This window comes from Actinotalea ferrariae (assembly GCF_019733465.1).
Classification (GTDB): domain Bacteria; phylum Actinomycetota; class Actinomycetes; order Actinomycetales; family Cellulomonadaceae; genus Actinotalea; species Actinotalea ferrariae_A.
This window is the reverse complement of record NZ_JACVQL010000113.1, coordinates 1-55954: the sequence shown is the minus strand read 5'-3', so window position 1 is coordinate 55954 and position 55954 is coordinate 1. Positions and strand designations below refer to the sequence as shown.

The following is a 55954-nucleotide window of genomic DNA, read 5'->3' as shown; positions in this document are numbered from 1 at the left end:
CTCGTCCAGGGCTGGGCGGCCGCCCCCGACGGCAGCATCGACGTCAACGGCCCGCTGGTCGACATCCGCCTGCCCATCGCGACGCTCATGGGCGCGGCGGCGACCGAGGGCGCGACGTTCGAGGGCAACCTGCCGTCCGACGCGGCCGTCGGGACCGTGCTCAACCGCCAGATCGAGGTCCACGCGGAGGACGGCACGTCGGCGTCGCTCAACCTGGCCTTCACGCGCACGGCCACGGGCTGGGGCGTCGCCGCGACCCGCGACGGCGTCGCGGTCGGCACCCCCGCCGAGGTCACGTTCAGCGCGGCCGGCGTGCTCACGGCCGGCGGCACGTTCGACGCCGGTGACGTCGAGGTCGACCTCAGCACCCTCACCGGCTACGCGGGCCTGACGACCGTCGAGGCCGCGAGCCAGGACGGCCGCTCCGCCGGCACGCTCCAGTCGTTCATGATCAACGCCGACGGCACGCTGCTCGGCTCATTCAGCAACGGCCTCAAGCAGCCGCTCGGCCGCGTGTCGCTCGCGACGTTCACCAACCCCGCGGGTCTCGAGAAGGCCGGCGGCTCGCTCTACCGGACCACGGTCAACTCGGGCGACCCGCAGGTCGGCGCCGCGGGCACCGGCGGTCGTGGCGAGCTCTCGGGCGGCACGCTCGAGATGTCGAACGTCGACCTCTCGGCCGAGTTCACGAGCCTGATCATCGCCCAGCGCGGCTTCCAGGCGAACAGCCGCGTCATCACGACGTCGGACGAGCTGCTCCAGGAGCTCGTGAACCTCAAGCGCTGACGCGCGCGGCAGGCCCGAGCACCGGGCCGTGCGGCGCATGTGACTGATGGTCCCGATGGGGCCGGTGGGAATCCCACCGGCCCCATCGGCGACTCCAGCACCGTGCGCCGCGCATCTCGGTGGAGAGGGGCGTCGGCCGGGAGGGGAGGGTACGCGGCACGTCGACCTCGCGCGCCGAGCGCGCACGCTCAGCGGGTGGCGCAGGTCTCACGACGGCGGCGCGGGAGGTGTCGGTCCCGCCTCAGACGCGGACCCGGCCGGCCGATGGGTACGGCGACCTGCTCGACGACTGGAGAACCGTGATCAGCAACCGGACCAAGGCGCGCCTCGGCGTCGCCATCCCCGTGGTGGCGCTCGTCGTCGTCTGCGTGCTCGCGCACTCGACCACCTCGCGCGCCGCGGGCCAGATCGCCGCGGGCGACCCGGCCGCGGCAGCCGCGACGCTCGACTCGCTCGGGTGGCTCGTGTGGATCGGGCCGCTCGTCGCGATCCCGTCCGTGGTGTTCGCCGTGTGGGCCCAGATCAGCATCACGCGCCCGCTCAAGCGCACGGGCGCCTTCCTCGGCCAGGTGCACTCGGGCGACCTCAGCGGCCGGCTCGAGAACCTCGGCGACGACGAGCTCGGCCTCATGGGCAACGCGCTCAACGGCACCGTCGACTGGATGGCGTCGACGGTCCACGGGCTGCGCACCAACGCCACCGTGCTCCAGGAGGCCGCCGACGAGCTGGCCCGCGTGAGCGGGTCCATGCACGGGGCGGCCGACGCCACGGCCGGCGAGCTCGACGCCGTCGACGCGACCGCGCGCGGCGTCACCGCCGACGCGCAGACGGTCGCCGCGGGCGCGGGCGAGATGCGCCAGGCGATCGACGAGATCTCCCGGAACGCCGCGCAGGCGGCAACGATCGCCGCCGACGCCGTGACCGCCGCCTCGGCCGCGCACGGCACCGTCGGCCGCCTCGGGGAGGCCAGCGCCGAGATCGGCCAGGTCATCAAGCTCATCACCTCGATCGCCGAGCAGACCAACCTCCTCGCGCTCAACGCGACGATCGAGGCGGCCCGCGCGGGCGAGGCCGGCAAGGGCTTCGCCGTCGTCGCCGGCGAGGTCAAGGAGCTCGCGCAGGAGACCGCGCGCGCCACCGAGCAGATCACCGTCCAGATCGGCGCGATCCAGGACCGCACCCACCAGGCCGTCGGCGAGCTCGCGACGGTCACGGAGGTCATCCGGACCATCGCCGAGTACCAGACCAGCATCTCCGCCGCCGTCGAGCAGCAGTCCGCGACGACGGCGCAGATGTCGCACGCCGTCGCGGGCGCCGCGGGCGGGTCCGCCGACATCGCGGGCTCCATCGGCTCGGTGCGCACGGCCGCACGCGAGGCGCAGGAGGGCGCGCGTCACACGGACCTCGCCGCGCAGCAGATGCGCGAGCTGTCCGCCGAGCTGTTCTCGCTGGTCTCGACGATCAAGGTCTGACCGCAGCTCGACCGCACCGCACGCGCACCGCGTCGCGCGCACAGCACGTACCCCGACCGCACCACCGTCACCCGCACAACGCCTCACATCGGGCCAGACCGGCCGATGGGACAGGTGCAGGGCTCATGGACGGGCCCCGAGGCAGCACCAGGGATGGATAGCCATGATCGTCGTCACGCGTCTCAACGGACCGCGCTTCGCGGTGAACCCCGACCTGCTCCAGCGCGTCGAGAGCACGCCGGACACGATCCTCACGCTCATCGACGGCACCAAGTACATCGTCACGGAGTCGCTCGAGGAGATCACCGAGCTCGTCGTCCGGTACCGCGCCCGCGTGGCCGCCGCGACGCTCGACTACTCGCGTGAGAGCGACGAGCTGGCTCCCGTCACCGAGCTGCGGCAGCAGCCGCGGTCGCTGACCGCCGTCCCGGAGGCCGACTGATGGATCCGGCAACCCTGGCAGGGATCGCCTTCGCGTTCGCGATGGTGATCCTCTCCATCTTCCTCGAGGGCTCGAGCCCCATGTCGGTGGTCCTGCCGGCCCCGATGATCCTGGTCATCGGCGGCACGATCGGTGCGGGCCTCGCCTCGACGACGATGCAGGACTTCCTGCACGCGTTCAAGACGCTCAAGGGCTGGCTGACCTTCAAGCGCCCGGACCTCGACGCGACCGTCGAGGTCGTCGTCGGCCTCGCCGACCGCGCGCGGCGCGAGGGCCTCCTCTCGCTCGAGGACGCCGCCCGCACGGTCGAGAACCCCTTCCTGCGCTCGGGCCTCCAGTCGGCGATCGACGGCACGGACCCGGACGACCTCCGCGAGATGCTCGAGGACCGGATCGCGAGCAAGCGCGCCCAGGACAAGAGCACCGCCAAGGTCTTCAACAACATGGGCGGCTACGCGCCGACCATCGGCATCATCGGCACCGTCGTCTCGCTCGTGCACGTGCTCGAGAACCTCTCGAACCCCGACGAGCTCGGCGACATGATCGCGGCGGCGTTCGTCGCGACCCTGTGGGGCCTGCTCTCGGCCAACCTCATGTGGCTGCCGCTCGGCGCCCGCGTGGGACGGGCCTCGGAGCTCGAGATCGCCCACATGGAGCTCGCCGTCGAAGGCCTGCTGGCGATCCAGTCCGGCGCCAACCCGCGCCTCGTCGGCCAGCGCCTGCGCAGCCTCATGCCGCCCGGCTCCGAGCCGGCCGCGGACCCGAAGGCCGCGGGCAAGAAGGCCGCGGCGTGAGCGCCGGGCACGGCTCGGGCGGGCACTCGGGCGGCCGACGTCGCTCGAAGGCCGCGCACGAGGAGGAGCACGAGAACCACGAGCGGTGGGCCGTGAGCTACGCCGACATGATGACCGTCCTCGTGGGCCTGTTCATCGTGCTCTACGCCATGAGCCAGGTGGACCAGGTCAAGTTCGAGCAGCTGCGCCAGTCCCTCGCCGCCGGGTTCGGTGCACCCGCACCCGTCATGCTCGAGGGCAGCAGCGGCACGCTCACCGGCGTCGAGACCTTCCAGATCACGCCGGACCTGCTCGCGGAGGCGGCCATCGAGGTCGAGCCGATCGAGGGCCCGTCGCGCGAGGTCACCGAGGCCGAGCAGCGCGCCGAGGCGGCGAGCACCGAGTACCAGCGGCTCGACGCGATCGCGCAGCAGATCTCCGCCGCCCTCACGCCCGTCGGCCTCGCGGACCGCGTGCGGTTCCGCGTCACCGAGCGCGGCCTCGTGATCGGCATGGTGGCCGACGACGTCTTCTTCAGCGCCGCGAGCGCCGAGCTGACGGACACCGCCAAGCGGATCGTCGACACGACCGCACCCGTCCTCGCGGGCCTGCCCGACGAGATCTCGGTCGAGGGCCACACGAACTCCATCCCGGTCTCCGGTCGCTACGCGACCAACTGGGAGCTCTCCTCGGACCGCGCGACCCAGGTGCTCCGCCGCCTGGTCGAGGTCGGTGGCGTGGCGCCCCAGCGGATCGCCGCCGTCGGCTTCGGCGAGGCCCGCCCGATCACCGATCCCGGCGTCGACCCGCTCGAGGCCAACCGCCGCGTGGACCTCGTCGTCCTCAGCTCCGTCCCGGAGGACGTCCGCGCCCTCCTCCCGTCCCTCGCCGAAGCACACCAGGGGTGAGCATGCCCACCGAACAGCGCATCATCGCGTCCAAGCCGACCATCGGCGCCTCGGGGAAGTCCCCGGCCGCCGCACCGGCGGCGGAGGAGCCCGAGGGCGAGGCCAAGGGCGGGAAGAAGAAGAAGCTCGTCGTCGTCCTCCTCGCGCTCCTGCTCGTCGGGGGCGGCGCCGGCTGGTGGTTCCTCATGGGACCCGGGGCCGCGTCGGGCGAGGAGGTCGTCGCCGAGGAGCCCGCACCCGAGCCGGGCGAGGTCGTCACGGTCGAGGCCGTGAGCATCAACCTCGCGGGTGGCCACTACCTGCGCCTGGGCATCGCCCTGCAGCTCACCGCCGAGGTGCACGGCGAGGTCTCGTCCGCGCACGCGCTCGACCTCGCGATCGCCCTGTTCTCGGGCCGCACGGTCGAGGAGGTCTCCTCCGCGGAGGGCCGCGCGGCCCTCAAGGAGGAGCTGCGCCACCAGCTCGCCGAGGCGTACCACGGGGAGGTGATGGACGTGTACCTGACGGACTACGTCACGCAGTGAGCCGCGAGGCCCACGCCGCGACGACGTAGGACGAGCAGCACCCGCACGACCAGCAGCACCCAGCACCACCTGCACGACCAGCACCACCTGCACGACCAGCACGACCCGTACGACGAGCACGACCAGCACGGAGCCGGCACGGAAGCCGGTGCACTCGCGGCGCCATGGAGGGCGCCACCTCACCCCGGTGACCGCGGAGCGGTGACCGGGGGCACGACCCGCCGACGGGCGACACGCCGAGAGCTCACGCGTCCCTGCGCGGATCCCTCATCACCCCAGTACCACGGCCGATGGGGCACGCGTGACGGTCCAGGAAGCAGCAACCAGCCCCGCGCGCCGCGCGTCGGGAGCGCCGACCCGCGCCCCCGAGCTCTACGACTTCCGTCGCCCGATGACGCTCGCCCGCGAGCACGGCCGTGTGCTCGAGATGGGCTTCGAGACGTACGGGCGCCAGTGGAGCACCCTGCTCACGTCGCGCCTGCGCGCCGTCGCCCAGGCCACGCTCGTCTCGGTGCAGCTCATGTCGTACGACGACTACGTGCGGCCGCTGCCGGCGCCCACGGCGATGATCCTGTGCACGGTCGAGCAGGGCCGGTCCACCGCGCTCGTGCAGCTCCCGATGGACACCGCGATGCTCTGGGTCGACTACCTGCTCGGCGGCCCGGGCATCGTGCTCGACGACCTCGAGCGCGAGCTCACCGACATCGAGTGGCGCCTCGTGCGCGACCTCGTGCAGCTCTCGCTGGGCGACCTCACCTACGCCTTCACGTCCGTGGCGCCGATCGACGCCGCCGTGAAGTCGGTGCAGTACAGCCCGCAGTTCGTGCAGGCCGCCGCCGCGTCCGCACCCGTGCTGGTCGCGACCTTCGAGATGGTCGCCGGCGAGCACACGAGCACCGCGTCGATCATGCTCCCCGCCGACCTCCTCCTCGGGCCCCTGCGCGACGGCGACGGCACGGTCCGTCGCTCGTCGGACGAGGTCCGCGAGCACGAGGCCGCCGTCGGGCGCCTCGCGGCCCAGGTGCAGGAGGTGCCGGTCGGCGTCTCGGTGCGCCTCGCGCCCGTCACCGTGACCCCCGCCCGCCTGGAGAACCTCCAGGTCGGCGACCTGATCCCGCTGACGCACCGCGTCGGCACCCCGATGGACGTCGTCGTCGACGACGTCGTCATGGCCCGCGCCGCCCTCGGGAGCAACGGCTCCCGCCTCGCCTGCCTGGTCGTCACCTCCGAGGAGAGCACCCGATGACGTCTCTGCCCGCCAGCCTGCCCGTGAGCGTCGCGACGCTCGACCGGCACGACGCCGACGTCCTCGCGACCGCGCACACGGTCGCGACCGAGCTCGCGCGCCTCCTGCCCTCGACCGCGACGCTCGAGGTCGCCGTCCACGAGCCCGCGAACGGTCCCGCGCCGTCGGCGCCCGCCGTGCGCGCGTCGTTCGTCGGCGGCACGAGCGCCGAGCTCGTCGTCGTCGCCGACGCGGCCGTCGCGGACGCGCTCGCCGGTGCCGGTGCCGGCGTGTCCCTCGCGGACGCGCTCCGCCCGGCGCTCGAGGGCGCCGTCGCGGTGCTCGGCCCGGGCGTGCTCGAGCAGGCCACGACCGGTCCGCTCGGCTCCGACCTGGACGACGACGGCCTCGTCGTCTTCGCCCTCTCCGGCCCCACCGGCCCCCAGGCGTGGTGCGGCATCCGCCTCCGCCCGACCGGCGCCGGCGCGAGCGCGTCCTCGGTGCACGCCCCGCAGGTCCCGCAGCAGCGGGGCTCGACCCCGGCGCCGCGTGACCGCGAGGCGACGATGCGCCTGCTCCAGCACGTCGAGATGACGCTCACGGCCGAGATCGGCCGCACGCGGCTGCCCGTCCGCCAGGTGCTCGAGCTCGTGCCCGGCACGGTGCTCGAGCTCGACCGCGAGGCCGGCGCCCCCGCCGACGTGATGGTCAACGGCCGGCTCGTCGCGCGCGGCGAGGTCGTCGTCGTCGACGAGCACTACGGCATCCGCGTCACCGAGATCGTCTCGACGGAGCAGGGCGCCTGACATGGACTCCTCGACCCTCGTGCTCGGCCTGCGCGTGCTCCTCGCGCTCGCCTGCGTGCTGGGCGTGCTCTGGTTCCTCGGCCGCAGGGCCGCGGGCACCGGCACGGTCAAGCGCTCGCGGCAGGCCGCGCTGAGCGTGGTCGCCAAGCAGTCGCTCGGCGGCCGCACGGGCGTGGCCCTCGTCGAGATCGGCGGGCGGCGCCTGCTCCTCGGCGTCAGCGAGCACGGCGTGAACCTCCTCACCGAGGTCGAGCCGGCGCCGGCCGAGGAGGAGGGCGTGCGCGAGCGCATCGCGCTCGACCCGGCCGAGCTCGAGGCCGTCGTCGCCGACACCGTCGTGCCCGACGACCTGCGGGACGTGACGCCCGACGTCGCCCAGCCCGTCACCCAGTCCTCATCCACCCCCGCGGCACGGATGCCCGCGGTCCCCACGCCCCGCAACCCCCTCGAGGGATCGATCCTGGACGCCGCGACGTGGCGCCAGGCGGTGGTTGCGGTGCAGGAACGGACCATCCGTCGTTGAGCCACACCCTCGCCACGCGGGCTGAGCCCGCCGTGACGGGTCCGACCGGGCGCGCGCGCCTCGTCGCCGTCGCCCTCGCGCTGCTCGTGATGGCGGTCCTCGCGATCGCCCTCGCCGACGGTGCGCACGCCGCCCCGGCACCGCCCCTCGACCCGGCCGCACCGGTCGCACCGACCGACCCCGCCGACGGCCCCACCATCTCGCTCGACATCAACGGCATCGACGGCACGCCGGACAGCTCGATCGTCGTCCTGCTGACGATCACGCTGCTCTCGGTCGCCCCGTCGCTGCTGCTCATGATGACGAGCTTCACGAAGATCTTCGTGGTCCTCGCCCTCACCCGGAACGCGCTCGGCCTCACCGGCGTCCCGCCGAACCAGGTCCTCGCCGGCCTCGCGCTCTTCCTCAGCCTGTTCATCATGGCCCCGGTGCTCGGCGACGTGAACGACGTCGGCGTCCAGCCCTACCTCGACGGCACGCTGACCTTCTCGCAGGCGCTCGACGCCGCGACCGCCCCGCTGCGCGAGTTCATGCTCGGGCAGACGCGTCAGGAGGACCTCGCGCTCGTGACCCGGGCGGCCGACCAGGTCAACCCCGAGTCGCCCGAGACGGTGCCGATGAGCACCCTCGTGCCCGCGTTCATGCTCTCGGAGCTGCGCTCCGCGTTCATCATCGGCTTCGTCGTGTTCGTGCCCTTCCTGGTCATCGACCTCGTGGTCTCGGCGTCGCTCATGTCGATGGGCATGATGATGCTGCCGCCCGTCATGGTGTCGCTCCCCTTCAAGCTCCTCCTCTTCGTCCTCGTCGACGGCTGGGGCCTCATCATCACGGCGCTCGTCGGGAGCTACTCATGAACCCGAACGAGGTCCTCGACATCGGCATGCAGGCGCTCATCCTGGCCGGGAAGCTCTGCGCACCCGTGCTGGTCACCGCGCTCGTCGTCGGCTTCGCGGTGTCGCTCCTGCAGTCGATCACGCAGATCCAGGAGGTCACGCTCAGCTTCGTGCCGAAGGCGCTCGCCGTCGCCGTCGCGCTGCTGGTCGCCGGCCACTGGATGATCTCCGAGACGGTCGCGTTCACCCACCAGATCTTCGAGCGCATCCCGTCGCTCCTCGGGGGCTGACCCGTGGGCCTGACCCTGCCCCTCGCGTCGCTCGAGGTCGTCATGCTCGCGGGCGTGCGCATCGCGGCGTTCCTGCTGATCGCGCCGCCCTTCTCGCACCGCGCGATCCCGGGTCAGGTCAAGGCCATGCTCGCCGTCGGGCTCGGCATGCTCGCAGCCCCGCGCGCGACCGAGGCGGCCGGGCCCGGGCTCGGCACGTCGATCGCGTCCGGCACCGCGCAGTTCATCGGTGACGTGCTGCTCCAGGTCCTCATCGGCTCGGCGCTCGGCTTCCTCGTGATGCTCGTGTTCTCAGCGGTCCAGGCGGCGGGCAACATGCTCGACCTCTTCGGCGGCTTCCAGCTCGCGGCCGCGTTCGACCCGATGAGCATGAGCAACGGCGCGCAGTTCGCGCGGCTCTACCAGCTCACGGCGATCGTGCTGCTGTTCGCGTCCGACGCCTACCAGGTCGTCATCGGCGGCCTCGTGCGCAGCTTCGACGCCCTGCCGCTCGGCACGCCGCTCGACCTCGCCGTGATGGCGGAGACGGTGACCACCGGCGTCACGGGCATGTTCCTCGCCGCCCTCCAGGTCGCCGGGCCGCTCATCGCGGTGCTGTTCCTGGCCGACGTCGGGCTCGGCCTGCTCACGCGTGTGGCGCCCGCGCTCAACGCCTTCGCCCTCGGCTTCCCGCTCAAGATCCTGCTGACGGTGCTCCTGGGCGTGACCGCGTACCTCGCCCTCCCGCAGGTGGTCGCGGCCCTCACGGACACCGCGCTGACCGACGTCGGGAGGGTCGCGCGATGAGCGGCGGCGAGGACAAGACCGAGAAGGCCACACCGAAGCGGATGAAGGAGCTGCGCCGCGACGGCGCGCTCCAGCGCTCGCAGGACGTCTCGGCGTGGCTCGGCATCGGCGTCGGCGCGCTCATGCTGCCCGTCGTGCTGCAGTCCGGGTCGGGCGCCGCCGTGGACCAGCTCTCGCTGGTCCGCGAGGTCGTCGCGAACCCGACGCCCGAGCTCGCGGTGAACGCGCTCTGGGACGGCATGGGGTCGGTGCTGCGCACGCTCGCGCCGATGCTGGGCGTCGTCGTGCTCGCCGCGGTCGTGGCCTCGGCCATGCAGGGCGGCATCCACATCTCGGCCAAGAAGCTCAAGCCGTCGTTCAAGCAGTTCAACCTCGCGAAGGGCCTGAAGAACACCTTCGGCCCGCAGGCCGGGTGGAACGGTGCGAAGGCCGCGCTCAAGACGGCGGCGATCGGCATCGTGCTGTGGACCGTGGTGCAGGGCTTCGTCCCCCTCATGCTGGGCTCGGGCACGCACTCGCTCTCGCAGATCCTCGGCGCGGCGGGCGGCGGCGTCGCCGACGTCATCCGCACGGCGGTCATCGCCGGCCTCGTCCTGGCCGCCCTCGACGTCATCGTGGTCATGCGGCGCAACCGCAAGCAGACCCGGATGAGCAAGAAGGAGATCAAGGACGAGAACAAGCAGGCCGAGGGCGACCCGCAGCTCAAGGGCGCGATCCGCTCCAAGCAGATCGCGATGAGCCGCAACCGCATGATCGCGGAGGTCGCCACGGCCGACGTCGTCCTCGTGAACCCGACGCACGTCGCCGTCGCGCTGCGCTACGAACCGGGTAAGGGCGCGCCGCGCGTCGTCGCCAAGGGCGCGGGCCACGTCGCGGCGCGCATCCGCGCGGTCGCGGGCGACAAGCGCGTCCCCATGGTCGAGGACATCCCGCTCGCCCGTGCGCTGCACGGCGCGTGCGAGCTCAACCAGGAGGTGCCCGCGCACCTCTTCGTCGCCGTCGCGAAGGTCCTCGCCTTCGTCATGGCGCTGCGGCGCCGCGGCGCGGCCGCCGGCACCCACCGGGCCCCTGGCGGGCCGTCGCGCCTGGAGGCGGCATGAACGTCACGACCCACCTGACCACCATCACCACCACCGAGGGAGACCACCGATGAAGGGCAAGCAGCTCATGACGCTGGGCGTGCCGGTCGGCGTCGTCGGCATCGTCCTGCTCCTCGTGGTGCCGCTGCCGGCAGCGCTGCTCGACGTGCTCATCGTCCTGAACATCACGATCTCGCTCGTCGTGCTGCTGACCAGCATGTACGTCAAGCGGCCGCTCGACTTCTCGGTGTTCCCGTCGATGCTGCTCGTGCTGACGCTGTTCCGGCTGGGCCTCAACGTGGCCTCGACGCGCCTCGTGCTGCGCGACGGCTACGCGGGTCAGGTCATCGACGCGTTCGGGCACTTCGTCGTCGGCGGCTCGCTCGTCATCGGCCTCGTGATCTTCCTCATCCTCGTCGTCATCCAGTTCGCGGTGATCACCAACGGTGCGGGCCGCGTCGCCGAGGTCGGCGCGCGGTTCACGCTCGACGCGATGCCCGGCAAGCAGATGGCGATCGACGCCGACCTCAACGCGGGCCTCATCGACGAGGACACGGCACGCCAGCGCCGCGCCGACATCGCCGCCGAGGCCGACTTCTACGGCGCGATGGACGGTGGCTCGAAGTTCGTCAAGGGCGACGCCATCGCGGGCATCATCATCACCGTCATCAACCTGCTCGGCGGGTTCGCGATCGGCATGATGCAGATGGGCATGTCCGCGGGCGAGTCGCTCGAGCGGTTCAGCCTCCTGACCATCGGTGACGGCCTCGTCACGCAGATCCCCGCGCTGCTCATGTCGGTCTCGACGGGTCTCATCGTGACCCGCGCGACGGCGTCGGAGGACATGGGCACGGCCGCCGCCGGCCAGCTCATGCAGTCGCGCTCGGCGCTGCAGATCTCGGGTGCCGCGGCGATCGCGCTCGCGCTCATCCCGGGGCTCCCCAAGCTGCCGTTCGTGCTCGTCGGCTCGCTGCTCCTGGTCGCGGCGTGGCGGATCAAGACGTCCGACGCCGCCGAGGCCCAGGCAGCGCTCGCCGAGAGTGCCACCGACCCGGCGCGTCCCGCGCAGGCGGACACGCCCGAGGCGCTCATCGAGCAGATGCGCGTGCACGCCATCGAGATCCTGCTCGCGCCCGACCTGGTCGACATGGTCGGCTCGGGCACGGACCAGGACCTGCTCGCCCGCGTGCGGGGCCTGCGCCGCAAGGTCGCGATGGAGCTCGGCTTCGTCGTGCCGCCCGTGCGCACGCGGGACTCGGTCGACCTCCCGCGCTCGACCTACGTCGTCCGCATCGCGGGTGTCGAGGTCGGCCGGGGCGAGGCGCCCGGCGGGCGGCTGCTCGCGCTCGGCGACAACCTCGAGGGCGTGGGCGGCACGGCCGTCGTCGAGCCCGTGTTCGGCCTGCCCGGCAAGTGGATCCCGACCGAGCTGCGGCACGCGGCCGAGATGGTCGGCGCGACCGTCGTCGACCGGGTGTCCGTGCTCATCACGCACCTCGGCGCCATCATCGACGCCAACGCGGCCCGGCTGCTCTCGCGTGAGGACGTCCGCGTGCTCACCGAGGGCGTCAAGCAGGTCAACCCCTCCGTCGTCGACGAGCTGGTCCCCGGGCTGCTCACGCTCGGCGAGGTGCAGCGCGTGCTCCAGGGCCTGCTCTCCGAGCAGGTCGCGATCCGCGACCTGTCCCGCATCTACGAGGGCCTGACGCTGCGCGCGAAGGTCAGCACCGAGCCGGAGACGCTCGTCGAGGCGGCGCGCGGTGCGCTCGGCCCGGCGCTCGCCGCGCCGTACGCGCACGACGGGGTCCTGCGCGTCGTGACGCTCGACCCGACGCTCGAGCAGGCGCTCGTCGAGTCGATCCGTCCCGGCGAGGGCGGGTCCCACCTGCTCATCGACCCGAACCGCCTCGAGCGCCTGCTGGCCGACCTGCGCGGCGTCGTCGCGCAGGGCGAGGCGAGCGGTCGCGAGTCCGTCGTCGTGTGCGCCCCCACCCTCCGACCTGCCCTGCGCCGTACGGTGGCGCTGGCGCTCCCCCGCCTCGCGGTGCTCTCCTACAGCGAGGTGACCGGGGCGGGCCTGCAGATCGAGACCGTGGGGGTGGTCAGGGATGCCCACGCGATTGCTGCTTGACGGTGAGGACCTGCGCTCGCTGATGCTGCGCGTCAAGGCCGAGATGGGGCCGGGCGCGCGCATCGTCAAGGCCGAGCGCATCCGCACGGGCGGCATCGGCGGGTTCTTCGCCAAGGAGCACTACGAGCTCACGGTCGAGGTGCCCGACCCGGTGCACCCCGGGCGCCGCATCCAGGAGCGCAACGCGTCCGCAGGCACGACGTCGGCCCCGGTCGGCATCGAGGCGCTGCTCGCGGCCGCCGACGCCGCCGAGGACGCGGACGCGACGTCGGCCGTGACCGCGCCGGGGGCCAGCGGTGGTGCTCCGGCCGTGCCCGGGACCTCGGGCTCGGCCGTCGCCGGCGCCGACGCCGTCGCTGCGGCCGCCGCCGCGGCGCGCGCGCAGCAGGTCCCGGCGGCGCCCGAGACGCCGGAGATCTCGACGACCGGCCCGACGTTCGCCGAGGTGCTCGAGTCGCTCGGCCAGCTCGTGGGTGACGACGTGCAGCTCACCTCCGCGGGCACCGCGCACGGCGGGACGGACGTCGAGGTCACCGAGGTCGAGGTCACGGACGTCGAGGTCACGGACGTCGAGGTCACGGATGTCGGGTTCACCGACGTCGAGCCGGCCGGCACCGAGGTGGCGCGGCTCGAGCCGGGCGCCGCGGGCTCGGCCGCCCCGACCGACGCCGACCCGCACGGCGCGACCGTCGGCGCCCTGCTCGAGCTCGGGCTGCCCACGTCGCTGCTCGCGGGTCTGGGGGACCTGCGGGCGGCCGTCCCGCTGTCGACGCTGGTCCGCCGCTTCCCGCCCGCCCCCGTGCTGCGACTCGACACGGGCGTCATCGCCGTCGTCGGCGAGCCTGCCGCGGCGCTGCGCACCGCGATGCAGATGGCCTACCGCGCGGGCATCGACCCGCACGACGTCGTCCTCGCCGGGGACATGGACGCGGTGCCCGGCCACGGCCGGCGCATCCAGACGACCGTCGCGGCCGCCCGGCTGCGCGGCCGGGCCGGCGACGGCGCGACGCTCGTCGCGGTCGGCGTCGACGCGTCCGGCCGTCCGGCCGCGGCCGAGCTCCTCGAGGCGCTGGCACCGGACCAGTGCTGGGCCGTCGTCGACGCGTCGCGGCGGGTCGCGGAGACCCGGCGGTGGCTGCGCGAGGTCGGTGTGCGCCGCGGGTTCGACGCGGTAGCGGCCATGGGCAGCTTCGAGGCGCAGTCGCCCGGCTCCGTGCTCAACGTGGGCGTCCCGGTCGGCTGGGTGGACGGCCTGCCGGCCTCGCCCGTGGTCTGGGCGGCCGTCCTGAGCGAGCGGCTCGCGGAGGACGCGCGCTGGGACTGAGGCCGCTCGGCCGGTTCCGACGCCGGAGAGCGACTACTCTCGCTGCATGCTCGTCCTGAGTCGCCGCGTCGGCGAACGCCTGGTGATCGGCGACGACATCGTCATCACCATCATCGATGTGCGCAGCGACGGCGTACGGATCGGCATCGACGCCCCCCGCCACGTCCGTGTGAACCGCGCCGAGGTGCTCGAGGCGGTCACCAACGCGAACCTCGAGGCCGCACGCTCGGCCGACGACGCCGCCGAGGAGGCCCTCAAGGCCCTCCGGCCGCCCAAGCCCCCGGCCGAGTAGCCCCCGAGCGCACCGCCGCGCGCGTTCGGTCGCCGCGCGGTCAGCCCCGGCCCACCCGCCTCACGGCGCTCGGGTCCCCACCCGTCTCACGGCGCTCCCCCCCGAGCCGCGTCTCCTGTGTAGGAGTCCGTACCGCGGAGCCGATTCTCCACGCCGACGTCCATTCCGACGTGGGATCCGCGGTGCCGACCTCCGCACGGTGCCGACCTCCGCACGGTGCCGGCGTGAGCGCGACGGCGCCGCTCAGCGCAGCACGACCTCGCCGTCGGCCAGGCCGACGATCGCCCGGACCCGCTCGCCCTCCTCCGCGACCTGGTCGCGCTCGCGCGGCGTCAGGGGACGCTGCGGGTGCACGACGACGTCGCCGTCCGCGAGCTCCCAGGTGGCGGCCACGAAGCCGTCGACCAGCACGGTCGCGTGCACCATCGAGTAGCCGGGCATCACGGTGCGCCGCACCTCCTCGGGCAGGATCCGCGTCCGGTCCCGGTGCCCGAGCACCGCGTTGTCGAACGCCGCCACGAACCGGACCGGCGCGGGCGCGTCCTCGTCGGCGAGGACCGCGTCGGGCAGGTCGAACAGCTCGGCGCCGTCCGGGCCCCGCAGCACGCGGAGCTCGCCGCGCATCTCGGCGAGCAGCGGCGCGAGCCGGGTCAGACCGGACCACGCCTGGACGTCCATGACCCCCGCGGGCCCGTAGGCGGCGAGGTAGCGCCGCACGAGGCGACGCACGTCGGGCTGCGCCATGGGCCGGCCGAGCCACGCCTCGGCGCGCGCGACCTCGATGCCGCGCCGGCTCCACCACGAGCCCCACGCCGACGTGCGCGGGCCGTGCACCACGGGCACGGCCGACTCGACGGCCGCGGCGAGGACCGCGGCCTTGCGGCCCGGGAAGCGCGCGACGAGCGCGGCGCCCACGTCGCGCCGTGGCACGAGCCCGTCGCCCAGGGCGTCGAGCGCCGCGTCGACGAGCTCCTCGGGCGCGATGCCGGCCGTCTGCTCGGCGTAGTAGGGGCTGCGGGTCAGGCGTTCGAGGACGGGGTGGATCGTCGGGCGGACCCACACGTAGTCGTCCCCGCGCAGCAGGTGCTGCGTGCCGCGCAGCAGCGGTGAGCGCACGAGCACGCGGTCCTCGACCGCCCGCTCGAGGTCCGCGGCGCTGAGGCCCTCGACCCTCGACGCGAGCCCGACGATCGCCCAGTTCGGCTCCTGCGCCTGCACCGCCAGGAGCTGCCCGACGACGTCCTCCACGGCCGCCGAGACCCGCGCGTCCAGGTGCTGCCGGGCGAGGAAGGTCCGGTTCAGCACCCGCAGCGAGACGACGTCGACCATGGTCCCCACGCTAGGCCGCGCCCCCGACAGCCCCACCAGACGCCCGCGCCCCGTGCCGCCGCCGACGACGCCCCGCGCGGAGCCGGGACACCTTGCCGCTGCCGACGACGCCCCGCGCGGAGCCGGGACACCTTGCCGCTGCCGACGACGCCCCGCGCGGAGCCGGGACACCCCCGCCGCTGCCGCCGACGCCCCGCGCGGAGCCGGGGCACCCCGGTCGGAGACTTCGTCACACATGGCGATACCAGGTCTCCGACGACCGTGCCGGCCGACTGCCCGCACCTCGCAGGTGCCGCCGCCGATCCGAGGGGGCCGGCTCGGGGAAGGGTTACGGCCGCTATCCGTGCGCAACCCTTCCCCCTTCCCGCTTCCCGCTTCCCGCTTCCCGCTGCGCGCTGGGCGACCGCGCGGGGCGACGTCGGCCGCGACGTCGCGCCGGCGACCTCACCCGGTCACCTCGGGCCGGATCCTCACATCCGCGAGGGGTGCGCCGATCAGGCAACCGTGAGGCGGACGGATCCGTCTCCCGCAGAGCCACGGAGGGCGTAGTGGAGGACCTGGACGAGATCGTCCACGAGTTCCTGGTCGAGTCGCACGAGAACCTCGACCAGCTGGACTCCGACCTGGTCGCGCTCGAGGCGGCGCCCGGGTCCCGGGAGCTGCTGAGCAGCATCTTCCGGACGATCCACACGATCAAAGGGACGAGCGGGTTCCTGGCCTTCAGTGCGCTCGAGAGCGTGACGCACGCGGGCGAGAACCTGCTCGTCGAGCTGCGTGACGGTCTGCGCTCCACGGACCAGGCCACCACCGACGTGCTGCTCGAGATGGTCGACGTCGTCCGCGACATCCTCCGCCGCATCGAGGCCGAGAAGAGCGAGGGTGACGTCGACGTCGCGCCCGTCGTCGCGCGCATCCAGGCCGTCCTGGACGGCACGGCGACCGCCGCCGCACAGCCCACCAGGGAGATCACCGAGATCGCCGACGCCGCCGACGTCGCCGGGACCGCAGACATCGCGGCCGCCACCGACACGGCCGACACCGCCGACACGGCCGACGCCACGCAGGCGCCCGGAGGGGCCGTCGTGCCCGCGCAGCGCACCGCACCCCCGGCGACCGCCGAGAAGGGCGCCGTCCGCCCGGCGTCGGCCGACCCGCACGACGAGGCCGCAGCGGCCGACCCGGTCGAGGAGGCCGCCATCGTGACCCCCGAAGCACCCGCGCCGGCCGCCGAGACGGCCCGCCCGCGCTCGCGCACCATCCGCGCCAAGAAGCCCGCCGCGGCGAAGGCACCCGTGGCCTCGGCCGAGACGCCGTCGGCCACCGCGCCGAGCACCGCGCCGTCGAGCACTACCCCGTCGAGCACAGCGCCGTCGGCCGACACGACCGCGACGCCGGCGCCCGCAGCGACCGTGCAGCCCACGACGCAGCCCGACTCCCAGACCGCGACCTCGCCTGCACCCGAGCCCGCCCGCCCGGCCGCGCCCGCCGCAGGCGCGAAGGCCGGCCGCCGCAACGGCGAGGACAGCGACACGACGGCCACGCGCTCGGCGACGGACGGCTCGATCCGGGTCGACGTCGAGCTCCTCGACGCGCTCATGCGTCAGGTCGGCGAGCTCGTCCTCGCCCGCAACGCCATCTCGCGCCTCGCGGGCGCCACGGACGACGTCGAGCTCGTGCGCGCCTCCCAGCGCCTGAGCCTCATCGCGTCGGAGCTGCAGGAGGGCGTGATGAAGACGCGCATGCAGCCCATCGAGCACGTGTGGTCCAAGGTGCCCCGGATGGTCCGCGACCTCGCGGCCGCGTGCGACAAGCAGGTGCGCCTCGAGATGATCGGTGGCGACACCGAGCTCGACCGCAGCCTCCTCGAGGCGATCAAGGACCCGCTGACCCACCTCATCCGCAACGCCGTCGACCACGGCATCGAGCCCGCGGACCGACGCCTCGCGGCCGGCAAGCCCGCGCAGGGCGTGCTGTCGCTGCGCGCCTCGCACTCGGGCGGCCAGGTCGTCGTGGACATCGTCGACGACGGTCACGGGATCGACGTCGACAAGGTGGCCGCCAAGGCCGTCGAGCGCGGCCTGCGCACGGCCGAGCAGGTCGCCCTCATGGCGCCCGCCGACCTCCTCCAGCTGCTCTTCCTGCCCGGCTTCTCGACCGCCGACGCCGTCACGAACGTGTCGGGCCGCGGTGTGGGCATGGACGTCGTCCGCACGCGGATCGAGGCGATCGGCGGCACCGTCGACGTCGAGTCCGAGCTGGGTCGCGGCACCACCTGGCGCCTGCGGATCCCGCTGACGCTCGCGATCATGCCCGCGCTCACCGTCGCGTGCGACGGCGAGCTGTACGCGATCCCGCAGGTCAGCCTCCTCGAGCTGGTCGCGCTCGACGCGCAGACCTCGGGCGCCGTCGAGTACGTGCGCTCGGCGCCCGTCTACCGCCTGCGCGGCGAGCTGCTCCCGCTCGTCGAGCTCCGCGAGGTCTTCGGCGCCGACGTGCCCGCCGACCGCGCCGGGGCCGTCATCGCCGTCCTCGAGGCGGACAGCCGCCGGTTCGGCCTGCTCGTCGACCGCGTGCTCAACACCGAGGAGATCGTCGTCAAGCCGCTCTCCGGCCGGCTCAAGGCGATCGGCCTCTACGCCGGCGCGACGCTGCTGGGCGACGGCCGCGTCTCGCTCATCCTCGACATCCAGGCGATCGGGCGTCGCGCCATGGCCGGCGACCGCGGCGAGATCGAGCGCTCGCGCTCGGCCGAGGACCGTGCCGCGCTGCGCGAGACCGTCCAGGTGCTCGTCGCCGGCATCGGCGACGGCCGGCGGGTCGCGATCCCGCTCGCCTCCGTCACGCGGCTCGAGAAGCTGCCGGCCTCGCTGCTCGAGCACGTCGGTGGCCGCGAGGTGCTCCAGTACCGCGGCTCCATCACGCCCGTCGTCCGGCTCGACCGGATGCTCGGCAGCCTCACGCAGGACAAGGACGAGCTCACGGTCGTCGTGTCCTCGCGACGCGGCCGGAGCGTGGCGATCGTCGTCGACCAGATCGTCGACATCGTCGACGACGACGTCACGGTGCACAGCGACCTGGGCGACCTGGGCCTCGTCGGCTCGACGGTCCTCAAGGACCGCGTCACCGAGCTGCTCGACGTGCGGTCGGCCGTCGCCGCCGCCGACCCCCTGTTCTACGCCGACGGGCCGGACGCCCCCGACGACGACTTCGCCGACGAGCTCGAGCAGCTCGTCCTCGCAGGAGGCACCCGATGAGCCGCCAGCTCGCCACCTTCGTCCTCGCCGGCGCGCACTACGCCGTCGACGTGGTCCACGTGCAGGAGGCGCTGCGGTCCCAGCCGCGGACCGCCGTCCCGCTCGCGCCCTCCGGCGTCGCCGGGCTCGTCAACCTCCGCGGCCAGGTGGTCCTCACGGTCGACCTCCGCGTCGCGCTGGGCCTGCCGCCGCTGGCGCGCGACGCCGAGCCGATGATGGTCGTGGTCACGGTCGACGGTGAGCCGATCAGCCTGCTCGTCGACGAGATCGGTGACGTCCTGGACGTCGACGACGACCGCTTCGAGGCGCCGCCCGACACGCTCGGCCCCGAGCTCCGCGACCTCATCCTCGGCGCCTACAAGCTCGACGACCGCCTCCTGCTGGCGCTCGACGTCGACCGCGCCGTCGCCGCCTGACACACACCCCCCGAGCAACCGCTCATGAAGGAGCACGAGATGTCCACCACGACCCAGCGACCCGCCGCGCCGAAGGCGCAGGCCGGGAGCGTCGCTGCCGTGCCGACCCAGCGGACCGCCTCCGCACGCCCCGCGGGGTCGAAGCCGACCGCGGCGCCCGGCGCGTCCGGCACCTCCGCCGCGACGCCGTCGCGCCGTCGTCGGCTGCTCGCCGACCGCGGCGTCATGGCGAAGATCCTCGGCACGCTCGGCGTCATGGCGACGACCGCGGTCGCGGGCGCCGTGGTGAGCAGCGTCAACCTCCAGGGCGTGGCGGCCGACACCGAGATGCTCGCCGAGATCCAGGCGACCACGGTCATGGACCTCGCGATCGTGCACCAGGAGGAGATCAAGGCGCGCATGCTCATCGCGCAGGTCGCCGGGGCGGCCACGGACGAGCAGCGCGAGCAGTGGGCCGCGAAGATCGTGGAGACCGACGCGGACATCCAGGCGCCCATCGACCGCCTCACGGCCGCCATCGGCGACCTCGAGCCCCGGTGGGGCTCGTTCGTCGAGAACTGGGAGGCGTGGAAGGACGTCCGCGACACCCAGCTCCTGCCGGCCGCCATGGCCGAGGACCGCGAGCGCGTCGAGGAGCGTCGGCTGGCGTCGGGCCAGCCCCTGATCGACGCCTTCGTCGAGGACCTCGAGGCCGTCGAGGCGGGCGCGACCGCGTACGTCGGAGAGATCGCCGACGCCGCCGCGGCCGAGGCGGCCCAGGCCAAGATCGTGACGTTCCTCGTGGTCGGCGTGGGCCTGCTCCTGTCGACGGCGCTCGGCGTCGTCACGGCGCGCAGCATCCGCCGCTCGCTCGGCGAGGTCGAGGGCGCGCTCGACGCGATGGCTTCGGGCGACCTCACGGTCGAGGCGAGCGTCGACAGCGCGGACGAGATCGGCCGGATGGCCGCCGCCCTGCGCACCGCACAGGCCAGCCTGCGCGGCACGCTCTCCCAGGTCGCCGAGGCGTCCGGCACGATGGCCGCCGCGAGCGAGGAGATGTCCGCCGCCGGTGCGCAGGTCGCCGCCGGCTCGGAGGAGACGAGCGTCCAGGCCGGCGTCGTCGCCGCCGCGGCCGAGCAGGTCTCGCGCAACGTCCAGGCCGTCGCCGCCGGCGCCGAGCAGATGGGCGCCTCGATCCGCGAGATCGCCCAGAACGCGACGGAGGCCGCCAAGGTCGCCGCGCGTGCCACCGACGTCGCGCAGACGACGACGACCTCGGTCGCCAAGCTGGGCACGTCGTCGCAGGAGATCGGCAACGTCGTCAAGGTCATCACGTCGATCGCCGAGCAGACGAACCTGCTCGCGCTCAACGCCACGATCGAGGCGGCGCGCGCCGGCGAGGCGGGCAAGGGGTTCGCGGTCGTCGCCGGCGAGGTCAAGGACCTCGCGCAGGAGACGGCGCGGGCGACCGAGGACATCGCACGGCGTGTCGACGCGATCCAGACCGACACGACCACGGCCGTCGCGGCGATCAGCGAGATCTCGCAGATCATCGCCTCGATCAACGACTACCAGCTGACGATCGCGAGCGCGGTCGAGGAGCAGACGGCGACCACGAACGAGATGAGCCGCGGCGTCGCCGAGGCCGCGACCGGCTCGAGCGAGATCGCCGTCAACATCACGGGTGTGGCGTCGGCCGCGCAGTCCTCGACGGAGGTGCTCGGCCAGGTCCAGACCTCGATCGCCGAGCTCGCCGAGATGGCCGCCGACCTGCGCACCCGCGTGGGGGCGTTCACCTACTGACGGTCACCCCGGTGCGGCGGCGCAGGTCGCCGCACCGGGGCGTCGTCGTCCCGCCAGTCGCCGTCGGGCACCGCCGCCCGACCGTCCGAGGAGCCCGCACCGATGCGCGTACCGCCCCTGTCAGCCCTCGTCCGTCGCGGTCCCCGCACGCCCGCGGGCGCGCGCACCGGCGAGCGCAGCGAGGAGCATCGCCGCGGGCTCGCGTGGTACGCGGACCGCTCCCTGCGGACCCGGATCCTCGTGCTCGTGGGCATCGCCCTCGCCTCGTCGGTCGCGGTCGGTGCGAGCGCGGTCGCAGGCATGCAGCAGGTGGCCGACGGCACCGCCGACCTCGCGACGCTGCAGGAGGAGGTCGCCGCACCGCTGAGCCGGCTGCGCGAGAACCAGGCCGAGGCCGTGACGATCCTCGCCCAGATCGCGGCGCACGAGCTGCCGGGCACCAAGCAGCCCTTCCTCAACCGGCTGACGACCAACGACGAGCAGATCGCGGCCGACGTCGCGGCGATCGACGCGAGCGGCGTCGAGCTCGCCGACTGGGACGCGTTCGTCGACGCGCAGCGTCGGTGGACCCAGGTGCGCGACGAGGAGGTCCTCCAGGCCGCCCTCGACGACGACCGCGGCGAGTACACGCGTCTGCTCGGCGGCCGCCTCGAGCCCATCACCATCGAGTACGCGCGCTACCTCGACGCCGCCACGGGCGACGTCACGGCCATGATGGACGAGGCGGCCGACGGCGCGTCCGCGCAGGCAGCGGACGCACGCACCACGACCTTCCTGCGGATCGGCGTCGCCCTCGTCGTCCTCGTCGTGCTGGGCCTGCTCACGGCCGAGCAGGTCCGGCGCTCCGTCGGCCGCGTGCGCCGCTCGCTCGAGGCCATGGCCGACGGCGACCTCACGGTCACGGCCGACGTCGCGAGCCACGACGAGATCGGCGAGATGGCGCGCGCGCTCGCGACGGCCCAGGAGGCGATGCGCGCGACGCTCGCGCAGGTGGCCGAGGCCTCGCTGACGCTCGCCGAGGCGAGCGAGGAGATGTCGGCGGCGGGCGCGCAGGTGACGTCGTCGTCCGAGGAGACGGCCGCCCAGGCCGGCGTCGTCGCCGCCGCGGCCGAGCAGGTGAGCCGGAACGTCCAGGCCGTCGCGGGCGGCACGCAGGAGATGGGCGCCTCGATCCGGGAGATCGCGCAGAACGCGGCGGAGGCCGCGCAGGTCGCCGAGCGCGCCGCCGAGCGCACGCGCACCACGGCCGCGGCCGTGAGCGCGCTGGGCACGAGCGCCGAGGAGATCGGCTCGGTGATCCGGGTCATCACCGGCATCGCGGAGCAGACGAACCTGCTCGCGCTCAACGCGACCATCGAGGCCGCGCGCGCGGGCGACGCGGGCCGCGGGTTCGCCGTCGTCGCGGGCGAGGTCAAGGAGCTCGCGCGCGAGTCGGCGCGTGCGGCCGAGGACATCGCGGCGCGGATCAGCGCCAACCAGGCCATGACGGCGTCGGCGGTCGAGGCGATCGGTGAGATCACCGGCGTCATCGGCAGGATCAGCGACTACCAGACGACGATCGCGTCGGCGGTCGAGGAGCAGCACGCGACGGCGAGCGAGATGAGCCGCGGGGTCGCGGAGGCCGCGACCGGCTCGGGTGAGATCGCCGTCAACATCACGGGCGTCGCGACGGCGTCCGCGGGCTCGAGCCACGTCCTGACCCAGCTCCAGGTCTCCGTCGCCGAGCTGGCCCGCATGGCCGCCGAGCTCCGCACCCGCGTCGCCGCCTTCACCTACTGAGGCCTTCACCTGCTGACGCCCACGCCTGTGAGGCGTCCGGCGTGGTGCGCCGGACGTGAGGCGTCCGGCGTGATGCGGAGCACACAGTCCCGCGCTCCACAGGCCGCCGCCGGTGCCGATGGGAGGGCGGGCCCAGGAGGGGCCGGCGCCGGCCCTGGGGCCGCGCGCACGCAGGACGCGACGCAGGAGGCAGCAGCATGGGACGCCGGACCGGACCGATCCTCGGGGCGGGGGTGCTCGGGCTGACGCTCGCGCTCACCGCCTGCGCACCCGACGCCGCGGACGACGCCATCCAGCTTGTGGGTGTCGCCATGCCGACGACGACGTCGCCCCGCTGGATCGCGGACGGCGAGAACGTCACCGCGCAGCTCGAGGCGCTCGGGCACGACGTCGACCTGCAGTTCGCCGAGGACGACGTGCCGACGCAGGTCGCGCAGATCGAGGCGATGCTCGACGCGGGCGCCGAGGCGCTCGTCGTCGGGTCGATCGACGGCACCGCGCTCAAGGACGTGCTCGCGCGCGCCGCCGCGCAGGACGTGCCCGTGATCGCGTACGACCGCCTCATCCGCGACTCGCCCGACGTCGCCTACTACGCGACGTTCGACAACGCGCGCGTCGGCGTCCAGCAGGGCACCTCGCTCCTGCAGGGCCTCGGCGTGCTGGACGAGGCCGGTGAGCCGACGGGCGTCACCGGGCCCTTCGCGGTCGAGCTCTTCGCCGGCTCGCCCGACGACAACAACGCGACGGTCTTCTACGAGGGCGCGATGAGCGTCCTGCAGCCGTACCTCGACGCGGGCGTCCTCGAGGTCGCCTCGGGCGAGACGGACTTCGCGACCATCGCGACCCCGGCCTGGAACGGCGAGACCGCCGCGACCCGCATGGGCGCGCTGCTCGACACCCACCACGCCGGCACGCGGCTCGACGGCGTGCTCGCACCCGCCGACATCCTCGCGGTGCCGATCCTCGAGGTGCTCCGCACCCACGGCTACGGCGGCGCCGACCAGCCGTGGCCCGTCGTCACCGGCCAGGACGCCGACGTCGCCGCGGTCAAGGCGCTCATCGCGGGCGAGCAGCACTCGACGATCTACAAGGACACCCGCCAGCTCGCCGAGGTGGCGGTCCAGATGGTCGACGCGCTCCTGGCGGGCCGCGAGCCCGAGACGAACGACGTGACGTCCTACGACAACGGCGTGCGCGTCGTGCCGTCGTACCTCCTCACGTCGCAGGTCGTGACGCGGGACAACTACACGCAGGTGCTCGTCGAGAGCGGCTACTACACGCAGGAGGAGCTCGGATGAGCGCCGTCACGACCACCCCGCGCCGCGGCACGGCCTGGTTCTGGGACCGCCCCGTCGCCGTCAAGGTCGGCGCGTCCCTCCTCGTCCTCGGCAGCGTGTTCGCCGTCGTCGGCGGCATCGGCGCGCTCGCGCTCGTGCGGGCGGGGGACAACCTCGCCACCGTGCGCGAGCTGACCGACGACCTGCAGGGCTCGATGTCCGAGCTGCGCACCGTGCAGCAGACCAGCCACCTGCTGGTGCGCCGGGCCGCGGGCGCCGCGGACGACGCCCAGCGCACGCAGCTGCTCACCTCGGCCGCCTGGAACGACCGCCGCGCCGCGGAGCTCATCACGGAGGTCGACGCCTACCCGCAGTCGCAGACCCAGCAGTGGGCGGACTTCCGCACCCGCTGGGACGCGTGGCTGGAGTACCGCGACGCGACCCTGCTGCCGCTGGTCGAGGCGGGCGACACCGCAGGCCTCGAGGCCGCGCTCGCCGCGTCGGTCGCGGGCGACCCGGACAACGCGGGCCGCGCGCTGCAGCTGGCCGACGGCCAGCTCACGCACGAGGTCGAGCTCATCCAGCTGCGCGCCTCGGCCGAGATCCGCACGGTCCTCGTGGGCCTCGTCATCGGCTTCCTGGTCGGTGGCGGCGTCGCGACCGCGCTCGCGGTGCTCGTGACGCGCCGGATCACGCGCGGCCTCCGCAGCGTCAGCGCGAGCCTCGACGCGATGGCGGCGGGCGACCTCACGGTCACGGCCGAGGTCACGGAGCGCGACGAGCTGGGCCGCATGGCGCGCTCGGCCGGCGTCGCGCAGCAGTCGCTGCGGCAGATCCTCTCCGGCGTCGTCGGCACGACGGCGACCATCGCCGCGGCCAGCGAGGACATGGCCGCCGCGGGCGACCAGGTGGCCGCCGGCTCGGAGGAGACCAGCGTCCAGGCGGGCGTCGTGGCGGCCGCGGCCGAGCAGGTGTCGCGCAACGTGCAGACGGTCGCCGCGGGTGCGGAGCAGATGGGCGCCTCGATCCGCGAGATCGCGCAGAACGCGACCGAGGCGGCGAAGGTCGGCACGGCCGCGATGTCCGTCGTGGCCGCGACGACGACGTCGGTCGCCCGCCTCGGCACGTCCTCGCAGGAGATCGGGGACGTGGTCAAGGTCATCACGACGATCGCCGAGCAGACCAACCTGCTCGCGCTCAACGCGACGATCGAGGCGGCCCGCGCCGGTGAGGCCGGCCGCGGCTTCGCCGTCGTCGCCGGCGAGGTCAAGGAGCTCGCGCAGGAGACCGCGCGCGCCACGGGCGACATCGCGCGCCGCGTCGAGGCGATCCAGGGCGACACGACGTCGGCCGTCGCCGCGATCGAGCAGATCTCGGGCGTCATCGCGCAGATGAACGACTACCAGCTGACGATCGCTAGCGCGGTCGAGGAGCAGACGGCGACGACCAACGAGATGAGCCGCGGCGTCGCCGAGGCCGCGCTCGGCTCGTCCGAGATCGCCGCGAACATCACGGGCGTCGCCACGGCGGCGCAGTCCTCGACGGTCGTGCTCACCCAGCTGCGCGAGCAGGTGGGCGCCCTCGCGTCGACGTCGGCGGACCTGCGCGAGCAGGTCGGCGCCTTCACCTACTGACCCACCCGGCAGGCGCGGGCCCGAGGGCGGAACTTCGCCCTCGGGTCGGCGCGTCGAGCACTCACACACCGGCCGTCCCGGCCGATCACACGACTGTCGCGGGGGGCCCCGCACGGAGCGGAGGAACCTCGTGGCACGGATCAGGGTGCTGGTCGTCGACGACTCGGTCGTCGTGCGACGCCTCGTGACCGACGTGCTGTCGGCGGACCCCGCGATCGAGGTCGTGGGCATCGCGGCCAACGGCCAGATCGCGCTGACCAAGGTCGAGCAGCTCCAGCCGGACCTCGTCACGATGGACATCGAGATGCCGGTCATGGACGGCATCGAGGCGGTGCGCGCGCTGCGGCGCAGCGGTCGCCGCATGCCGATCATCATGTTCTCGACGCTCACGGAGCGCGGCGCGGTCGCGACGCTCGACGCGCTCGCGGCCGGTGCGAGCGACTACGTCGCCAAGCCCGCGAACGTCGGCAGCGTGCAGGAGTCGCTCGCGCGCGTCGGCTCGGAGCTCGTGCCGCGGATCAAGGCGCTCGTCCCCCGGCCGGGCCTCGGCGGACCCGCCACGGCCGGTGCGGCCGGTGCCGCCGGCACCCCCGCATCCCGCGCGACGACGTCGGCCGGTGCAGCTCCCGCACGGCCGGCCGTGACGCTGCGCCCCCGCCCCGAGTCGCGCCGCGTGCGCGCCGTCGTCCTCGGCTCCTCGACCGGCGGTCCGGAGGCGCTCTCGCGCCTGCTCGGCGCGCTGCCCGCGGCGCTGCCCGTGCCGGTCGTCGTCGTGCAGCACATGCCGCCCGTCTTCACGCGTCAGCTGGCCGCCCGCCTGGACCGCCTCGGCCGCAGCACGGTCGTCGAGGCCGCCGACGGCGAGACGCTGCTGCCCGGGACCGTGTACATCGCCCCGGGTGACCAGCACCTCGAGCTCGTCCCGGCGCCGTCGGGTGCGCGCACGCGGCTGCACCAGGGACCGCCCGTCAACTTCTGCCGCCCGGCGGTCGACGTCATGATGCGCTCCGCCGTGGGCGTCTACGGCGGCGACCTGCTCGCGGTCGTGCTCACCGGGATGGGCCAGGACGGCCGCACCGGCTGCGAGGCCGTGGTCGCCGCGGGCGGCACGGTCGTCGTCCAGGACGAGGCGTCGAGCGTCGTGTGGGGCATGCCCGGCGCGGTCGCCACGGCCGGCCTCGCCCACGCGGTGCAGCCCGTCGAGGAGATCGCCGCGATGCTCGTCCGCGCGACCGCGGGCGAGACGCACGCCGTCGGGGGTGCGCGATGAGCCTCACCCCGGACACCTTCGCGTGGGTCGCCGACGTCGTGCGCCGGCGCAGCGCCATCCAGCTCGAGCTCGGCAAGGAGTACCTGGTCGAGAGCCGCCTGCTGCCGCTCGCTCGCGCCGCGGGCCTCGCCGACGTCGACACGTTCGTCCGCTCGGTGCGTTCCGCGCCGCACCCGACGGCGGTCGAGGCGGTCGTCGAGGCGCTCACGACGAACGAGACGTCCTGGTTCCGCGACGCCCAGCCGTTCACCGCGCTCGCGGACCACGTGGTGCCCGACCTGCTCGCGGCCCGCGGACCGTTCGGCGTCGGACCCCTGCGGATCTGGTCGGCCGCCTGCTCGAGCGGGCAGGAGCCGTACTCGATCGCGATGGTGCTCGCCGACCTCGTGCCCCCGACGGGGATGCGCATCGTCGCCACGGACCTCTCGCAGCAGATGGTCGACCGCGCGCGCACCGGGCGCTACAGCCAGCTCGAGGTCAACCGCGGCCTGCCCGCGCCGATGCTCGTCAAGCACTTCACGCGCGCCGGTGCCGAGTGGCAGGTGGCCGAGCCGCTGCGCCAGGCGATCACCTTCCAGAAGCACAACCTCCTCGAGGCGCCGCCGCTGGGCGGGCCGTTCGACGTCGTGTTCCTGCGCAACGTCCTCATCTACTTCGACCTGGCCACCAAGCGCGACGTCCTGCGCCGGGTGCAGCAGGTCGTCCGGCCGGGCGGCTACCTGCTGCTCGGCGCCGCCGAGACGACCATCGGCATCGACGACGGGTGGGAGCGGGTGCCGGTCGGGCGCAGCTCCGTCTACCGGCTGACCGCACGGAGGGCAGCATGAGAGCACTGGTGATCGACGACTCGCGCGTGATGCGCAGGATCGTGGCGGGCACGTTGACGCCGCTCGGCTTCGAGACGGTCGAGGCCGGTGACGGGCGCGCCGCGCTCGACCTGCTCGAGTCCGGCGTCGAGGTCGACCTGTGCTGCGTCGACTGGAACATGCCCGTCATGGACGGTCTGCAGTTCGTGACCGCCGTCCGGGCCAACCGCGCCTGGCGCGACGTGACGCTCATGATGGTCACGACCGAGAGCGAGCACGGGCAGATCGTGCGTGCGCTCGCGGCCGGTGCCCACGAGTACGTCATCAAGCCCTTCACGGCGGACGCCATCAGGGACAAGCTCCAGCTCCTCGGGCTGGTGCGGCAGGAGGAGCCGGCATGAGCAGCGCGATCGACATCTCGGCGTTCCACGGCACGGACCCCGTGCTCGCCATCGCCGAGGAGGTCTTCACGGCGATGATCGACGGCGAGCCGGGCCTCGTCCGGCCGTGGACGGGCGACGTCCCGCCGCTGGCCGACGAGATGCACGCCTGGGTCGACGTCCACGGACCCTTCCCCGGCCGCGTGCTCGTGAGCACCGAGGCCGGCACGGCGCAGGACCTCGCCCGCGCGCTGCTCGGCATGGGCGCGGACGAGGCCGTCTCCGACGAGGACCTGGTCGACGCGCTCGGCGAGGTCGCGAACGTCGTCGGCGGCAACGTCAAGGCGCTCGTGGCGGACCCGCACGCGCTGGGCCTGCCCGTGGTCGACCGCGCCCGGCCGGCCACGCGCCCCGAGGACCTGCTGCACTCGCTCCCCCTCGACTGGCGCGGGCGCCTCGTCGAGGTCGGCCTGTGGACGCTGCCGTGACGAGCGGCCCGCGCGCGACGGCCCCCGGCTCGCCGGCAGGCTCGCGAGACCTGACCCTGAACACACCGAACGACGCTCGACCGAGGTGGTACCGATGAGAGTCCTCGTGACCGACGACAGCCGCGTGATGCGGCAGATCGTCATCCGCACCCTGCGCCAGGCCGGCTACGACTGGGACGTCACCGAGGCGCCCGACGGTGCCGCCGGCCTCGAGGTCGTCCGCCAGGAGGACCCCGACCTCGTGCTGTCCGACTGGAACATGCCCGAGATGACCGGCATCGAGTTCCTGCGCGCCATGCGCGCCGAGGGCATCGAGACGCCGTTCGGCTTCGTGACGTCGGAGGGCTCGGCGGAGATGCGCGAGCAGGCCGAGGCCGAGGGCGCTCTCTTCCTCATCGCCAAGCCGTTCACCGCGGACACGTTCCGCGACACGATCGACCCGTTCCTCGCATGAGCGCCAAGAGCCCCCTGCCCGCCGCGCTCGAGGTCCGCGAGCTCCTCGAGGGCCTGCTCGGCCGGGACGTCGCGGCCGACGTCGGTACCGCGCCCGCGGACACGCGCGCCCCGGGCGGTGCGACCGTCGCCGCGTACGTCGACGACCAGCTCGGCCTGCGCGCAATCGTCCTCATGGACCTCGCGCTCACCGCGCACAGCGGCGCCGCGATCGCGCTGATGCCGCGCACGGCCGCCGACGACGTCGTCGCGAACGGGCTGCTCACGCCCGTGCTCTACGACAACGCGTCGGAGATCCTCAACATCATGGCCTCGCTCTTCAACAAGGAGGACGCGCCCCACGTGCGCCTCTACGAGGCCTACCCGCCGCGCGAGACCCTTCCCAACGACATCCAGACGTGGCTCCTGGCCTACGTCCCCCGCCTCGACATGCAGCTCGAGATCACGGGCTACGGCCGGGGCACGCTCTCGGTCCTGGTGGTCTGAGAACGGGCTCTCCCGACAGCGCCCACGAGGCCGCTGGTCCTTCTCGACGTCGCCGGTGGTCACCGGCGGCCCGGGGCGGACCGGCGGCCTCGACGGCGTCGTGGGCAGCCTCGCTGGTCGGCGCCGGAGCGCTACGAGAAGGACATGCGCAGCGGCGTCAGTGCGTCGGGTGGTAGCCCCAGTGCCACGGCTCGCGCGGCGTGTCCTCGACGAAGCCGTACGCGCCCGCGTTCGTGCGCATCCATGCCTGGGCCTTGGAGTCGAGCGACAGGTCCACGGCCATGCCCCAGCCGTGCATGCTCGTGCCGGGCTTGGCCGCGAGGCCGCCCTGCGAGTAGAGGCCCTTGCGCTCGGCGAGGTCGACCTGGCTCGCGAGGGTCCGGTAGGAGTCGGTGATGCCGATCGTGACGCCGTCGGCGGCCGCCGCGGAGCGCAGCGCCTCGAGAGAGCGGGCCGCGGGCGTCCAGAGCGTGTGCTTGGTGCCCTCGACGTTGCTCAGCGCCGAGGCGGGCACCGTGCCGTTGCCGTACTGCCGCAGCTCGACCGGGACGCCCTTGGCGTCGACGAGCGCCTTGCCGGAGCCGACGCCGGCCGGGGCGGGCGTCGTGGAGGCCTCGGCGAGCGCCGCCTCGAACGAGCGGCCCGACGTCGACGCGGCGGCCGTCGCGGGCGCCGTCGTCGGGAGCGGGCCGCCGAGCACGCCGCCGGGCGCGCGCGAGAGCCCGAGCAGCGCGAGCCTGCCCTCGATCTCGCCGATGCGCTGGCTCACCGCCGCGACGCCGTCCATCCGCCCCTCCACCTGTCGTCCGTGTCGTCCGCCCTGTGCGCGCCCTGCGCGCCGCGCGTGCTGTGCGCGCCGCCCGCGGTCGCGGGCCTGTGCTGCGGCTGACCTCGTCCGATCGGCCGGCACGGGGCCGGTGTGAGCGATAGCGCCCGCGGGGCGCACGCCGCGCCGCATCGAGCGCTCCCGCGCACGCCGACGTGCCGGGGGGAGCGGGTGAAAGGTGTCCGCCGAACGGGTGGTGGTCGGGTGGATCAGGTCACAGCGGGCGGACGGCCACCTACAGTCGTGATGTCAGCGAAAAGGCAAACCCGTCGCAAGGCGGGGACGCAAAGCCACGGGACCCTCAGGGTCAGCCGGGCCACCGAACGAGAGCAGGCCTGTCATGAGCGACCTCGGCAACTCCGCGTCCGTCTCGACGTCCCTCGAGGACTCGACGTCCGCCCCCGCGATCCCCGCGCAGGTCCTGGCCCGCTGGGCCGCGATGGCCGGCGAGCGCGCCTGCTTCAACGCCGTCCCCACGCAGCTGCTCCGCGCCGTCTGAGGCGTTCACGCGCGTCGTCGTCGTGAAGGGTCGGTCGTGCCGAGCGCGACCGGCCCTTCACGCATCCCCGCGCGTCACTGGTAGGTGACGAGCTCCGGCACCGGCTGGACGGCGTAGGTCTCGGGCGGCGTGAGCATCGGCACGTCCTCGTCGACGAAGTTCTTCCAGCCCCACGTCAGTCCCGCGGGAGCGCCCTGCTGGAGGGACGCCCACGTGCCGGCCTTGGCGCCCTGGCTGCCCTGCCCGTCGACGTGGATCATCGTCGCCAGCTCGGGCCGGCTCGTGTCCACGAGCGCCCGGTCGGCGATCATGCGGTGGCTGAACTGGTGCAGCACGAAGAGCTTCTGCGGCAGCGCGTGGGCGCGCGTGAGGTCCGCGAGGTAGGTGCTCACGGCGTTGACCTCGCTCGCGTGGACGGAGCCGATCTGCCGCAGGTGGACCTGGTCGGGCGCGAGCCGCCACTCCGGGTCGAGGGCGAGGCCCACGTTCGGGTAGAGCAGCAGCGGCTCGTAGAGGCGCGCCTGCGTGAGGAAGTCGGTACGACCCGGCTGCAGGTCGAGGACGACGTAGACACCCGCGTCCCGCGCCGCCTCGACCCACGGGACGAACGTCTCGACGGGCAGCTCGTTCGAGTAGTTCCCGTCCGGCCCGGCGCCCGCCGACGCGATCGTCACGATGATCTCGAAGGCCGGCACGACGACGTCGGCCGTGAGTGCCTGGTACTCGGCCGCAAGACCCTGCGCGCGCGCGATGCTCGAGGGCAGGTCCTGCTCGCCGAGCAGCCCGAGCGCCGGGAACGTCGGCGTGCCGTAGAGCGCGACGAGGCGCCGGCCGGGGAAGAGCGTCTGCCCGCCGCCCGGCAGCTCGACCCCGGTCGCCGCGGTCGCGACCTTCCACGTGAGCGTCTCGGGCGGGCCGAACGCCGCGCCGAGCCCGACGACGGCCGTGGGGGCGGCCGCGGCCACCGCCTGGACGGTCGCGCTGCCGACCCTCGGGTCGCCGCCCGGGACCACGAGCACGGGCACGCCCGCGGCCCGCGCGGTCGCCACGGCGGCCACGTCGACCGGGTCGCCCGTGGTCAGGACCAGCCCGCCCGACGGCGTCTCCGCGCGCTCGGTCAACGGGAGCCGGTCCTCGCCGTCCTCGCTCGACGCGCTGGGCGAGGAGCCCGCCGACGTGCCGGTCGATCGGCTCGACGAAGGGCTCGGGGAGCTCCCGGACGGCTCGTCCGACGCCTCCTCGGACGGCTCACCCGAAGGCTCGTCCGAGGGCGCCTCGGACGGCTCACCCCCGGACCCGCCTGACGGCTCGGCGCCCGGGTCGTGGGCCCCGGCGGCGAGCGCTGCCACCGTGGCGACCTCCGCACCGGGCGCGGTCGACGGTGTGGGGAGCGGGTCGACGCGCAGCACCGCCGCACGGTCCTGGGCGTCGTCGGGCGCGGCCGTGACGGGCACGTCGAGGTCGACGTCGTCCTCCGCCTCGCCCACGGCCAGCACGGCGACGACGTTGAGGCGCTCGAGCTCGGCGGCGGTCACGTCGGTCGCCGCGTCGGGGCTCGTCCCGCCCGCCGTCCCCGTGAGGAGGAGCGGCGCCCCGAGCGAGACCGCCATCGCGGCGGCGTCGACCTGCGCCGCGACGTCGTCGGCGGGCGCGATCACGGCGACCGGCGCGCTCGCGAAGAGCGCCTCGCTGAGCGACGCGGCGCGTGCGGCGGCGTCGGCCGCGTCGAGGACGGTGGTCGGCTCCTCGGGCAGGCGCAGCTCGGGTACCTGTGCGACCTCGGGCGTCGGGGTCGGCGTCGGCGTGGTGCTCTCGCCGTCCGGCGGCGACGCCGTGCACGCCCCGAGCGCGAGGCTGACCAGCGCGACGCCCCAGAGGGCACGGGTCGTCCTCATGGCTCACCTCCGCGGGGCGTCGGACCGGCGCCGACGGACGGGCGCCGACGGGCTGACGACGGGCTGACGGACGGCGGCGGACCGCAGCCTGTCGTCGGCACCGACCCTAGCGGCGGGCCGCACGCCCGCACGGCGAGCCGTCCGGGCACCCGGGCCCTCAGCCGGTGCGGACCGCCTCGCGACCCGGGACGGTGCCCGGCAGCAACCCGACGCGCGGCCCGTCGGGAGCGCCGAGCGTGGGCGGCAGGGCCGCGAGGTCGCCGGCCGGCATGGGGCGTGCGATGTGGAAGCCCTGGATCCGGTCGCAGCCCGCACGGCGCAGCGCGTCCAGCTGGACCTCGGTCTCGACGCCCTCGGCCACGACGGACAGGTCGAGCGCCCGCGCCATGGCGAGCACCGCGGCGATGATCGGGCCGCACTCGCCGTCGGGCCCGATGCCGTTGACGAACGAGCGGTCGACCTTGAGCTCCGAGACCGGCAGCAGCCGGAGCCTCGCGAGCGACGAGTGCCCGGTGCCGAAGTCGTCCACGGACAGCTCGACGCCGAGGGCGTGCAGCTCGTCGAGGACGGCGCCCGAGCGCGGGTCGTCGGACATGAACAGGCTCTCGGTCACCTCGAGCGTGAGCAGCGCGGGCTCGAGGCCGGCGTCGCGCAGCGCGTCCTCGACGACGTCGCGGAAGCCGTCGCTCTGGAGCTGCCGCACGGAGACGTTGACCGAGATCCCGACCGCGCGTCCGTGCGTGGCGGCGAAGGCTGCCGCCTCGCGGCACGCGGTGCGCAGCACCCACTCGCCGATCGGCACGATCGTGCCGCTCGCCTCGGCCACGGGGATGAAGGCCGCCGGCGAGATCTGGCCCCACCGGGGGTGCCGCCACCGCGCGAGCGCCTCGAGCCCGACGACGTCGCCCGTGCCGGCCGCGACGATGGGCTGGTACTCGAGCGTGAGCTCGCCGCGCGCGACGGCGTGGCGCAGGTGGTTCTCGAGCTGGAGCCGCTCGTGCGCCTGCTGGAGGAGGTCCTCCTGGTAGACGCGCAGGGTCCCCTTGCCTGCGGCCTTGGCCGCGTACATGGCGAGGTCCGCGCTGCGCAGGAGCGAGCCGACGTCGGACCCGGACGCGCCCGTGGTGACGCCGACGCTCGTCGCGGTGCGCAGCGCGAGCCCGAGCACGTGGAAGTCGTGCGAGAACGCCTCGAGGATCGTCTCGGCGAGCGCGACGCCCGCCGCCTCGCCGCCCGTGGGGAGGATGACGGTGAACTCGTCGCCGCCGAGGCGCGTGACCGTCCCGGACTCGCCGACGATGTCGCCGAGGCGCGTCGCGGCCGCGGCCAGCAGGGCGTCGCCCGCCTCGTGGCCGAGCGAGTCGTTGACGACCTTGAAGTCGTCGAGATCGAGCATGAGGACAGCGATGTCGGACCGGTCGCGCGCCTCGGCGGGGTCGGTCAGCTCGGCGAGCCGCTGCGTGAAGAGCGCGCGGTTGCCCAGCCCGGTGAGCGGGTCCTGGAACGCCTGCCGCCGCATCTCGCGGGCGTGGTCGCGGAGCCGGGCCTCGACGGCCTTGCGCTCGGTGACGTCCCGCGCGATGCCGACGACGCCCGTGGTGGTCCCGTCGTCGTCGCGGATCGCCGAGAGGGTCGCGAAGATCTCGACCGTCGAGCCGTCCTTGCGCAGCGCGACGGTCTCGATCTCTGCGTGCCCGTGCTCCATGACGGTGTGGAACGCGTTCGCGAACGCGTCGCGGTCGTCGTCGTGCAGGAGCTGCGCGGAGTCGCGGCCCACCATCTCCTCGGCGGTGTAGCCGTAGAGCCGGGTGGCGCCCGGGTTCCAGTCACGGACCTGGCCGTCGAGCGTGACGGTGATGACCGAGTCGTCGGTCGAGTCGACGATGACCGCGTAGCGCAGGAGCTCGACGTTCTGGGCGTTGACCCGGTCGAGCAGCAGCTGCTGCTCGACGGCGAGCCGACGCTGCGCACCGAGGTCCCCGGTGAGGAGCAGGACCCGGATCATGACGAGCGCGAACGTGATCGCCGCGACGACCAGGAGCTGCGTCTCCTCCTCGGGACGCAGCGCGATGAGGCCGAGCGGCACGAGCGTCGCGCCCAGCAGCAGCGCGTGGCGCGCGTAGCGGGCCGCGGCGGCGGTGCGTGCTCCCACCGCCACGGGCGGGCGGCCGCGGGCGCCGCGCAGGAGCGCCGCGAGCCCCGGGTGCGCAGCGAGTGCGGCGAGGGCGGTGTACGACGCCATCCACGTCGTCGTCAGGGGCCCGCCGTGCAGGAACGTGCCACCGGCGACCTGCGTGCCGTAGAAGACGTTGCCCGCGAACTCGCCGGCGACCCAGACGAGCAGGAGGACCCCGGGGACGGTCGTGACGAGCCGGCTCGACACCGCGAGACGCGCGGCGAGCGCGAACAGCACCACGTTCGACGCCGGGTACATCAGCGCGACCGCACGGGTGAAGGCGGGCTCGTCGGAGCGCAGCCCGGGCTCGATCACGAGCGACCAGACCGCGGCGGACGCCGCCGAGGTGAGGATCAGGGAGTCGGTGAACGCGATCCGGCTCTCGACCCGCTGGTCGGGCGCGCTGCGGCGCAGGACGATCACGAGGAAGGCGGCGTACGTCCCGAACGCCACGAAGAACACGGCGTCGAGCGGCGAGGGGAAGGGCAGGCCGGTCTCGAAGACCATGGGCGCGAGGTACCACGGCAGCATCGCGGCCGTGTACGCGACGGCACCCCACCACAGCAGGGTCAGCGGCCGTCGCAGCGTGCCGCGGGCCGTGAGGGCACGACGGCCGAGGAGTGCGACGGCCAGCGTGAAGGGCACGAGGAACGACCCGACCTGGAGCGCGGAGCCCACCGGCGCGGTGAGGAACACGACGACGGCGGCCGCCCCGAGCGTCGTGACAGCAGCAGGCAGGGTCCACCCGCGCATGCCGCCCCCCTCGTCCAGGTTCCGGCGTCGTCAACCGGTCCTCGGTATATCGGCACCTGCCCTGGTGTGTTGAGTCTCGCGCTCGCGCCACCGTGGTGCCAGGTGGCGGTGCCGATGTCGGTGACGCGCGGGCCCTGATGCCCATCCGCGATCGCTCTGCGAATAACTCTTGGCAGTCCCGCGGAGGCCGACGTACGGTCGAGGCACACGGGAAAGGAGGTGGTCCAGAAGATGATTTCTCTTCGGACGCGTGAGGTGACTGCCCGCTAGTCGCCCGAGTCGATCGGACGGATTGCCTCCGGTCCCGAGCCGCCGAGCGGCAGCGAGACCACGGCAGTCACCGCAGCCCGTGGGGGCCGTGCATCGTCCAGCACGGCGCGCCGGTCATCCCGACCGGTAACCCACGGGCTGTTCCATGCCCGGCCGCGGTCAGACCCCCGCCGTGCCTCAGACCCCGCCGCGTTCAGACGCGGGCGAAGGGCGCGAGCGCCGCGCGGCCCGCCGCGACGGAGACGCCGACCATCGCCCCCAGCACGTTGGCGAACTGCGGCCCGCCGATCACGAACCCGCCCGCCGCGCCGACGACGGCGCCCAGGGCGGCGAAGGCGAGCACGTGCAGCGACTGGTTGCGCACCCGGCGCAGCAGCCAGCCGACGGCGAACGCGAGCGTCGGCCCCACCACGAGGAAGCCGATCGCCGCGAAGCCGCCCATGAGGAAGGCGAGGCGGCCCGGGGTCGCGTCGATGCCCGCTGCCGCGAGCTCGGCGTCGGGCGCTGCGGACAGCACCGTCCACACGAGCGCCATGAAGACGAGTGCGGCGACGAGGCAGCCGGCGACGACGGCGAGGAGCCCGAAGCTCACGGCCCAGGGCTCGCGCGGGCGCGTGATCCGGGGGTCGTCCATCATGGGCAGCACTCTAGGTGTGCGCCGCGGCCGCCCGGCCCGCGCGTCCGCGTCCCCGTCGGCCGTACCCGCCGGTCCGCATCCTGCTCGACGGTGACCCGTCCGCGTTCCCGTCGGTCGTATGCGCCGGTCCGCATCCCGGTCGACGGTGACCCGTCCGCGCTACGGTCGGCCGCACGCGCTCGTCCGCGCCCTCGTCGGCTGCACGCGCCCGTCCGTCCGTCGACCGCCCCTCTCGCCGACTCCGCTGGAGAATGGCCCCGTGACGCCACCCGAGACGCCCCGCCGCACCCCGTACCGCGTGATGACCGTGTGCACCGGCAACATCTGCCGGTCGCCGATGGCCGAGGTGGTGCTCCGTGCCCGTCTCGAGGAGGCCGGGCTGGGCGACGTCGTCGAGGTCGACTCCACGGGGACGAGCGACGAGGAGCACGGACGCCCGATCGACCCGCGCGCCCGCCGCGTCCTCGCTGCGCACGGCTACGACGTCCCGCAGCACCGCGCGCGCCAGGTGGACCCCGTCGACCTCGCGGCGCGCGACCTCGTGCTGCCGATGACCGCCACCCACGCCGCGACGTTGCGCCGGCTGGCCCGTGGCGACGCGGCGCTCGAGCGCCGCATCCGCATGTTCCGCAGCTTCGACCCTCAGGCGCCGACGGGCGGCCCCGAGCACCTGCTCGACGTCGACGACCCCTGGTACGGCGAGGAGTCCGGCTTCGAGGTCACGCTCGCCGAGGTGGAGGCGGCCGCCGACGGCATCCTCGCGCACGTGCGCGCGGCCCTCGACGAGCGCGCCGTCCCGGACGCGCCCGCGCCCCGCAGCGGCCGAGCATGACGCGCCCCGCGCCCCGCGGCGCACGGCCACCAACCTCGCCGTGGACCTGACGCCACCACGCGGAGCCGCCACCACGCGGAGCCGCCACGACGGGGAGCCGCCACGACGGGGAGCCGCCACGACGGGGAGCCGCCACGACGGGGAGCCGCCACGACGGGGAGCCGCCACCACGCGGAGCCGCCACCACGCGGAGCCGCCACCACGCGGAGCCGCCACGACGGGGAGCCGCCACGACCCGGACCCTTCCCGCCCGCCGCAGGGCACCATCCGGCTCCCGCGGTCGTTGTGCCGTGCGGACGTGTCCGCTGACCGAGGAGCTGCCATGAAGTGCCCCATCGACGGTGTCGACCTGGTGATGTCCGAGCGCCAGGGCGTCGAGATCGACTACTGCCCCACGTGCCGCGGCATCTGGCTCGACCGCGGCGAGCTCGACAAGATCCTCGACCGTGCCGCGGCCGAGGTCGTGCCGCCCTCGGCGGCGACGCTCGCCTCGCCGGCGGCCCCAGCCGCATACGGCCAGCCCGCCTACCCCGCGACGCCGCAGGACCACCCGGCCCAGCCGTACCCGACCGAGCCGTACCGCGGCTCGCACGACGGCTATCGGGACCGCGACCGGGACGACTACAGGGACCGCGACCGGGACGGCTACCGCGACGGGCGCGGCGGCTACGACCCGCGCCGTGACCCGCGCAACCAGCCGTACCGCAAGAAGAAGGAGTCCTGGCTCAGCGACATCCTCGACTTCGGCTGAGTCGTCGGCTCGGCGCCTGCGCCCCGCGTCGCTCCGGCGCCGGGACGCCGGATCCGCACGGGCCGGGGCCGCGGGGCAGGATGGCCCGATGAAGGTCTCGCGCCGTTCGCTCGTCCCGCCGTTCGCCGTGATGGAGGTCCTCGCCGCGGCCAACGCGCGCCGCGACGCCGGCGCGTCGATCGTCAACCTGTGCGCGGGGCAGCCGCTCCACGGCGCGTCGAGCGTGGTCCGCGAGCGGGCCGCGTCGCTCCTCGCGGCCGGCGACGTCGGGTACACCGAGGCGGTCGGCGTGCCGGCGCTGCGCCGGGCGATCGCGCAGCACTACGGCCGCTGGTACGACGTCGACGTCGACCCCGCGCGCGTCGCGGTCGCGACCGGGTCGTCGGGCGCGTTCATGCTCGCCTTCCTCGCGGCGTTCGACCCGGGTGACCGCGTGGCCGTCGCCCGCCCGGGGTACCCGGCGTACAAGAACATCCTGCGGTCGCTGGGCCTCGAGGTGGTCGAGCTCGCGTGCGGGCCGGAGACCCGGTACCAGCCGACCGTCGAGCAGCTCACGGCCGCCTACTACGACGGCGGGCTCGACGGCGTCGTCGTCGCGAGCCCCGCGAACCCGACGGGGACGATGCTCGGCGCCGCCGACCTCGCCGCGCTCGCGGACTGGTGCGCGGAGTACGACGTGCGCCTGATCAGCGACGAGATCTACCACGGCATCACCTACGACGGTGCGCAGGCCGCGACCGCCGCCGCGGCGACCGACGCGGGTGCCGTGGTCGTCTCGTCGTTCTCCAAGTACTGGGCGATGACCGGCTGGAGGCTCGGGTGGCTCGTGCTGCCGCCGGACCTCGTCGCGCCCGTCGACGCGCTCGCCGGGAACGTCGCGCTGTGCCCGCCGGGTCTCGCGCAGCACGCTGCGATCGCCGCGCTCACGCCCGAGGGCTACGCCGCCGCCGAGCTCGAGGTCGGCGTCTACGCGGCCTCGCGCGCACGCCTCCTCGCGCGCCTGCCGGAGCTCGGGTGGAGCAGGGTCGCCCCGCCCGACGGCGCCTTCTACCTCTACGGCGACGTGTCGGGCTCGGGCCTCGACTCGGTCACCTGGTGCGCACGCCTCCTCGACGAGGCGGGTGTCGCCCTCACCCCCGGGACCGACTTCGACGCGGTCGACGGCGACGGCTGGGTCCGCCTCGCCTTCGCCTCGCCGCCCGACGTCGTCGACGAGGCGATCGACCGCATCGTCGCCTGGCAGCGCGAGCACGGCCTCGTGCCCGTGGGCTGAGCCGCACCCTCGGCCAGCACGTGAACCCCGCCCGTGGGAGGACGGGAGGCCCGCCCGTGGCGGTGAATCGAGCGCCGGCGGGCCGTCGGGCCGGCGGGCCGAGGCACGGCGAGGTCAGGCGACGAGGTCAGGCGACGAGGTCAGGGGTCGTCGACCGCGCGCGGGGTCGCCACGGGACGACCGCGCGGGTCGCGGAAGGTGTATCTCGGCCGGCCGTCCGGCCCGGGTGGTCCCTGCTCCCGGGTGATGTCGAGGTCGCGTCGATGGACCTCGTGGTGGTGGAACGTGCACAGCAGCGCGCCGTTCTCGATCGACGTCGGCCCGTCGTCCCGGTCCCACCATCGGATGTGGTGGACCTCCGCCCACCGCGCCTCGGCGGCGCAGTCCGTCCAGACGCACCCACGGTCCCGCGCGATGACGGCCCTGCGTTGGGCTCCGGTGTAGGTCCGCCGCCCGCGGCCGATGTCGAGCGGCACCCCGTCGGCATCCATGACGATGCGCGTCAGCTCGCAGTCGCACAGCGCGCGCGCCACCTCGCTCAGCGGGACGGGCGTCCCGTCCTCGAGCGTCACCGGCGCCACGAGCGACGCTGCTGCGTCCTCGGACACGGCGCCCGTCGTCTCGATCTCGCGCAGGGCGCGGAGGCCCGCCCACGTCTCGGCGTCCATGAGGAAGGAGATGTGCGGGCGCACCGAGGCGCCGCTCCCCGTCTGCGGCATGGCGAGCACCTTCTCGGCCAGCACGTCGAGCGCGTCGGCGCGGCGCTGCTCCGACGTCCGCTCGTCGTCCTGCCCGGGCCGCGGCGACACGGCCTCGAGCGCGAGCCGGAGGCGGTGCCCGGCCATGCGGTCGACCAGGCCGCTGATCCGCGTCCCGTCGGACGCGTCGGCGAGGTGGAGGTACCGCGCTGCCCGCTGCGCCTGGTGCCCTCGCTCGTGCGCTCGGGGGTCGAGGCGCGAGACGAGCCGTGCGGCGGCCCGGCCGAACGCGCCGGCATCGACCCGACGCGCGACCGTGAGCAGCTCCGCCTGGTGGTCCTCCTGAGCGAGCGCCGCCCGCACCGGTGCCGGCGCGGCCGCGACCACGCGGCTCAACGTCTCCATGTGCTCGACCGGCAGGACGCCGTCCCGGACCGCCGCCCCCAGGCGCGGGAGCTGGGTCGCGGTCTCCGCCTGGCGGACCTGGGTCAGCACCGCTCGGGTCCCGGCCCGGGACGTGCGACCGCGCCACGCCTCGAACGTCGGGTCACCCGAGCCGCGCCAGGTCCCCGCCTCGCGCTCGGCCACCAGGACGTCGCCGCGGACCGCGGTGAGCGCCCCCATCGCGGCGTCGAGCGCGGCAAGGACTGAACGACGCTGCATCGGCGACCAGTCGGCCGCGTCACGGCCCGCCGCCCTGACGCGCGAGACGAGCGTCGCCACATCGGCGACGAGGTCCTCGGCGGCCACGCCGTCGGCCGCGATCGCGCCGACCGGCGCCTCGACCGCCGCCAGCACCGCCACCCGTGCACCCCCATCGTCAGACCCCATGACCCTTCGAACACCAGTTCGAATTCTACCCGGAACCGGGCAGACCGGACAAGGGCTCAGCAGGACGTGAACTGACGGATTCAGCGAGCACACGCGCGACGCGGGCCACGCCATCTCGAACGACGTTGGCAGCCCGCGTCATCGCCGAGGCCATCGACACCCGACCATCGCCCCGTTGCGCCCCCGCGCGGTCTACGCTGGCCCCACAACCGAACACGCTGCTCGAGCTGCGGTGGGAGAGCTCGCGGACCGCCTGTCCGCGACGCCGAAGGAGCAAGGCCCTCCCCGGGAATCTCTCAGGCCCACGTACCGCCGCAGCGAGGCAACTCTGGAAAGCGACCGCCGCACCATCGGGCGGTCCACCGACGGTGCACGCCGGCGGGCCGCACGGCTCGCAGGCCAAACTCTCAGGTCGGGGCGCGCGCCCTCGATGACAGAGCGGGGAGGCCCAGCCACCGCCCGGCTCGCCGGGCTCGTCCTCGGAGCCGCCAGCGTGACCCAGCCCACGCCTCAGCCGTCCACCCCCGCCGCCCGCGACTTCGCGGACCGCCACATCGGCCCCCGCGACGCCCACCTCGAGACGATGCTGGCCGCCGTCGGCGCCGCGACCCTCGACGCCCTGGTCGACGACGCCGTGCCGGCCGAGATCCGCATGTCCGGCTCGCTCGACCTGCCGCCGGCCCGCAGCGAGCACGAGGTGCTGCGCGACCTGCGCGCCCTCGCGGACCGCAACCACGTGCTCACGTCGATGATCGGCCAGGGCTACCACGGCACCGTCACGCCGCCCGTGATCCGCCGCAACGTGCTCGAGAACCCTGCCTGGTACACGGCGTACACGCCCTACCAGCCCGAGATCAGCCAGGGCCGGCTCGAGGCGCTGCTCAACTTCCAGACGGTCGTCAGCGACCTCACCGGGCTGCCGATCGCGGGCGCGTCCCTCCTCGACGAGGCCACGGCCGTGACCGAGGCCGTGCTGCTCATGCGCCGGGCGGTGAAGGGCCGGCCCGACGGCGCCGTCGTCGTCGACGCGGACACCCTGCCGCAGACGCTCGCCGTCGTGCGCGGCCGGGCGGAGGCCATCGGCCTGCCGCTCGTGGTCGCGGACCTGACGGACGGCCTGCCCGACGACGTCGCGGACGTGGTCGGCGTCGTCGTCCAGCAGCCTGGCGCGAGCGGCCGCGTCCGCGACCTGCGCCCGCTCGTCGAGCAGGCCCACGAACGCGGCGCCCTCGTCACGGTCGCGGCGGACCTCCTGGCGCTCACCCTCATCACGTCGCCCGGCGAGCTGGGCGCCGACGTCGCCGTCGGCTCGGCCCAGCGGTTCGGCGTCCCGATGTTCTACGGCGGCCCGCACGCCGCCTTCATCAGCGTCCGCAGCGGCCTCGAGCGCACCCTGCCGGGCCGCCTCGTCGGCGTGAGCACCGACGCCGACGGCGCCACGGCGTACCGCCTCGCGCTCCAGACGCGTGAGCAGCACATCCGCCGCGACAAGGCGACGAGCAACATCTGCACCGCCCAGGCGCTGCTCGCGGTCGTCGCGAGCATGTACGCGACGTACCACGGCCCCGACGGCCTGCGCCGGATCGCCGAGCAGGTCCACACCCGCGCGACCACCCTCGCGGCCGATCTCCGCGCGGCCGGCGTCGAGGTCGTCCACGACACCTTCTTCGACACGGTCCGCACCCACGTCCCCGCCCAGGCGCAGTCCATCCTCGCCGCGGCCCGCGCCCGAGGCATCAACCTGTGGAGCCCGGACGACGACACGATCCAGATCACGACGGACGAGCTCACGACCCCCGACCACCTCGCAGCCGTCCTCGCAGCCTTCACCGAGGTGCTGCCCGGGGGAGACGCGCCGAACCCCGCCGACGCCGAAGGTCAGCCGACGGCAGAGGTCGGGGCGGCGGCGGGAGTGGCGCAGCCCGTGGTGGGTCTGGCAGGCGCCGGCGACGAAGGAGCCGGCGCGGGAAGGGCAAGCGCTCCCGCCGCCGCCCCGACCGGACTCAGCCCCGAGCTCCGCAGGACGAGCCCCTACCTCGAGCACCCGACCTTCCACCGCTACCGCAGCGAGACGGCGATGATGCGCTACCTGCGCACGCTCGCCGACAAGGACCTCGCGCTCGACCGCACGATGATCCCGCTGGGCTCGTGCACCATGAAGCTCAACGCGGCCGTCGAGATGGAGCCCATCAGCTGGCCGGGCTTCGCCGAGCTGCACCCCCTCGCGCCCGCCGACCAGGCCGAGGGCTACGCGGTCCTCATCGGCGAGCTCGAGGAGTGGCTCGCCCGGATCACCGGCTACGCGGCCGCGAGCGTCCAGCCCAACGCGGGCTCGCAGGGCGAGCTCGCCGGCCTGCTCGCCATCCGCGCGTACCACCGCTCGCGCGGTGACGGCGGGCGCACGGTCTGCCTCATCCCCGCGAGCGCGCACGGCACGAACGCGGCGTCGGCCGTGCTCGCGGGCATGCGCGTCGTCGTCGTGAAGACGGCGGCCGACGGCGAGGTCGACCTCGGCGACCTGCGCATGAAGCTCGAGGAGCACGCCGACGACGTCGCGGCGATCATGATCACCTACCCGTCGACGCACGGCGTCTACGAGGCGCACGTGCGCGAGGTCTGCGACCTCGTGCACGCCGCGGGCGGTCAGGTCTACATCGACGGGGCCAACCTCAACGCGCTCGTCGGGCTCGCGCAGCCCGGTGACCTGGGCGGTGACGTCAGCCACCTCAACCTGCACAAGACCTTCTGCATCCCGCACGGCGGCGGGGGGCCGGGCGTCGGACCCGTCGCGGTCGCGAAGCACCTCGTGCCGTTCCTGCCCGGACGCGGCGCGACCCAGGTGTCGTCGGCGCCGCACGGCTCGGCGGGCATCCTGCCGATCTCGTGGGCGTACGTCGCGCTCATGGGCGCCGAGGGGCTGCGCCGCGCCACCGAGGTCGCCGTGCTCAGCGCGAACTACCTCGCCACGCGCCTGCGCGAGCACTTCCCGGTGCTCTTCACCGGCCCGGGCGGGCACGTCGCCCACGAGTGCATCCTCGACCTGCGCCCGATCACCGCGGCGACGGGCGTGACGGCGGAGGACGTCGCCAAGCGCCTCATGGACTACGGGTTCCACGCGCCCACGCTGTCGTTCCCCGTGCCCGGCACCCTCATGGTGGAGCCGACCGAGAGCGAGGACCTGGGCGAGCTCGACCGGTTCGTCGAGGCGATGGTCGCGATCCGCGGCGAGATCGCCGAGGTCGAGGCCGGCACGTGGAGCGCGGCCGAGTCGCCGCTGCGCGGTGCGCCGCACACCGCGGCGAGCGTGGTCTCCGACGCGTGGGACAAGCCCTACAGCCGCGAGACGGCGGCCTTCCCCGTGCCCCGGCTCCGCGCCGGCAAGTACTGGCCACCGGTGCGCCGCATCGACCAGGCTGCTGGTGACCGCAACCTGATCTGCTCGTGCCCGCCGATCGAGGAGTACGCATGACCGCCACCGACCCGGGTGCCGAGCCGCGAGCCGCTCGGCTCAACGAGTTCGGCACGCAGCCCGTGCCGCACGCCGACGACGCCGCCACCGACGGCGCACGTCGCGGTCCGCTCTTCGAGGAGCACGTCGCGCTCGGGGCCGCGATGACGCCCTTCGCGGGCTGGTCCATGCCCCTGCGGTACACGTCGGACCTCGCCGAGCACCGCGCGGTGCGGTCCGCCGCCGGGCTGTTCGACCTGTCCCACATGGGCGAGATCCGCGTCGCGGGCGCGGGTGCCGGGGCCGCGCTGGACCGCGCGCTAGTGGGCAACCTGTCCGGGCTCGCCGTCGGCCGCGCGCGGTACACGATGCTCTGCGCACCCGACGGCGGCGTCCTGGACGACCTCGTCGTCTACCGCACGCACGACGACGCCTGGCTCGTGGTCGCGAACGCGTCGAACGTCGACGTCGTCCTCAGCGAGCTGCGCGAGCGCTGCGCGGGCGCGGACGTCGAGGTCACCGACGAGTCCGAGGCCACGGCGCTCGTCGCCGTCCAGGGGCCGGCGGCCGAGGCGATCCTCGCCGAGCTCGTCCTGGACGCCGCCGAGCGGGCCGCCGTCGTGGGTCTGCGCTACTACGCGGCGACCGAGGCGGTCGTCGCGGGCGTCCCGGCGCTCGTCGCACGCACCGGCTACACGGGCGAGGACGGCTTCGAGCTGTTCGTCGACGCCGCGCACGCGCGGGCGCTCTGGCGCGCCGTCCTCGCGGTCGGCGAGCCGCAGGGCCTGGTCCCCGCCGGCCTGTCCGCGCGCGACAGCCTGCGGCTCGAGGCCGGCATGCCCCTGTACGGCAACGAGCTCGACCGCACGACGGCGCCGCACGACGCGGGCCTCGCGCGCGTGGTGAAGCTCGACAAGGTGGACCCCGAGGGCCGGCCGCTCGACTTCGTCGGCCGGGCACCGCTCGCCGCGCGCGCGGGGTCGCAGCCGTCGCGCGTCCTCGTCGGGCTCCAGGGCCTGTCCCGCCGGGCGGCCCGCCACGGCTACCCGGTGGTCACCGACCGCGGCGCCGTCGTCGGCCACGTGACGTCCGGCGCGCCGTCACCGACGCTCGGCCACCCGATCGCGATGGCGTACGTGACGCCCGAGGTCAGCGCCGTGGGCACCGAGCTCGCGGTCGACGTGCGCGGCCGGGCCGAGCCCGTGCGCGTCGTGGCCCTGCCCTTCTACCGTCGTCCCAGCAGCACCTGACCTGCGTTCGCCCGCTGCAGCGCCAGAACCGTCCCGAGGAGATCCCGTGAGCGCCATCCCGACCGAGCTGCAGTACACCGCCGAGCACGAGTGGGTGACCACGGGGGACCCGGCGACGATCGGCATCACGGCGAACGCCGCGGAGGCGCTCGGCGACGTCGTGTACCTCGAGCTCCCCGAGGTCGGCTCGCAGGTCACGGCCGGCTCGGTGTGCGGCGAGATCGAGTCCACCAAGTCGGTCTCCGAGATCTACTCGCCCGTCACGGGCACCGTGGTCGAGGTCAACGAGGACGCCGTCGGCGACCCGAGCCTCGTGAACTCCGACCCCTACGGGCAGGGCTGGCTGCTCCGGGTCGAGGTGGTCGCGACGGGCCCGCTGCTCAGCGCGCAGGAGTACGCCGAGCTCGTCGAGGGCTGACGCCCCGAGATCCGCGCACGACGTCGTCCGCGGGCACGAGGTCGGCTCCGGCGCGACGTCGGCTCCGGCGCGTCGTCGGTCCGAGCGACGTCGGGCCCGCGCGACGTCGGCTCCGGCCGGTCGGGGTCGTGCCCGCGCGCCTCCCGCAGCCCCGGGTTCTTCCCGCTGAGGTGTACTCCGTTCGGGTGAACGTCCCAGGACGGCGTTGTCGATCACTCGGCGCGCTGACCAGCGCAAACGCCCGGCGGCGACGCCCATATCGGGCTTCGGGAGCCACCCGCAACCGAAGAGCCGCGAAATCGGGGGTGAAAACCGCGTCATGGGGGGTGAAGTCCCCGCTCTCTCCAGGTGTACCCGCACAACCGGTGCTTCACCCCGAGCACCGCGCCCCTGGAGGTCAGCATGACGATCGAAGCGACCGACCTGCGCATGGTCCCGACCCAGCGCACCACGGAGCCCCTCACCCGCCGCGAGCGCGTGATCCTCTCCAACCTGGACGAGACCGTGACGCTCGAGGAGATCGCGACGAAGCTCTTCGTCACGCGCAACACGGTCAAGTCGCAGGTCCGCAGCGTCTACAAGAAGCTCGGCGTCTCGACGCGTGCCGACGCCGTCGCCTGCGCGCGTCAGATCGGCCTCCGCTGACGCCCACGCGTCTGCCGAGCCCCCCAGCACGGCGTCGCACGGCCTCCTGAGCCCCCGCGGGACCCCGGTGGTGGCCGGTCCGGTTCGGACCGGCCACCCGGCCCGGGTAATGTCGGGAGCTCCGGCCCGACGGGCCCAGCGAGGAGGCAGGTGGCAGTGGATCGTCCGGCCCGCCGACCTGCGGCCGACGAGCACTGGGCACCGGACCACCTGGTCCTGGACCGCAGGGTCCTCACCCACGCAGGCCGCCTCTTCGTCGAGCGCGACGCGGACGGCACGGTCCTGATGCACTCCCCGCTCGCCGGCATGGCCGCCGTCGAGCAGCGGTACCCCGCCTGGGCCCTCGGGCCGTTCGGGCGGATCGAGCCCGAGCACGAGCTCCCGTCCGGGCCAGGTGTGTTCGCCCTGGTCACGCACGGCACCGTCCGGTACGTCGGCTCCACGCCCGACGTCGCCCGGATGTTCGGTCAGCGCAACGGCCTCGGGGACGTCTCCCGCCGCGACGCGCAGAACCCCCGCCGCGAGGAGCGGTGCCGGCTCAACCGGCTGATCACGGCCGAGGCGCAGGCGGGCCGCACCGTCGACGTGTACCTCCTCGTGGCCGAGGCGTCCGGGCGCCTCACCCGCCTGGTCCGTCGCCCCGAGGACGACGTGCGCGAGATCGCCGCCCAGCTCGCGGAGGCCGCGCACGGCTCGTGGCACGTCCCGAGCTGAGACGCCCGACCCGCCCGGACCCGGCTGACGTGGTGACCGTCGGGCTGTCCCGCCGCCCGACCCTCGGGCCGTCTGGGAGACTTCACCCATGACGAGCCGCCAGCACCCCGTGCTCGTCGTGGCGGCCGCCCTCGTCGACGACCTCGACCGCCCCACCCGGCTGCTGTCCGCCCGCCGCAGCAAGCCGTTGTCGCTCGCCGGCCGGTGGGAGTTCCCAGGCGGCAAGGTCGACGCGGGCGAGACGCCGACCCAGGCGCTGCACCGCGAGATCAGCGAGGAGCTCGGGATCACGATCACGTTGGGCGGCGAGGTGCCCGGACCGCGTGACGGCGGCTGGTCGATCACCCACGGCTACGTGATGCGGCTCTGGGCGGCGACGGTCGAGGCCGGGGAGCCGCAGCCGCTCGTCGAGCACGACGAGCTCACCTGGTTGCCCGCCGGCGCGTGGCTGTCCGTGCCGTGGCTCGACCCGGACGTGCCGATCGTCGAGGCCCTCGTCGAGCGCGCGTCGGGGCCCGCCGGCCTGCGCTGAGCCGGCGCTGAGCGCGGCGACGCCTCAGCGGGTGAGGAGCCCTTGCAGCCGGTCGTAGCCGAGCGCCGGAACGGGAGGCATCGCCGAGGTGCGGGCGGCGCAGGCCGTCTCGACGGCCGCACCGAGCGCGTGACGGTAGAGGGCTGAGCCGGTGCTCACCCGCGCGACGCCGGCCTGTGCCAGGTCGGCGAGGTCGACGCCCGGTTGCCACAGGACGTTGAGCGGCAGGTCGACGGAGGCCGCGACCACCGCGACGTCGTGCGGGTCGGCCAGGCCGGGGACGAAGACGCCGTGCGCGCCGGCGTCGCGGTAGGCCAGGAGGCGCCGCACGGTCGCGTCGCGGCGGGTGGCCGGGTCGCCGATGCCGAGCCAGTGCACGTCCGTACGGGCGTTGACGAAGAGACTCGGTGCGGCGGCGACGACGGCGCGGATCACCCCGGCGTGCGCGGCCTCGTCCCGCAGCGCTGCTTCGCCGTCGCCGGACCGCCCGTCCTCGAGGTTGACGCCCGCGACGCCCAGCCCGGCCAGGTGTGCCGCGAGCTCGGCCACCTCGGCCGGGTCGTCGGCGTACCCGTCCTCGAGGTCGACGGTCACGGGCACGCGCAGGCGGTCGACGAGCGCCCCGGCGAGGGCGACGACGAGGTCCCGGCCGGCGCGCCGACCGTCGGGCAGCCCGGCGGCGGCGGTGACGCCCAGGCTCGTCGTGCCGACCGCCGCGAAGCCCGCGTCCGCGAGGACCAGCCCGGACGCGACGTCCCAGGCGTTGGGCAGGAGCAGCGGGTCGCCGGGGCGGTGGAGAGCCGCGAACGCAGCCGCGACGGCGGACCTCACCGCGGACGCGCGCGGTGGCCCGCCGATCCTGGTCCGCGAGGACGTCGTCGTGGCGGTGCTCGTCGGGCGCGGTGCACGGTCGGCGGCCATGCTCCATCGTCCGGTGCGGACCGTACGGTCGGGGCCGTACGGTCGTGGAGCCGGCCGTGACGGTCGGCGGATCGGGCGGACGCGAGGAGGTGACGCCGTGCTGACCGCCGAGTCCGTCGCGCGCTTCGTCGCCGTGCTCGCCGACCGCAGCCGGGTCGCGATGTGCCTCGCCCTGCTCGACGACCGCGCGTGGACGGCCGGAGAGCTCGCGCGGCACGTCGGCATCGCCCCGTCCACCGCGAGCGAGCACCTCGACCTGCTGGTCGGTGCGCGGATCCTCGCCGACGTGCGGCAGGGGCGCCACCGCTACGTCCGGCTGGCCGACCCGGCCATGGCAAGCCTCGTCGAGGACCTCGCCGCGACCGCGGGCGTGCCGCAGCGGCCGACGTCGTCCCGTACCGTGCGCGCCGGGCACCGGCTCGCCGCCGCGCGCACCTGCTACGACCACCTCGCCGGGAGGCTCGGGGTCGGGCTGTTCGACGCGATGGTCGGGCGCGGGCTGCTCTCGGTGACCGACGGGCTGGCGCTCACGGACGACGGCGCCGCGTGGTTCGGCGACCTCTGCGGGGACGGCTGGCGGCCGAGCGGCACGCGCGTCGCGCTGCGCACGTGCCTCGACTGGACCGAGAGGCGCAGCCATCTGGGCGGTGCGCTCGCCGCGACGTTGCGCGCGGAGCTCGTGCGTCGCGCCTGGGTGGTGTCGTCCGGCACGGACCGCTCGGTCACGGTCACGCCCGCCGGCGCGCGCGGTCTGAGCGAGGTGCTGGACCTCGGGTCGGCGGTGCTCGACGTCCGGTGAGCCGCAGGGTCCCCGCGGACGACCCGCGCGGTGGGCGCCTAGCACCCGACGGCCTACGCCGGCGGCGCGTAGCGTGCGGCGATCGCGGCGGCGCGGTCGTGGAGCGCGGTGCGCAGCGACAGCGGCTCCAGGGCCTCCGCGTGCGGACCGAGCCGCCACAGCGCCCACTCGGCGTGCCGTGAGTCCTGGAACGTGATCTCGAGCTGCTGCCAGCCACCCACCTCGGGCTCGTCGGCGCGGACCGCGAGCGCGGTGCCCACGAGCTCGTCGCGACGTGCCGGGTCGACGCGGACCCGTGCGGTGACCTGCTCCCCGCCGCGCAGGAACTGCGCGCAGCGTTCCCGCCAGAGCCGGTCGAGGTCGACGCGTTCCGGCCGCTGCGCCGGTTCGCCGAGCGCCTCGGCGGCCCGCACGCGCGCCAGCCGGTAGGTGCGGTCCGCCCCGGACCTCGTCGCGAGCAGGTAGCCGCGGCCGCGCACGGTGACGAGGCCGATCGGGTCGACGATGCGCCGGCGCGGCGTCTCGCCGGTGGCCGCGTAGTCGATCCGCAACCTGCGCCCGCCGAGCACGGCGCGCCGGACCTCGGTCGCGACTGCCGGGTCGACGTCCTCCTCGACCGCAGGCCGCTGCGAGACCAGGTCCACCTCCGGCTCGACGAGCAGCCGCCGCGCCGCGTCGGTCGCCGTCGTCCGATGGGCCTCGGGGAGCGCGTCGACCACCTTGCGCATCGCCGAGGCGAGCGCGGGCCCCAGCCCGAGGACGTGCTCGCTGCGCGCCGCCCCGGTGACCAGCAGCGCGAGCGCCTCGTCGTGGTTGACCCCGGTCAGCTCCGTCGCGAAGCCGGGCAGCAGCTCGAAGCCCCCGTGCCGGCCCCGCTCGGCGTACACGGGGACGCCCGCCGTCGAGAGCGCCTCGATGTCACGCAGCACGGTGCGCGGACTGACCTCGAGCTCCCGGGCCAGGGCCGTGGCGGTGAGCCGCCCGTGCCGCCGCAGCAGCAGGACCAGCGAGACCAACCGATCGGCACGCATGCGGAGACTCTACGGAATACATGACCGGGGATGTCGTGATTCGTCGAGAGGCTCGAACCCTCACTCACGACGCACCGGACGGAGCTCAGATGGACGTGCAGATGGACGTGCAGCGCACTGCGATCAACCCCGTGACCTGGTCGACAGGGCTGGGGTTCAACCAGGGGGAGCTGGTCTCCGGGCACACCCGGACCCTCTACTGCTCCGGGCAGACGGCGACCGGCGGCGACGGGGCGCCTCAGCACGAGGGCGACATGGCCGCGCAGCTCGCGCTGAGCCTCGACAACGTCGAGGCCGTCCTCGCGGGGGCGGGCATGACGCTGAGCGACGTCGTCCGGCTCGCCGTCTACGCGACGGACGTCGACCTCCTGCTCGAGCACTACGGCGTGCTGGCGTCGCGGTTGGGTGCCGCAGGGGTGGCGCCGACCACCACGATGCTGGGCGTCACACGGCTGGCGATCCCGGGCCAGATGGTCGAGCTCGAGGCGACTGCGATCGCGTGATGCCGTGGCCGTCGGTCAGGGCCCGCCGATCGGGCTCGTCGACGCCGAGACCCCGGGGCAGGGTGACCACATGGACCTTCTCGCCGCTGCGGTGCTCGACGACGACCGGTTCCGCGTCCCCGAGTCGCCTGCCGCGCCGACCGGCGTCGCGTGGCTGCGCGGGTCCGTCCCGCGGTTCGCGGAGGGGGAGCGTCACCAGAGGCTGCGGTCGCTGGTCGAGGAGGTCGTCGCCGACCTGGAGCTCGGCCTGGACCTGAGCCCCGGTGCGAGTCCCGGTGCGAGTGCGAGTGCGAGTGCGAGTGCGAGTGCGAGTGCGGGTGCCAGCCGCGGTGCGCCCGCGGGGGCGAGCCCCGACGGGACCACCGACCTGCGGCGGGCTGGGGGTGGCGACCCGACGCTCCGGCTCCTGTCGCTGCTCGGCCTCGAGGCGGGCTGTGCGGCCGACGTCGCGCTGGTCGCCGGTGCCTACCAGCCGCACGCGCCGCAGAGCCGCGAGGCGGATGCGGCGGCCGACCGCCTCGTCGTCGCGCTGGGCCCGCGCGACGAGCGGACCGCCGCCGTCCTGTGCGTGCTGGTCCAGGCGCACGCCGCGACGGCAGCGCTGGTCGACGCCCGCCGCGCCGGGCGCGGCGGACCGCCCGTGCCGACCACCCGACGCCTCGGACCCGACGGCGTCGAGGTCGAGGTGGACCTCACCGGCGCACCGTTCGGTCGCGGACGGCACGCGTGTCCCGGCCGCGCCGTCGCGCTCGCACTCACGGCCGCGGCGCTCGCGGAGCCACGGGGGGACGACGTCCGCCACGACTGACGTGCGCGGTGCAGGGCAGGTCGCCGAACCCGGCGGTGCCCGTCCTTGGCGACCGACCGCAGCCGGCGGGTTACCGTGGGCCATGGTCAAGGACCCGATCCGCAGGCACGAGGACGCCGTCGGGGCCGAGGCCGTGCGGCGCAGCACGGGCCGCGGGCGGGACGAGTGGTTCACGGTGCTGGACGAGGTCGGCGCCACCGGCTGGCGGCATCCCGCCATCGCGGCGTGGCTCGTCGACCACGGCGTCGACGGCTGGTGGGCGCAGTCGATCACCGTCGGCTACGAGCAGGCGCGTGGCATGCGTGAGCCGGGGCAGCGGCCCGACGGCCGGTTCGAGGCGAGCGCGACCCGCACCCTCCCGGTGCCGACCGACGTGACGCTGTCGTGGCTCACCGACCCCGAGCTGCGCGCCCGCTGGCTCGACGTCGTCCCCGAGGTGCGCAGCACGCGTGCGGTGAAGTCCGTCCGCTGGTCCTGGCCCGACGGCGCCCGGGTGACGCTCCACGTGCTCCCGGCGCCCGGGGACCGCACGCGCCTGTCCGTGCAGCACAGCGCGGCCGACGGCGACGCGATCGCGCCGCTCAAGGAGGAGTGGTCCGGCAGGTTCGACCGCCTGCAGGCTGCGATCACCGAACCTTCCTGAGCGGCTGCGGTCCCTCGAACGGCTGCGGTCCCTCGAACGGCTGCCGGTCCCTCGGGGGGCTGCCGGTCCCTCGGGGGGCTACCGGTCCCTCGACGACAGCACGCAGAACTCGTTGCCGTCGGGGTCCGCGAGCACCTCCCAGGTCGCGTCGTCGCCCTGACCGACGTCGATCCGTCGCGCGCCGAGCGCGACGAGCCGCGCGATCTCCGCCTCCCGCTCCTGCGACGTGTGCGGTGCGAGGTCGAGGTGCAGCCGGTTCTTGCCCGACTTGGCATGCTCGACCGGCACGAAGACGAGCCCGGGTGGCACCTGGACGAACTCGAGCGTCGGCCCGAGCTGCTCGGCCCACGGCGGGATGAGGACGACCTCGTCGTCCGTGGCCACGGCGGTGTCCCACCCGAGCGCCTCGGCCCACCAGGCCGCCAGCGCACGGTGGTCCTGGGCCTCGACGACGACGGAGTACCAGCGCAGCGGTGCCATGAGCGGTGTCCTCTCGGTCGTGGCCGTCCGTGCTCAGTCCGTCGTGGTGGGGCGCGCCTCGGCGGGGCGGACGTCGGGTGGGCGCACCTCGGCGGGACGGCCTCGCGAGGCGCCGCGTCGGCCGAGCCGGCGTGGTCGCGCGGGCTCGTCGTCGTCCGTGGTCCCGCGCCACTCCTTGACCACCGCCCACGCCACCGCGGCGATCGGCACCGACAGCAGCGCCCCGACGATGCCGGCGATGATCGTGCCCGCCGTCAGCGCGAGCAGGATCGCGAGCGGGTGCAGCGCGAGCGCCTTGCCGATGACGACGGGCGCGAGCAGGTCGCCCTCGAGCTGGTTCACCGCGACGACGACGGCGAGCACGATGAGCGCCGTGACCGGGCCGTTCGCGACGAGCGCGACGAGGATCGCGAGCACGCCGGCGAGCGTCGCCCCGATGAGCGGGATGAACGCGCCGAGGAAGACGATCGTCGCGAGCGGCAGGGCGAGCGGGACGCCGAGGATGACGAGCGCGACCCCGATGACGACGGCGTCGACGAGCGCGACGATCGCGGTGCCCCGCACGTACCCGCCGAGGACGGCGACCGACCGGTCGCCGATGCGCCACGCACGCTCCTGGTGCGCCGGGCCGAGCGGCTGCACGAAGAACGCGTAGATCTTCCGCCCGTCCTTGAGCAGGAAGAACAGCACGACGACGCCCAGCAGCAGCCCGGCGACCACCTCGATCGCGGCGCTCGCGCCCGCGACGGCGCCGCTCTGGACGGCCTCGCTGCCCAGCAGCTCGCGCGCCTGGTCGCGCGCGGCGCTGATCTGCGCCTCGTCGATCGCGATCGGACCCTCGGCGAGGTACGTCTGCAGCTCGTCGAGCCCGGCCTCGGCCGAGTCACGCAGCTCGTCCCACTCGTTGCGGATGCCGCGGCCGACGAGCCACAGCACGAGGCCGAGCGTCCCGAGCCCGGTGAGCAGCGCCGCCCACGTGGCGAGCGCCGCGGGGAGCCCGCGGTTGCGGAGGAACCGCACGACCGGGCTCACCGCGGCCGCGATGATCGCCGCGATGAGCACGGGGATGACGACGAGCTTGAGCTGCCTCAGCGCGAGGACGGCGCACGCGACGAGCGCGAGCACGAGCAGCAGCTGGGCGCTGCGCACCGCGACCCGGCCGAGGCTGTCGGTCCAGAGGGATGAGGTCGGGCGGCGGGCATCCATGCGTCGACACTAAGGACGCCGTGCGGGGACCGCGCGCCGGGGCTCAGCCGGCGACGACCGGGCACCCCGCGAGGTGGTCGTCGACGAGGCCGCAGGCCTGCATCGCCGCGTAGGCGGTGGTCGGGCCGACGAAGCGGAAACCCGCGCCCTTGAGCGAGCGAGCGAGCGCGACGGACTCGGGCGTCGTCGCGGGGACCTCGTCGAACCGCGTCGCCCGCGGCTGCCGGACGCGGACGTCGGGCGCGTGGGACCACACCAGCTCGGTGAGCGTGCGGCCCGCGTCGTGCAGCGCGACGACCGCGCGGGCGTTGCCGATCGTCGCCTCGATCTTGGCGCGGTTGCGCACGATGCCCGCGTCCGCGAGCAGGCGCGCGACGTCGTCGTCACCGTAGCCCGCGACGACCTCGGGGTCGAAGCCCGCGAACGCCGTGCGGAAGGCCGGGCGCTTGCGCAGGATCGTGATCCACGCGAGCCCCGACTGGAAGGCCTCGAGGCAGAACCGTTCGAGGAGCTCCGTGTCGCCGCGGACCGGCACGCCCCACTCGGTGTCGTGGTACTCCTCGTAGAGCGGGTCGCCGTCTCCGAAGCACCTCATGCGTCGTCGTCCTCCTCGTGTCCCGCGGCCGCCTGCGCGGCGGCCGCGCGTGCCATCAGCTGGTCGATGCCGTCCAGCATGAAGGCCAGCCCGGGACCGAACGCGAGCTCGTCCCCAGGTCCGTCGTCGTCCACAGGGTCGTCGTCGAAGCCGCCCGCCTCGAGCGCCTCGGCGATGGCGGGATGGGTCTGCGGGGTCGTGAGCTGCCGCAGCAGCGAGCCGTAGTCGAGCAGCGCCGGGTGCGCGACCTCGGGGCCGTCCGGCGACCCGCCCTCGGCGAGCGCGGCGGCGCGGCGGCGCTGCCGCGCCACCTCGGCGATGACGAGGCCCTCGCTCTGGACCTGGAGCGCGAGCGCCCCGACGACCTGGGTGCGCTCGGCGGGCGGCAGCGGGCTGTCCGCGAGCGCCGCCATGCCGCGCTCGAGCCACGCGAGCTGGTTCGGCCCGAGCCGCGGGGCGGCCGGCAGGTCCGTGAGCCACGGGTGCGCGTGCATCATCGCCAGCTGGTCGGCGCACCACTGCTCGAGCCGGTCCCGCAGCGGGACAGCACGCTCCGGGCCGGTGGGCACCGGACCGATCGCGACGTCGTACATGAGCGCGAGGAGGTCGTCCTTCCCGGGGACGTAGCGGTACAGCGCCATCGTCGTGACGCCGAGCGACTCGGCGACCCGCGCCATCGACACCGCGCCCACACCCTCGGCGTCGGCGATCGCGACGCCGGCCGCGGCGATGCCGTCGAGGGTCAGGCCGGGCCGTGGTCCGCGGCGCGACGCCGCGGGGCGCGGCCACAGCAGCTGCAGGTCGGGGGGCAGGGGAGCCTCCGCTGAGGCCGGCTGCGCCGGCCCTGCCACCGACGTGGCCGGCTCCGGGACGAGCCCGGCCCGCTCCGCCGTCTGCCGTGCCTTGGCGATCTGCCGCGCGGCGCGCTGCTGGGCGAGCGTCGCCTCGCGCGCCGCCTTCTCGGCCTCCCGC

General features: G+C 74.5%; 54 protein-coding genes and 2 riboswitches (1 of these 56 cut by a window edge). Of the genes, 42 read left to right on the top strand and 12 right to left on the bottom strand.

All coding sequences use genetic code 11. The annotated features are described in order from the left end of the window. The 16 genes from ICW40_RS10175 to csrA all read left to right on the top strand — a co-directional run. Positions 1–786 carry the 3' portion of a flagellar hook protein FlgE gene (locus ICW40_RS10175; RefSeq protein ID WP_221653705.1) on the top strand. Its footprint begins 399 nt before the window's first position, so 786 of the gene's 1185 nt are visible here — the last part of the coding sequence; its start codon lies beyond the left edge, outside the window; it ends in the stop codon at positions 784–786. Positions 787–1085: 299 nt separating this feature from the next. Then, a complete protein-coding gene (locus ICW40_RS21535) occupies positions 1086–2258 on the top strand; it encodes a methyl-accepting chemotaxis protein (protein ID WP_221653704.1) in 1173 nt (390 codons plus the stop codon). Positions 2259–2421: 163 nt separating this feature from the next. Continuing rightward, on the top strand, positions 2422–2700 hold the full coding sequence (locus ICW40_RS10165) for a flagellar FlbD family protein (protein WP_221653703.1): 279 nt from the start codon (positions 2422–2424) through the stop codon (positions 2698–2700). Next, positions 2700–3494, top strand: a complete 795-nt coding sequence (locus ICW40_RS10160) for a motility protein A (protein ID WP_221653702.1) — start codon at positions 2700–2702, stop codon at positions 3492–3494. Before ICW40_RS10165 ends, ICW40_RS10160 begins: the two co-directional genes overlap by 1 nt. Continuing rightward, complete coding sequence (locus ICW40_RS10155; protein WP_221653701.1) at positions 3491–4381, top strand: flagellar motor protein MotB; 891 nt, start codon at positions 3491–3493, stop codon at positions 4379–4381. The genes ICW40_RS10160 and ICW40_RS10155 overlap by 4 nt, the downstream gene beginning before the upstream one ends. A 2-nt stretch (positions 4382–4383) precedes the next feature. After that, on the top strand, positions 4384–4905 hold the full coding sequence (locus tag ICW40_RS10150; protein ID WP_221653700.1) for a flagellar basal body-associated FliL family protein: 522 nt from the start codon (positions 4384–4386) through the stop codon (positions 4903–4905). Between the two features lie 301 nt (positions 4906–5206). Beyond that, on the top strand, positions 5207–6151 hold the full coding sequence (locus tag ICW40_RS21530; RefSeq protein ID WP_308121734.1) for a flagellar motor switch protein FliM: 945 nt from the start codon (positions 5207–5209) through the stop codon (positions 6149–6151). Continuing rightward, on the top strand, positions 6148–6936 hold the full coding sequence (gene fliN / locus ICW40_RS10140) for a flagellar motor switch protein FliN (protein ID WP_221653699.1): 789 nt from the start codon (positions 6148–6150) through the stop codon (positions 6934–6936). Before ICW40_RS21530 ends, fliN begins: the two co-directional genes overlap by 4 nt. 1 nt (position 6937) lies before the next feature. Beyond that, complete coding sequence (gene fliO, locus ICW40_RS10135; protein ID WP_221653698.1) at positions 6938–7459, top strand: flagellar biosynthetic protein FliO; 522 nt, start codon at positions 6938–6940, stop codon at positions 7457–7459. Then, positions 7456–8313: a flagellar type III secretion system pore protein FliP gene (fliP, locus tag ICW40_RS10130; protein WP_374199143.1), complete on the top strand. Its 858-nt coding sequence runs from the start codon at positions 7456–7458 to the stop codon at positions 8311–8313. Before fliO ends, fliP begins: the two co-directional genes overlap by 4 nt. Further along, positions 8310–8582, top strand: a complete 273-nt coding sequence (gene fliQ, locus ICW40_RS10125; RefSeq protein ID WP_221653697.1) for a flagellar biosynthesis protein FliQ — start codon at positions 8310–8312, stop codon at positions 8580–8582. The genes fliP and fliQ overlap by 4 nt, the downstream gene beginning before the upstream one ends. Before the next feature lie 3 nt (positions 8583–8585). Beyond that, positions 8586–9368: a flagellar biosynthetic protein FliR gene (locus ICW40_RS10120; RefSeq protein WP_308121733.1), complete on the top strand. Its 783-nt coding sequence runs from the start codon at positions 8586–8588 to the stop codon at positions 9366–9368. After that, positions 9365–10468 carry an EscU/YscU/HrcU family type III secretion system export apparatus switch protein gene (locus ICW40_RS10115; protein ID WP_221653696.1) on the top strand — a complete coding sequence of 368 codons (1104 nt, stop codon included), beginning with the start codon at positions 9365–9367 and terminating at the stop codon, positions 10466–10468. Before ICW40_RS10120 ends, ICW40_RS10115 begins: the two co-directional genes overlap by 4 nt. Before the next feature lie 49 nt (positions 10469–10517). Further along, positions 10518–12578: a flagellar biosynthesis protein FlhA gene (locus tag ICW40_RS10110; RefSeq protein WP_221653695.1), complete on the top strand. Its 2061-nt coding sequence runs from the start codon at positions 10518–10520 to the stop codon at positions 12576–12578. Next, positions 12556–13902 (top strand): hypothetical protein, encoded by a 1347-nt coding sequence (locus tag ICW40_RS10105; protein WP_221653694.1) that lies wholly within the window; start codon positions 12556–12558, stop codon positions 13900–13902. Before ICW40_RS10110 ends, ICW40_RS10105 begins: the two co-directional genes overlap by 23 nt. Positions 13903–13948: 46 nt before the next feature. Then, positions 13949–14194 carry a carbon storage regulator CsrA gene (csrA, locus tag ICW40_RS10100; RefSeq protein WP_221653693.1) on the top strand — a complete coding sequence of 82 codons (246 nt, stop codon included), beginning with the start codon at positions 13949–13951 and terminating at the stop codon, positions 14192–14194. A gap of 243 nt (positions 14195–14437) precedes the next feature. On the opposite strand, the gene ICW40_RS10095 is transcribed toward csrA, so the two are convergent. After that, positions 14438–15523, bottom strand: a complete 1086-nt coding sequence (locus ICW40_RS10095) for a winged helix DNA-binding domain-containing protein (RefSeq protein ID WP_221653692.1) — start codon at positions 15521–15523, stop codon at positions 14438–14440. Positions 15524–16071: 548 nt separating this feature from the next. Here ICW40_RS10095 and ICW40_RS10090 point away from each other — a divergent pair. From ICW40_RS10090 to ICW40_RS10035, 12 genes are all read left to right on the top strand, one after another. After that, a complete protein-coding gene (locus tag ICW40_RS10090) occupies positions 16072–18777 on the top strand; it encodes a chemotaxis protein CheA (RefSeq protein WP_221653691.1) in 2706 nt (901 codons plus the stop codon). Continuing rightward, positions 18774–19193 carry a chemotaxis protein CheW gene (locus ICW40_RS10085; protein WP_221653690.1) on the top strand — a complete coding sequence of 140 codons (420 nt, stop codon included), beginning with the start codon at positions 18774–18776 and terminating at the stop codon, positions 19191–19193. Before ICW40_RS10090 ends, ICW40_RS10085 begins: the two co-directional genes overlap by 4 nt. Positions 19194–19232: 39 nt before the next feature. Then, a complete protein-coding gene (locus tag ICW40_RS10080) occupies positions 19233–20975 on the top strand; it encodes a methyl-accepting chemotaxis protein (RefSeq protein WP_260459045.1) in 1743 nt (580 codons plus the stop codon). A 102-nt stretch (positions 20976–21077) separates the two neighbouring features. Continuing rightward, a complete protein-coding gene (locus ICW40_RS10075) occupies positions 21078–22754 on the top strand; it encodes a methyl-accepting chemotaxis protein (RefSeq protein ID WP_221653689.1) in 1677 nt (558 codons plus the stop codon). Positions 22755–22951: 197 nt separating this feature from the next. Beyond that, complete coding sequence (gene chvE / locus ICW40_RS10070) at positions 22952–24052, top strand: multiple monosaccharide ABC transporter substrate-binding protein (protein ID WP_221653688.1); 1101 nt, start codon at positions 22952–22954, stop codon at positions 24050–24052. Beyond that, positions 24049–25665 (top strand): methyl-accepting chemotaxis protein, encoded by a 1617-nt coding sequence (locus ICW40_RS10065; protein WP_221653687.1) that lies wholly within the window; start codon positions 24049–24051, stop codon positions 25663–25665. Before chvE ends, ICW40_RS10065 begins: the two co-directional genes overlap by 4 nt. A gap of 130 nt (positions 25666–25795) precedes the next feature. Then, positions 25796–26935, top strand: a complete 1140-nt coding sequence (gene cheB / locus ICW40_RS10060; protein ID WP_221653686.1) for a chemotaxis-specific protein-glutamate methyltransferase CheB — start codon at positions 25796–25798, stop codon at positions 26933–26935. Further along, positions 26932–27762, top strand: coding sequence for a CheR family methyltransferase (locus tag ICW40_RS10055; RefSeq protein WP_221653685.1), 831 nt, complete (start codon positions 26932–26934; stop codon positions 27760–27762). Before cheB ends, ICW40_RS10055 begins: the two co-directional genes overlap by 4 nt. Next, entirely contained in the window at positions 27759–28142 is a 384-nt protein-coding gene (locus ICW40_RS10050) for a response regulator (protein ID WP_221653684.1), read from the top strand. The genes ICW40_RS10055 and ICW40_RS10050 overlap by 4 nt, the downstream gene beginning before the upstream one ends. Beyond that, positions 28139–28609 carry a chemotaxis protein CheX gene (locus ICW40_RS10045; protein ID WP_221653683.1) on the top strand — a complete coding sequence of 157 codons (471 nt, stop codon included), beginning with the start codon at positions 28139–28141 and terminating at the stop codon, positions 28607–28609. The genes ICW40_RS10050 and ICW40_RS10045 overlap by 4 nt, the downstream gene beginning before the upstream one ends. A 94-nt stretch (positions 28610–28703) precedes the next feature. Next, the gene (locus tag ICW40_RS10040) at positions 28704–29063 is read left to right on the top strand and encodes a response regulator (protein ID WP_221653682.1); all 360 of its coding nucleotides are present in this window, start codon (positions 28704–28706) and stop codon (positions 29061–29063) included. Beyond that, positions 29060–29548 carry a hypothetical protein gene (locus tag ICW40_RS10035; protein WP_221653681.1) on the top strand — a complete coding sequence of 163 codons (489 nt, stop codon included), beginning with the start codon at positions 29060–29062 and terminating at the stop codon, positions 29546–29548. The genes ICW40_RS10040 and ICW40_RS10035 overlap by 4 nt, the downstream gene beginning before the upstream one ends. Positions 29549–29705: 157 nt before the next feature. On the opposite strand, the gene ICW40_RS10030 is transcribed toward ICW40_RS10035, so the two are convergent. Continuing rightward, positions 29706–30335, bottom strand: a complete 630-nt coding sequence (locus ICW40_RS10030) for a M15 family metallopeptidase (protein ID WP_221653680.1) — start codon at positions 30333–30335, stop codon at positions 29706–29708. 288 nt (positions 30336–30623) lie between these two features. Then, positions 30624–30698: riboswitch (cyclic di-GMP riboswitch) on the top strand. Positions 30699–30714: 16 nt separating this feature from the next. Here ICW40_RS10030 and ICW40_RS10025 point away from each other — a divergent pair. Then, positions 30715–30873, top strand: a complete 159-nt coding sequence (locus ICW40_RS10025; RefSeq protein ID WP_221653679.1) for a hypothetical protein — start codon at positions 30715–30717, stop codon at positions 30871–30873. Positions 30874–30947: 74 nt separating this feature from the next. On the opposite strand, the gene ICW40_RS10020 is transcribed toward ICW40_RS10025, so the two are convergent. The 3 genes from ICW40_RS10020 to ICW40_RS10010 form a co-directional block, all read right to left on the bottom strand. Continuing rightward, complete coding sequence (locus ICW40_RS10020; protein WP_260459044.1) at positions 30948–32768, bottom strand: hypothetical protein; 1821 nt, start codon at positions 32766–32768, stop codon at positions 30948–30950. 157 nt (positions 32769–32925) lie between these two features. Then, entirely contained in the window at positions 32926–35697 is a 2772-nt protein-coding gene (locus tag ICW40_RS10015; RefSeq protein ID WP_221653678.1) for a GGDEF domain-containing phosphodiesterase, read from the bottom strand. A gap of 463 nt (positions 35698–36160) precedes the next feature. Then, complete coding sequence (locus tag ICW40_RS10010) at positions 36161–36604, bottom strand: hypothetical protein (RefSeq protein WP_221653677.1); 444 nt, start codon at positions 36602–36604, stop codon at positions 36161–36163. Positions 36605–36905: 301 nt separating this feature from the next. Here ICW40_RS10010 and ICW40_RS10005 point away from each other — a divergent pair, with 301 nt between their 5' ends. The 3 genes from ICW40_RS10005 to ICW40_RS09995 all read left to right on the top strand — a co-directional run bounded on the left by ICW40_RS10005 (position 36906) and on the right by ICW40_RS09995 (position 39460). Beyond that, on the top strand, positions 36906–37436 hold the full coding sequence (locus ICW40_RS10005; RefSeq protein ID WP_221653710.1) for a low molecular weight protein-tyrosine-phosphatase: 531 nt from the start codon (positions 36906–36908) through the stop codon (positions 37434–37436). A 322-nt stretch (positions 37437–37758) separates the two neighbouring features. Continuing rightward, complete coding sequence (locus tag ICW40_RS10000; protein WP_221653676.1) at positions 37759–38187, top strand: TFIIB-type zinc ribbon-containing protein; 429 nt, start codon at positions 37759–37761, stop codon at positions 38185–38187. 88 nt (positions 38188–38275) lie between these two features. Beyond that, a complete protein-coding gene (locus tag ICW40_RS09995; protein WP_221653675.1) occupies positions 38276–39460 on the top strand; it encodes a pyridoxal phosphate-dependent aminotransferase in 1185 nt (394 codons plus the stop codon). A 140-nt stretch (positions 39461–39600) separates the two neighbouring features. On the opposite strand, the gene ICW40_RS09990 is transcribed toward ICW40_RS09995, so the two are convergent. Beyond that, on the bottom strand, positions 39601–40962 hold the full coding sequence (locus tag ICW40_RS09990) for an HNH endonuclease signature motif containing protein (protein ID WP_221653674.1): 1362 nt from the start codon (positions 40960–40962) through the stop codon (positions 39601–39603). 250 nt (positions 40963–41212) lie between these two features. After that, a riboswitch (glycine riboswitch) is annotated at positions 41213–41311 on the top strand. 108 nt (positions 41312–41419) lie between these two features. Here ICW40_RS09990 and ICW40_RS09985 point away from each other — a divergent pair. From ICW40_RS09985 to ICW40_RS09960, 6 genes are all read left to right on the top strand, one after another. Then, the gene (locus ICW40_RS09985; RefSeq protein WP_221653673.1) at positions 41420–44458 is read left to right on the top strand and encodes a beta-eliminating lyase-related protein; all 3039 of its coding nucleotides are present in this window, start codon (positions 41420–41422) and stop codon (positions 44456–44458) included. After that, on the top strand, positions 44455–45687 hold the full coding sequence (gcvT, locus tag ICW40_RS09980) for a glycine cleavage system aminomethyltransferase GcvT (protein ID WP_221653672.1): 1233 nt from the start codon (positions 44455–44457) through the stop codon (positions 45685–45687). The genes ICW40_RS09985 and gcvT overlap by 4 nt, the downstream gene beginning before the upstream one ends. Before the next feature lie 46 nt (positions 45688–45733). Then, positions 45734–46105 (top strand): glycine cleavage system protein GcvH, encoded by a 372-nt coding sequence (gene gcvH, locus ICW40_RS09975; protein WP_221653671.1) that lies wholly within the window; start codon positions 45734–45736, stop codon positions 46103–46105. A gap of 402 nt (positions 46106–46507) precedes the next feature. After that, entirely contained in the window at positions 46508–46750 is a 243-nt protein-coding gene (locus ICW40_RS09970) for a LuxR C-terminal-related transcriptional regulator (RefSeq protein WP_260459043.1), read from the top strand. A gap of 150 nt (positions 46751–46900) precedes the next feature. Beyond that, positions 46901–47464: a hypothetical protein gene (locus ICW40_RS09965; protein ID WP_221653670.1), complete on the top strand. Its 564-nt coding sequence runs from the start codon at positions 46901–46903 to the stop codon at positions 47462–47464. Positions 47465–47552: 88 nt separating this feature from the next. Next, positions 47553–47996 carry a (deoxy)nucleoside triphosphate pyrophosphohydrolase gene (locus tag ICW40_RS09960; protein WP_221653669.1) on the top strand — a complete coding sequence of 148 codons (444 nt, stop codon included), beginning with the start codon at positions 47553–47555 and terminating at the stop codon, positions 47994–47996. 24 nt (positions 47997–48020) lie between these two features. Here ICW40_RS09960 and ICW40_RS09955 read toward each other — a convergent pair whose 3' ends face one another. Next, positions 48021–48917, bottom strand: a complete 897-nt coding sequence (locus ICW40_RS09955; RefSeq protein ID WP_221653668.1) for an isocitrate lyase/PEP mutase family protein — start codon at positions 48915–48917, stop codon at positions 48021–48023. A 97-nt stretch (positions 48918–49014) separates the two neighbouring features. Between ICW40_RS09955 and ICW40_RS09950 the strand changes: the two genes are divergently transcribed. Beyond that, positions 49015–49716 carry an ArsR/SmtB family transcription factor gene (locus tag ICW40_RS09950; RefSeq protein ID WP_221653667.1) on the top strand — a complete coding sequence of 234 codons (702 nt, stop codon included), beginning with the start codon at positions 49015–49017 and terminating at the stop codon, positions 49714–49716. 53 nt (positions 49717–49769) lie between these two features. Here the strand turns inward: ICW40_RS09950 and ICW40_RS09945 are convergent, their stop codons facing one another. Next, positions 49770–50747 (bottom strand): helix-turn-helix transcriptional regulator, encoded by a 978-nt coding sequence (locus ICW40_RS09945; RefSeq protein WP_221653666.1) that lies wholly within the window; start codon positions 50745–50747, stop codon positions 49770–49772. A 107-nt stretch (positions 50748–50854) separates the two neighbouring features. Here ICW40_RS09945 and ICW40_RS09940 point away from each other — a divergent pair, with 107 nt between their 5' ends. The 3 genes from ICW40_RS09940 to ICW40_RS09930 all read left to right on the top strand — a co-directional run bounded on the left by ICW40_RS09940 (position 50855) and on the right by ICW40_RS09930 (position 52701). Continuing rightward, on the top strand, positions 50855–51250 hold the full coding sequence (locus tag ICW40_RS09940; RefSeq protein WP_221653708.1) for a RidA family protein: 396 nt from the start codon (positions 50855–50857) through the stop codon (positions 51248–51250). A 4-nt stretch (positions 51251–51254) separates the two neighbouring features. Continuing rightward, positions 51255–52058, top strand: a complete 804-nt coding sequence (locus ICW40_RS09935; RefSeq protein ID WP_221653665.1) for a hypothetical protein — start codon at positions 51255–51257, stop codon at positions 52056–52058. An 82-nt stretch (positions 52059–52140) separates the two neighbouring features. Then, positions 52141–52701, top strand: a complete 561-nt coding sequence (locus tag ICW40_RS09930) for a hypothetical protein (RefSeq protein ID WP_221653664.1) — start codon at positions 52141–52143, stop codon at positions 52699–52701. A 78-nt stretch (positions 52702–52779) separates the two neighbouring features. Here ICW40_RS09930 and ICW40_RS09925 read toward each other — a convergent pair whose 3' ends face one another. From ICW40_RS09925 to ICW40_RS09910, 4 genes are all read right to left on the bottom strand, one after another. Then, entirely contained in the window at positions 52780–53181 is a 402-nt protein-coding gene (locus ICW40_RS09925; RefSeq protein ID WP_221653663.1) for a VOC family protein, read from the bottom strand. Between the two features lie 33 nt (positions 53182–53214). Further along, positions 53215–54387 (bottom strand): AI-2E family transporter, encoded by a 1173-nt coding sequence (locus ICW40_RS09920; protein ID WP_221653662.1) that lies wholly within the window; start codon positions 54385–54387, stop codon positions 53215–53217. Positions 54388–54430: 43 nt separating this feature from the next. Beyond that, entirely contained in the window at positions 54431–54982 is a 552-nt protein-coding gene (locus tag ICW40_RS09915; RefSeq protein ID WP_221653661.1) for a DNA-3-methyladenine glycosylase I, read from the bottom strand. Then, the coding region (locus ICW40_RS09910) for a TetR/AcrR family transcriptional regulator (RefSeq protein ID WP_221653660.1) at positions 54979–55954 on the bottom strand (976 nt) is incomplete at its 5' end. The genes ICW40_RS09910 and ICW40_RS09915, both read right to left, overlap by 4 nt.

Coding starts and splice junctions, on each gene's coding strand:
- ICW40_RS09930 (WP_221653664.1), top strand. CDS start 52,141: ATGGTCAAGGACCCGATCCGCAGGCACGAGGACGCCGTCGGGGCCGAG.
- ICW40_RS10065 (WP_221653687.1), top strand. CDS start 24,049: ATGAGCGCCGTCACGACCACCCCGCGCCGCGGCACGGCCTGGTTCTGG.
- ICW40_RS10020 (WP_260459044.1), bottom strand. CDS start 32,768: ATGAGGACGACCCGTGCCCTCTGGGGCGTCGCGCTGGTCAGCCTCGCG.
- ICW40_RS09920 (WP_221653662.1), bottom strand. CDS start 54,387: ATGGATGCCCGCCGCCCGACCTCATCCCTCTGGACCGACAGCCTCGGC.
- ICW40_RS10165 (WP_221653703.1), top strand. CDS start 2,422: ATGATCGTCGTCACGCGTCTCAACGGACCGCGCTTCGCGGTGAACCCC.
- ICW40_RS10005 (WP_221653710.1), top strand. CDS start 36,906: ATGACCGTGTGCACCGGCAACATCTGCCGGTCGCCGATGGCCGAGGTG.
- ICW40_RS10085 (WP_221653690.1), top strand. CDS start 18,774: ATGAGCCGCCAGCTCGCCACCTTCGTCCTCGCCGGCGCGCACTACGCC.
- fliN (WP_221653699.1), top strand. CDS start 6,148: ATGACGTCTCTGCCCGCCAGCCTGCCCGTGAGCGTCGCGACGCTCGAC.
- ICW40_RS10050 (WP_221653684.1), top strand. CDS start 27,759: ATGAGAGCACTGGTGATCGACGACTCGCGCGTGATGCGCAGGATCGTG.
- ICW40_RS10095 (WP_221653692.1), bottom strand. CDS start 15,523: ATGGTCGACGTCGTCTCGCTGCGGGTGCTGAACCGGACCTTCCTCGCC.
- ICW40_RS10115 (WP_221653696.1), top strand. CDS start 9,365: ATGAGCGGCGGCGAGGACAAGACCGAGAAGGCCACACCGAAGCGGATG.
- ICW40_RS10160 (WP_221653702.1), top strand. CDS start 2,700: ATGGATCCGGCAACCCTGGCAGGGATCGCCTTCGCGTTCGCGATGGTG.
- ICW40_RS09995 (WP_221653675.1), top strand. CDS start 38,276: ATGAAGGTCTCGCGCCGTTCGCTCGTCCCGCCGTTCGCCGTGATGGAG.
- ICW40_RS09945 (WP_221653666.1), bottom strand. CDS start 50,747: ATGCGTGCCGATCGGTTGGTCTCGCTGGTCCTGCTGCTGCGGCGGCAC.
- ICW40_RS09915 (WP_221653661.1), bottom strand. CDS start 54,982: ATGAGGTGCTTCGGAGACGGCGACCCGCTCTACGAGGAGTACCACGAC.
- ICW40_RS10080 (WP_260459045.1), top strand. CDS start 19,233: ATGTCCACCACGACCCAGCGACCCGCCGCGCCGAAGGCGCAGGCCGGG.
- ICW40_RS10150 (WP_221653700.1), top strand. CDS start 4,384: ATGCCCACCGAACAGCGCATCATCGCGTCCAAGCCGACCATCGGCGCC.
- ICW40_RS10040 (WP_221653682.1), top strand. CDS start 28,704: ATGAGAGTCCTCGTGACCGACGACAGCCGCGTGATGCGGCAGATCGTC.
- ICW40_RS10055 (WP_221653685.1), top strand. CDS start 26,932: ATGAGCCTCACCCCGGACACCTTCGCGTGGGTCGCCGACGTCGTGCGC.
- csrA (WP_221653693.1), top strand. CDS start 13,949: ATGCTCGTCCTGAGTCGCCGCGTCGGCGAACGCCTGGTGATCGGCGAC.
- ICW40_RS10045 (WP_221653683.1), top strand. CDS start 28,139: ATGAGCAGCGCGATCGACATCTCGGCGTTCCACGGCACGGACCCCGTG.
- ICW40_RS10015 (WP_221653678.1), bottom strand. CDS start 35,697: ATGCGCGGGTGGACCCTGCCTGCTGCTGTCACGACGCTCGGGGCGGCC.
- ICW40_RS09960 (WP_221653669.1), top strand. CDS start 47,553: ATGACGAGCCGCCAGCACCCCGTGCTCGTCGTGGCGGCCGCCCTCGTC.
- ICW40_RS10035 (WP_221653681.1), top strand. CDS start 29,060: ATGAGCGCCAAGAGCCCCCTGCCCGCCGCGCTCGAGGTCCGCGAGCTC.
- ICW40_RS10025 (WP_221653679.1), top strand. CDS start 30,715: ATGAGCGACCTCGGCAACTCCGCGTCCGTCTCGACGTCCCTCGAGGAC.
- ICW40_RS10110 (WP_221653695.1), top strand. CDS start 10,518: ATGAAGGGCAAGCAGCTCATGACGCTGGGCGTGCCGGTCGGCGTCGTC.
- gcvT (WP_221653672.1), top strand. CDS start 44,455: ATGACCGCCACCGACCCGGGTGCCGAGCCGCGAGCCGCTCGGCTCAAC.
- ICW40_RS10075 (WP_221653689.1), top strand. CDS start 21,078: ATGCGCGTACCGCCCCTGTCAGCCCTCGTCCGTCGCGGTCCCCGCACG.
- fliO (WP_221653698.1), top strand. CDS start 6,938: ATGGACTCCTCGACCCTCGTGCTCGGCCTGCGCGTGCTCCTCGCGCTC.
- ICW40_RS09970 (WP_260459043.1), top strand. CDS start 46,508: ATGACGATCGAAGCGACCGACCTGCGCATGGTCCCGACCCAGCGCACC.
- ICW40_RS10105 (WP_221653694.1), top strand. CDS start 12,556: ATGCCCACGCGATTGCTGCTTGACGGTGAGGACCTGCGCTCGCTGATG.
- ICW40_RS10030 (WP_221653680.1), bottom strand. CDS start 30,335: ATGGACGGCGTCGCGGCGGTGAGCCAGCGCATCGGCGAGATCGAGGGC.
- ICW40_RS10010 (WP_221653677.1), bottom strand. CDS start 36,604: ATGATGGACGACCCCCGGATCACGCGCCCGCGCGAGCCCTGGGCCGTG.
- ICW40_RS09925 (WP_221653663.1), bottom strand. CDS start 53,181: ATGGCACCGCTGCGCTGGTACTCCGTCGTCGTCGAGGCCCAGGACCAC.
- ICW40_RS09985 (WP_221653673.1), top strand. CDS start 41,420: ATGACAGAGCGGGGAGGCCCAGCCACCGCCCGGCTCGCCGGGCTCGTC.
- chvE (WP_221653688.1), top strand. CDS start 22,952: ATGGGACGCCGGACCGGACCGATCCTCGGGGCGGGGGTGCTCGGGCTG.
- ICW40_RS09955 (WP_221653668.1), bottom strand. CDS start 48,917: ATGGCCGCCGACCGTGCACCGCGCCCGACGAGCACCGCCACGACGACG.
- fliQ (WP_221653697.1), top strand. CDS start 8,310: ATGAACCCGAACGAGGTCCTCGACATCGGCATGCAGGCGCTCATCCTG.
- ICW40_RS10000 (WP_221653676.1), top strand. CDS start 37,759: ATGAAGTGCCCCATCGACGGTGTCGACCTGGTGATGTCCGAGCGCCAG.